This window comes from Gilliamella sp. B3783 (genome assembly GCF_026536125.1).
Taxonomy (GTDB): domain Bacteria; phylum Pseudomonadota; class Gammaproteobacteria; order Enterobacterales; family Orbaceae; genus Gilliamella.
The window spans coordinates 115,344-173,014 of the sequence record NZ_JAFNOU010000004.1 but is presented as its reverse complement, the minus strand read 5'-3'; the positions used below and the strand labels follow the sequence as shown (position 1 = coordinate 173,014).

Genomic DNA, 57,671 nt, shown 5'->3' with positions numbered 1-57,671 from the left:
AAAGTCCACAGCAAGACCATCTTCATCACGAATCGTTTTAACTTTCGCATATTTAATCGCAGACAGTGAGTCAGCAGCAACAGATAGACCTGCAATACCACATGCCATAGTACGAATAATATCACGATCGTGTAATGCCATTAATGATGCTTCATAGCTATATTTGTCGTGCATATAGTGAATAGCATTTAATGCAGTTACATATTGTTTTGCTAACCAATCCATAAAGTGGTCTAAACGAGCAAAAACTTTATCGAAATCAAGATATTCGTCAGTAATTGGCGCTTCTTTTGGACCTACTTGCATTTTAAGTTTCTCATCCACACCACCATTGATTGCGTATAGAAGAGTTTTAGCAAGGTTTGCACGTGCACCAAAGAACTGCATTTGTTTACCAACGATCATTGGGCTTACACAACATGCGATAGCATAGTCATCGTTGTTAAAGTCAGGGCGCATTAAGTCATCATTTTCATATTGTAATGATGAAGTATCAATAGATACTTTTGATGCAAACTCTTTAAATCCACTTGGTAATTGTTCAGACCAAAGAATTGTCATGTTTGGTTCTGGTGATGGGCCCATAGTGTAAAGTGTATTTAAGAAACGGAACGAAGTTTTAGTCACTAAAGTACGACCATCTACACCCATACCAGCGATAGATTCAGTTGCCCAAATTGGATCACCAGAGAATAACTCATCATATTCAGGCGTACGTAAGAATCGAACCATACGTAATTTCATAACGAAATGGTCAACAATTTCTTGCGCGTCTTTTTCAGTGATTAAACCGGCTTCAAGGTCACGTTGGAAATAGATATCAAAGAATGTAGAAGTACGACCAAGAGACATCGCCGCACCATTTTGTGATTTAACCGCTGCTAAATAACCAAAGTAAGTCCATTGTACCGCTTCTTGAGCTGTTTTAGCTGGCCCAGAAATATCGTAACCATATTTAGCGGCCATTTCTTTAATTTGACCAAGTGCACGATGTTGCTCTGCAATTTCTTCACGACGTTGCATAGTCATTGCTAAGTCAACACCATTTTCAAAATCAGCTTGTAATGAGTTAAACTGTGCAAATTTGTCTTGCATTAAGTAGTCAATACCGTAAAGTGCAACACGACGGTAATCCCCAATGATACGACCACGACCATAAGCATCTGGAAGACCAGTGATAACACCTGATTTACGACAACGTAAGATATCTGGAGTATAAATATCAAAAACACCTTGGTTATGAGTTTTACGATATTCAGTAAAGATTTTTTTGACTAAAGGATCAAGTGTACGGTTATAAGCCTTACATGAATTCTCGATCATTTTAATCCCACCAAATGGGATAATTGCACGTTTTAATGGTTTTTCAGTTTGTAAACCAACAATCTTTTCTAAATCTTTTTCAATATAACCTGCGTCATGAGCAGTAATTGTCGAAATAACACTTGTATCAAAATCCACAGGGGCATGGGTAGCATTTTCAATTTTAATGCCTTCCATTACTTTATCCCATAACTTAGTTGTCGCATCTGTTGCGCCAGCTAAGAAAGACTCATCACCCTCATATGGCGTGTAGTTCTTTTGGATAAAATCGCGGACATTAACATTATTTTGCCAATCACCATCTTTAAATCCTTTCCAAGCGACTGCTTGTACTTCGTTTAAATTACTCATAGTTTTTCACCTCAGGTTTACAAAAATAGTTATTTACCGCTCATATAAATGAGGGTAAATATTTTAAAATCAATGTGGCTTACGTAAATATAAAGCCCAATAAGGTAGCGCAACAGCTAATCCACCTAAAATATTCCCGATTGTTACCGGGATTAAATTATTTATAATAAAATGCTCAACGGTTAATTCTTTAAATGCATCTGCCGACAATCCAACAGCAGACCAAAATTCCGGTGAAGCAAAATTTTTAATTACAATTCCCATAGGAATCATAAACATATTTGCAATACTATGTTCAAATCCACTTGCCACAAACATAGCAACAGGTAATACCATAACTAACATCTTGTCGAGTAAACTGCGACCAGCATAACTCATCCAAGCAGCCAAACATACCATTAAATTAGCCAGTAAACCTAAAAATACTGCTTCAATAAAAGTATGGTGCAATTTATGATCTGCGGTTTGTAAAACGTTTAAACCCCACAAGCCATTAGCTACCATATATTGACCTGAAAGCCAAATAACTGCTACAAACAGTATAGCACCAATAAAGTTACCAATATAGACAAAAATCCAATTGCGTAGCATTTTTAGCCAACTCACTTTATGAGTCATTTTAGGTAAAATAGTTAATACTGTTGAAGTAAAAAGATCTGCACCGCAGCAAACAACTAACATTAATCCTAATGAAAAGCAGATACCACCGACTAATTTTGCTAAACCAAAAGCAACGCTAGCGGTTCCAGTTGTCACAGTGATATAAAATACAAATGCAATAGAAATAAAAACACCTGCAATAATGGCAGAAAGAAGCGTGCTACAAGGGTGTTTATTTACTTTGTAATTGCCGATGTCTTCAGCGATTTGGGTCATTTGCGCGGGGGAAAACGAATCCACGAGTTTATCTGTACTCAAACTAACATCCTCAAAAAAACTAGGGTTTTATGAGAGCCATAGTATACTCAAAATTTGAAGCAGATCACGTTTTTTTTATTAAAAAATTTTATAACAAAAAATCATTATTTGTTAAAGAAATTACTTTTACTATAAAAAATTCATCTAAGGTTATCCAAAAAAATTTAAAATATCTAATTAATTAAATTCATTTTTTTAGCATCAATATAAATATTTTTATAAGATAAACTGTTATAATACCGTTTAAAATTTTTAAAATAATCGATAGATTCACGTCCAAACTATCTTTACAAATTTGTTGTGATTGTTTGAAATATATCGTTTTCGCTTCATTACTAATTCTGCAAATGAAGCGTTTTCACTCTACTAGTCGTTTATTTATTATCTAAAATTCGACTCACTTTTATTAAGTAATTTCGGGATTCTTGAGAAACGTGCGAAGTCACTAATTTTCGATAAACTTGCTGTGGAGTCATAGAATTAATAATGTTAATGGCTTCGTTACGGTCATTAGAAAACGTACGCAATACACTTCCTGCTCCACCATTATAAGAAGTAATCATGGCATATCTTAAAGAAATTGGGTTATTAATGCCTGCTAAATATTTAGTCTTTAATAAAGATAGATAGGCTGTGCCCATATCAACATTATTACGAGGATCGAGCAAAAACTTACGGCTCGGTTCGCCTGACTTACCTTTTAATTTAAAAATGTCACGACCTGCTGTATGTTGCTGAACTTGCATAAGACCTAATGCGTCGGTTCGACTTACTGCGTACGGGTTAAATGCCGATTCAACTTCCATAATCGCTAAAATTAATCGTTCATCAATAAAATAACGATTCGAAGCCTCAGTTACAAGTGGTAAGAACTTTTTAGCACGTTGATTAATGTGGTTAGGCACAAGTTTGATTTCAACATAAGTAATTAAATGAGAACCAGATTTACGCTGTTTTAAATTATTCGCTAACACATAATCAGCAAAACTATTAGCTCGTGCACTCCAACGAATGGGCTGGCGTTCTTGGTCAAGAACTTGGTTATATAAAAAAGGTTCTTTTGATAAATCCTGGCTAATTTTATCTTTACGTATAATATCAACAGGTTCAGGCATTAATAGTGTTGAAACGATAGCTTCTTTCAAATTGTCGAGAGGAGAACTGGATAACGTCTCAATGGTAATGACACCAGAAACAAAATTAATATGCACTCGAGTTTGTAAATTATCCTCGTATTGCACATAATCTTTAGGGCCTGCTATAAGCACCTCTTTAGGCCCCCATATTTGTTCAATATTATTTGCATATTGACCAATTAAAATATTAAAAGCATTGGTATCTTTTACATAATAATCTTCGTCAATTTTATTGGAATTTTTACTAGGACAACCACTTAAAAGGCTCACTGTCACAAATAATGAAATAATTTTTATTTTGTTTTTCATTTGAGTTCTCAGTTTTTAGGTTTGTATCCGTCAATGACAATATCTTCACCTTCAAATAAAAATTTTACCATCTCACTTTCGATTTTTTTACGGTGTTCAGGATTCATCATATTATATTTGTTTTCATTAATTAACATAGTCTGTTTTTTTAGCCATTCTTGCCAAGCACTTTTAGAGATTTCATTATAAATTCGTTTACCTAGTTCACCTGGATACAGTTGAAAGTCTAAACCTTCTGCGTCTTTTTTTAAATAATGACAATAAATAACACGGCTCATCTTAGTTCCTATTGAGAGACAATTATCATTTGGCTAACGATTATACCCGAAAATGGTACGATAAAAACAATAAAATTGTTGCCTTAATCAATTTCGTTTACATGGTTTAAAAAATGAATTTTAATTCAAATATAATGAATAATTATTTACTTTACTAAACATTTAAATCACATAAAATAGATGTAACAATTTGGATATAAATATAAGGATAAAATGATGAACACCAAAATCACTCGAGAATTATTTGATAAAGTTATTTTACCTGTTTATGCACCAGCTCAATTTATTCCGGTTAAAGGTCAAGGCAGTCGTGTTTGGGATCAAAATGGTGAAGATTACATTGATTTTGCTGGTGGCATAGCTGTTAATGCCCTTGGTCATTGCCATCCAAGATTAATTAAAGCATTACAAGAACAAAGCGAGAAATTATGGCATGTTAGTAATGTTTTTACTAATGAACCGGCCTTGACTCTTGCGCAAAAACTAATTGATAACACGTTTGCAGATCGTGTGTTTTTTGCTAATTCAGGGGCTGAAGCCAATGAAGCAGCATTTAAACTTGCACGATACTATGCCACTGAAAAATATAGCCCTTATAAAACAAAAATCATCGCATTTTATCAATCTTTTCATGGTCGTACTTTTTTTACTGTATCTGTTGGTGGGCAAGCGAAATATTCCGACGGTTTTGGGCCAAAACCGGCCGATATTGTTCATGTTCCTTTTAACAATCTAGATGCAGTAAAAGCAATAATTGATGACCATACTTGTGCAGTAGTATTAGAACCGGTACAAGGCGAAGGTGGATTAACTTCCGCAACACCAGAATTTTTGCAAGGTGTGCGTGAGCTTTGTGACCAATATAACGCACTGTTAATTTTTGACGAAGTACAATGCGGCATGGGACGTACGGGTAGCTTATTTACCTATCAACAATATGGAATAACACCGGATATATTGACTTCGGCTAAAGCATTAGGTGGTGGATTCCCTATTAGCGCAATGCTGACCACTAATGAAATTGCCTCGGTAATGCACCCTGGAGTGCATGGTACTACCTATGGTGGTAATCCTTTAGCTTGCGCGGTAGGTTGTGAGGCTTTTGATATTATTAACTCGCCAGAAGTGCTAGAAGGCGTTCAACAGCGAAGAGCAATATTTATTGAAAAACTAGAAGAGATTAATGATCAATTTAAAGTGTTTCGAGAATATCGCGGCAAAGGTTTATTATTAGGCGCCGAACTTCAACCGCAATTTCATGATAAAGCAAGAGAGTTTCTTAATGTTGCAACAGAATTTAACGTTATGATTTTAAATGCGGGCACCAATGTACTAAGATTTACACCTTCACTAATCATCTCTGAAAATGAAATACAAGAAGGCATGATGCGCTTTGCTAAAGCCGTCGAAAAGGTTGTCAACGCTTAAGTTTTTCTATACAGTAACGGCATTTTAATCAATTAGGTGCCGTTAATGCACTTAAAGGATACTTTGTTATGACCGATATTCGCCCTTTAAATTACGCAAAAACACACTTTATTTTAAGTGCGCCAGATATATCACACCTACCAAGTGATAGTGGCGTTGAAGTTGCTTTTGCCGGTAGATCTAACGCAGGTAAATCCAGTGCGCTCAACACGCTAACTAATCAAAAAACGTTAGCCAGAACCAGTAAAACACCAGGCAGAACCCAATTAATTAATCTTTTTGAAGTAGAAGAAAATTGTCGTTTGGTCGATTTACCAGGCTATGGTTATGCACAAGTGCCTGAAGCAATAAAACGAAAATGGCAAAAATCACTGGGTGAATATCTACAAAAACGAGAAAGCCTAAAAGGGTTAGTCATACTGATGGATATCAGACATCCACTCAAAGATCTCGATCAACAGATGATTGATTGGGCTGTATCGGTTGAAATTCCGGTGATGTTATTGCTAACTAAAGCCGATAAGCTTGCGTCTGGCGCGTTAAAAAAACAAGTCAATATGGTTAAAGAGGCAATCCTACCTTTTCAAGGTGATATTACTGTTGCGCCTTTTTCATCACCTAAACGAATTGGATTAGATGCATTAAAGCAAAAACTAGATCAATGGTTTAATCAACAGTAAGGAAACCATTTGATGAGTCAATTAGATTTTTCATTTCAATCATTATCACCGGAATTGATCATCGATAGTTTGGCAACTATTGGTATTGAGGTTGACTCAGGCTTAACAGCACTCAATAGTTACGAAAATCGCGTCTACCAATTTATGGATGAACAACGTGCTCGCTATGTAGTAAAGTTTTATCGACCCAATCGTTGGAATCGGCAGCAGATCCTTGAAGAGCATGAATTTACTAAGCAACTAGTTGACGCAGAAATTCCAGCTATTGCACCATTAACACTCAATGGCTGTACGTTACATGAAAATCAGAACTATTTGTTTGCTGTTTTTCCTAGCGTGGGTGGTCGGCAATATGAACTGGATAATATTAACCAAATGGAATCGGTTGCCACCTTACTTGCACGGATTCATCAAATTGGCGCAAAACAACGGTTTTTACATCGTCCAACTATCGGATTAGACGAGTATTTATATCACCCGAAAGAAATCCTATTATCAAGTAATTTAGTCCCCAATAAAGTACGATTAGAACTTAATGAAACGTTGTCTACATTAACCCAAACCATCGAACAGCATTGGCATAACGATTGGCAACCTATTCGTATTCACGCCGATTGTCATCCTGGTAATATTTTATGGCGTGATAATGCTATGTTTGTTGATTTTGATGATGCGCGAAACGGACCAGCAATTCAAGATATGTGGATGCTACTTTATGGAACCACGCAAGAACAACGGCTACAATTAGATACCTTAGTTGAAATCTATCAAGAATTTTATAATTTCGACACTGCACAGCTTAAATTAATCGAGCAATTAAGAGCAATGCGTATGGTGCATCATCTAGCTTGGATTATAATGCGATGGCAAGATCCCGCTTTTCCACCCGCGTTTACATGGATAACAGATGAGGATTTTTGGCATCAACAATTAGCAACATTTAGACAGCAAATTACTGCTATCCAATCACCCGCAATTCAATTGCTATCGGTTAGATAAATAAATTAGGTAAATAAAATAGACAAACTAAAATTAAAAAACAGCTAGTGTAACTGTAATGTTAAAGTCCTAACTTCTCTAATAACACCTCTAAACTAGGCTGAAGTTGAACTAATTGTTCTTTTTTGGGTTTGGAAAGTTGTTTAATACGATACTCAAGCCTTAAAGCTGTTGATCTATCACCTACACAAACTTGATACACAATGGCAAGATCTTGATGACCTTTTAAATGCTTTGCGCCCTTACCGCTTTGGTGTTGATGTAAACGTCGGCTCGTATCGGTTGTGATACCGGTGTACAATGATTGTTTAGCGGTTCTAATAATATATAAAAACCACATAACTGATTTACTATTCATAGTTCTCTCAACGTGATAAATTCATTTATCTTTTATAGTTTATCATTATTAATTCATTATATGCATGTGCCTATTTGCGTGAATTTTGTTAGAATAGTCACTTAGGTAAGATTACTACTTCTTTTACTTTATTTAACTTACTGTTCTAGATAGTCCCCATGTTATATATTTTGAGGCGTTAAAATTTGAATAACTTTGCAAAAATTATTGAAGTTGAACGTGGCGATATGAAATTCGCTTATGTTGATAATGATGAAATTAATTATTTAGACCTTTTTGACCAATTTCTGGCAGAAGAAGGGCATCGCGAACTCCTCGACCCCAGTGATAAACTAGAGCGATATACTTATTTGATCAATCACAATCAAAGCAAATTTATCTTTAAAATTGATGGTGGGATCGAACATCGTTTAGAGCGTAAGCTTATTGCCAAAATTACGGGAGATTTTTATTTCAACCTTATTCGAAAGTTGGCAAAAATATCATTAGATAAATGTGATATTGCTTATGAGCTTTATTTGGTTGCTTTTGACAAAAAAACACAGCGCCATTATATGATTTTCAATTTTATTGAAGGCCGCTCATTAAAATGGGAAGAAATGGAGCAGTATGGCGATCAAATAAAAGACTGTATTGAAAAATTACACAGTTATAATTTAGTCTCTAATGACGTACATGGTGGAAATTTTATTTTAACACCTGACGGCAAAATTAAAGCGATTGATTTAACTAATTCTGGTTTTATTTGGTTAACAAAAGCAAACGATGCTATTGAATTAAAAGAACGCTTCAATATCAAAATCAAAGTCCCTGTTTTAGCAATGGCAATTAAAAAATTTACCCATGGCTTTAAAAAATTATCACGAAAAATACGTGGTAAAAAAGATTAAATTAACCAGATGAGAGAAGGTCAAACTTCTCTCTTAATTTAGTAATACATACTGTTGCCTTTGAAGACTTAATTAGTAAAAATTAGCCCTCCATCTAGTTTATAGATTATCATTTTATTCGTTTTTCAAACCATAGAAACACTAGCAAATCTATGTATAACCAGCTAGAATTAATCAGTTAATTCTAATAAGGGTGTGGTATGAAAAAGTTAATTGGTATTGTGACAATATTTACGATGCTAACAGGGTGTATATCTCAAAAGATGATGTCAATTTATCAAACGCAAGGTGTAGAAATCGGTCAAAATTCATCTGGTGTTGATATAGTGAATAAATATACTACCTCACGCCCTATTACTGCCCTTCACTCCTCTTTAGCACTGTGTATAGCTCAAGAACTTGATAATAGCCCTGTGGTATTAACCAGTGATAACTATTTTGGTTCACGTTGGTGGTCATACTATAACATGCCAGTTCAACAACAGGCCGTCACAGTCAGTGGTGGTGATACAATTAAATTAGTTGAAGGAAATAGTGTTGTCGCTAACGCAGTTACAGACTACGAATATTATATTAAGTATTTTGTTAGTTATACCCTGACAACAACGCGCAATCAAAATGATATCCGTTATCTGTTTAGTAATATTAAACAAGCCCAGCAATTTACTGGTTCAGTGGCCAATGACGGTTTTGAAAACGTAAAAACACTTGAAAGCGCGCATCCAAACTTAGTTATTGATGCATTAAACAAAGAAGTTGATAAAATTCAAGCTTGCTTACTGCGATAATACAAAATTAAGCAATATTCTTAATCTTGTAAGATGTGTTTTAAAGATTATACCTTTCAACATATTTTGTAACAAAAATAACTAGTCATTATTCGATATTGACTAGTTTTATTCAAGTAAACATTGACTTACTATTTTTTAAAACGTCCAATCTTCTATTTTAACTAATGAGATCTTAATCTATTTCAAAAAATTTAACCAAATCAGGATATAACATATCATTATTAATGATATAGCTACCATGATCATGGTTTGTCATAATTTTCAATTGCGAGTTAGGTATATTGTCAGCAACTTCAACAAACATTGCAGGATTATAAATATCATTTTCTGCACCAATAATTAAAGTTGGGATCGTAATTTTCGTTAACGAACTTACTTCGATATTAGGTTGTTCAAGCATCATTTTAAATAATGGATCGTTTGTTTGTTCATAGTGCTGTAGTACGTATTGATAGCTTTGTTGCGTAAAATCAGATGGTTTTAAATTCACCCCCAATAATGCCATTTTTTTAATCATTTCTTTACCGCGTAAAGCTAACAATAATGCAATAATGGCGCCATCACTAAAACCTATAATATTAACGGATTTAAGATGTAATTTGTTAATTAACGCCTCAATATCATCAGCCATAACGTTATAATCATAAACATCAGTCTTATCACTGCGTCCATGATTACGACTATCCACTGCATAAATAGTATAATGTGATGTTAATTTGGCAATGAGAGGCAAAAAAACCCGATGATCTCCCCCATTACCATGCAATAGAATCAAGGGCTCACCTGTACCCGTTTTTAGATAGTAAAGGTCTACTCCGTTAACACATAGCATAATTCACCTTAGTTACAGTTGCTTAAATTAGAATCAGTATAACGTTGATTTTATACTTCTCCCATCTGAAGCTAAAGAATTTTCATAAACCCATTATCACCAAACATCAATAAATATTAATTGTTAATAGACTAAAATTTCGCTATATTTAAAATTGCATAACGAATATAATTTCAAATTAATTGGTTATTAATTAACACATTATATGTCTATTAGGATGAACGATGGAAATTTATAAAAAGTTTTTACTACTAGTTGGATTGTTTTTATCACAATGCTTAATTTTTACTTGTGAAGCTAAACAAGTGACTGATCAACTTAACCGCACTGTTCAAATCCCTGATAAAGTGGAAAGAGTAGTCGTTTTGCAACATCAAACATTAAATCTAATTGTACAACTAAACCGTCAACAAACCCTTGTGGGTGTTTTGTCTTCTTGGCAAAAATTATTAGGAAAAGACTTTGTCAGATTTGCTCCAACTTTGTCTAACCTACCGACACCGGGCGATCTAACTTCGGTTAATATCGAAAGTTTACTTGCTCTCAAACCACAAGTTGTCTTTGTCACAAACTACATGCCCAAAGCAGTTATCGATCAAATTGAAAAACTCAACATTCCAGTTATTGCTATCTCGTTACGCAAAGATATAACATCACAGGCAGATAAAATAAATCCCATTATGGTTGATGAAGAGACAACTTACAATGAAGGATTAAAACAAGCGATACGCCTAATTGGTGACGTGCTTGATGCTAACAATGAAGCCGAGGACTTAATCAACTATTCTTTTGAGCATCGAAAAATTGTCACAGATCGATTACAACGTATAACACCTGAAAAACGCATACGCGTTTATATGGCTAACCCAGATCTCACCACCTATGGTTCGGGCAAATATACTGGATTAATGATGGAACATGCAGGTGCCATTAATGTTGCTGCAGCAACGATTCAAGGCTTTAAACAAGTTTCGATAGAAAATGTCATACAATGGAATCCACAAGTAATCTTTGTGCAAGATCGATATCCACAAGTCGTTCAAACAATTTTATCCGATGATTTATGGAAAAATATTGATGCCGTTAAACAAAATAAAGTCTATTTAATGCCCGAATACGCGAAAGCATGGGGATATCCTATGCCTGAAGCTTTAGCCATCGGTGAGCTTTGGATGGCAAAAAAACTTTACCCAGATTTGTTTAAAGATATCGATATGCAAAAACAAGCCAATGATTATTACTGGCGATTTTATCGCGTCAACTATCAAGGGGAATAGCAATATAATATGATCGGCTTTTCCTATCGCCATTTACATGTTGGCCTGATTATATTAACCATAATATTAATAGTTGTTTCATTAATTATTGGACACTATTCAATATCTGTTAGCCAAGTTATCCATGTATTGCTTTCATTGCCAACATCACAAATAGATCAAACAATGGTGGTTGATAATCAAGTCATTTGGCAAGTAAGATTGCCACGAATTTTATTAGCTTTTCTTGCCGGTGCAGGATTAGCAATTTGCGGCGCCGTATTACAAGGGTTATTTTATAACCCGCTTGTTGATCCTCATGTCATTGGCGTAACATCAGGCGCGGCTTTTGGTGGGACTTTAGCCATTTTGTTAAATTTTTCAACCTTTGGACTGATGGTTTCAGCTTTTTCATTTGGGCTATTAATACTAGTTTTAATCTTATTATTAACTCACGTTATTAAACAAAACAATGTGCTAGTTCTAGTATTAGTTGGATTAATATTAAGTGGTTTTTTTAACGCACTGGTGAGTTTAATACAATACTTGGCCGATAGTGAAGAAACACTCCCCAATATTGTATTTTGGTTATTAGGTAGTTTTGCCACCGCTAATTGGGATAAATTAATGACATTAGCCATTCCAATTGTTATTGCTAGCTATTTATTAATCCGGCTAAGTTGGCGAATAAATATTTTATCATTAGGGGATAGTGAAGCTAAAAATTTAGGTATATCAATTCTTTTTTCTCGATGGTTAATTTTAATTTTGTGTACCTTAATTATTTCTATGCAAGTGGCAGTAAGTGGTTGTATTGGCTGGGTAGGATTAATCATTCCTCATGCCGCGCGATTATTGGTCGGTAGTAATCATCAACGACTACTGCCGATAACATTCTGGTTAGGTGGTGCTTTTATGATTATTGTTGATGATATTGCACGAACCCTCAGCACGGCTGAAATACCACTCGGTATTATTACAGCGCTGGTTGGTGCGCCTTGTTTTGTTTTGTTATTACGACATCAAATTTTACAGAAATCCTAAAATGACATCAGCGATTATAACAACACATAACTTAATTTGTGGTTATCAACAGAGTAAACCCTTAACTACTGCGATAAATATTACAATTCATACCAATGATATTATCGCTATTCTTGGCGTGAATGGCCGAGGAAAAAGTACTTTGCTTAATACGTTAATGGGAACGCTTAAGCCTTTAAGTGGCACTATTAACAATCCTCATTGTTGCAGCTTTGTCCCACAAAATTTTATGCCTAATATAGATTATAAAGTATGGGAAATTGTGGTAATGGGAAGTGCTAAAAAATGGGGATTATTTGGAAAACCCGATCGACACCTTTTACAGTTAGTTGAAGATAAGTTAGCCCAATTTGGATTAGCACATTATAGTCATCACCTATTTTCACAGCTTTCTGGCGGTCAAAAACAGTTAGTGCTTATTGCCCGTGCATTAATGAGTGAATCGAAAATTTTATTACTCGATGAGCCAACAAGTGCATTAGATTTACATAATCAACATAAAGTGTTAAATATTCTGTCCTCATTAGTACAGAAACAAAATTTAACTATTGTGTTTACAACGCATGATCCAGCTCATGCAATGAGTTTAGCTAACAAAGTATTATTACTTGATGAAACAGGTTACCAATATGGTCTTACCCAAACGTTGTTAACCGAGACACAATTAACCCAGTTATATAACATCACAATGAAAAAAATAGTTTTTTCTGACTGCCAAACCATCATTCCCCTTTACACAATGGGTAATCATTATGACAACACTTAATATTTATGCAGCGGGAAGTTTACGTATTGCATTTCCTGCATTAGCCGAACTATTCAAACAAAGCTTTTCAACCGAAATTCATATAAAATTTGGACCGGCTGGATTACTATGTGAAAAACTATTGCAGAAAACGCCTGACGATAATATTCATTTATTTGCATCGGCTAACACGTTGCATCCTAAAACACTCATAGATCACGGAAAGGCTATATCTGATTATGTTTTTGCCCATAATCGCTTATGTGTCACCGTCAGAAATGAATCAAAATGGACATCAAGCGATATCATCAAATTATTATTACATCCTGAAACACGTATTGGGATGTCTACTCCGCAAAAAGATCCTTCTGGGGATTATACTTATCAGCTATTTGATAACATAGGTGCCAGTTATGCGGGTATGGGTGAGCAATTAAAACACCGCGCCAAACAATTAGTCGGGGGAGCACTAGAGAGCAATATCCCTAAAGCGATGCATCCGGCTGAATATTTTTTATTAAACAATACCGTTGACGCCTATATCGGTTATGCTAATTATGCACAAACAATTTTACAAAATCCGAAATTAGCTATGATTAATTTGCCTGACAAGTTTAATCCTGCTATAGATTACAGTATTGCCTTACTTAAACCAGCTCATAAAATGGCGAAGTTATTTATTGGTTTTTTACTTAGTGAAAACGGTCAAAACTGCTTGATGGCTAACGGCTTTGGTAAAATAACGAACATAAAAACAAATTAACTACTTACATTAATTACAAAACGAGTTAGATAAGTTTCATATTCTTCTGATTTCGAACTGTATAACTATACTACTGTTATTTAGAGAAATAATAAAATGACAGAAAGGAGAGATACAGTTATGGGCATGATGCAGAAAATACAAGAAAATAAAATTTATATTGGTTCGTTACCCTTACCAATTTTTATTGTGTGCTCAATTATTGTTATCATTGCAGCCCAGTTGAACATGTTACCTAAAACATTAATTGGTGGTTTTGCGGTGATTTTACCCCTTGGATGGTGTTTAGGCACTATTGGGCAAAATATTCCCTTTTTTAAAAAATTTGGTGCACCAGCTATACTTTCCTTAATTGTGCCTTCAATCCTTGTATATTATGGCGTTTTTGATGAAAACACATTAGCCGCCACAAAAATGTTAATGAAGGATTCTAATTTCCTGCTGTTTTATATTGCGAGTTTAGTTTGTGGTAGTATTCTTGGTATGCATCGAGTCATTTTAATTCAAGGTTTTATTCGTATGATGATTCCTATGCTGCTTGGCATGTGCATCGCAGCTGTTGTTGGCGTTGCAGTTGCTGTCGCTTTTGGTGATACATGGGAACATGCATTTTTCTACACAGTATCCCCAGTGATGGCAGGCGGAATCGGTGAAGGTGTGTTACAGCTATCTAATGCTTATAGTAATATCCTTAATCAAAATTATGATTCCTTTGTGAGTGCATTAATCCCAGCAACCGTTGTAGGTAACTTTTTTGCTATTACTTTCACCGCTATTATGAGTCGAATCGGTGAGTTAAAACCACAGTTAAGTGGTCATGGTCAGTTAGTCAAAATTGAATTTGATGGACTTGCCGACGCATTAAAAGAAGATAAAACACCATTAGATGCTAGAGCCATGAGCGGTGCGATAATGATTTTAGCTACCTTATTTATTTTCGGTATGATTTTAGAAAAGATAACTCACTTCCCTGGACCAGTTTTAATGATCATTGCTACTGCAATAGTGAAATACTTCCGTTTGCTACCTGAAAGTGTAGAACGGGGTAGCCAGCAATGGTATAAGTTTATTTCTGGCAATTTTACCTTCCCATTAATGGCAGGATTAGGGTTGTTGTATATTGATTTAGGTAGTGTAGTCAATGTATTAACCGTGCCTTATTTTATAACCATCATTTCGGTTGTATTAACTGTTTCGATGACCGGTTTTGTATGTAGTTTTTTCCTAAAAATGTACCCTGTTGAAGCCTCGATTATTTCATCTTGTCAAAGTGGTATGGGGGGAACAGGCGATGTTGCGATACTTTCAACCGCTAATCGAATGAATCTAATGCCTTTTGCGCAAGTCGCAACGCGTTTAGGAGGCGCATTAATGGTGATATGCACAACAGCACTATTAAGATATTTACATATGTAGTCGCAAAAAAGATGAGTTAAAATAATTAATAATTATCATGTTACATGATTAGGTTAACAGTTTAGATATCCAATTATCTAACCTCTTATAAAAAATTGATTGAGTATAATTAAAAAGGAATAATTATGACAACAGTGCAAGAAAAAGCCTTAGCTATCAGTAAACAAATGCATGGCAAATTTGAAATAAATGCTAAAGTCCCGGTTAACTCTATGTCGGATTTGAGTGTGGCTTATACCCCTGGAGTTGCTGCAGTGTGTACTGAAATTGCTAAAAATCCTGAATCAGTTTATGAGTATACCAGCAAACGCAATCTGGTTGCGGTTATAACTGATGGTTCAGCGGTATTAGGGCTAGGAAATATAGGGCCTGAAGCAGCAATACCCGTCATGGAAGGCAAAGCGATATTATTCAAAAAATTTGCTAATGTTGATGCCATTCCATTATCACTCAATACGCAAGATCCTGATGAGTTAGTTAAGCATATTGCAGCATTAGCCCCATCTTTTGGCGGAATTAATCTTGAAGATATTAGCGCGCCAAGATGTTTTGAGATTGAGAAAAGATTGCAAGAAATATTAGATATCCCTGTTTTCCATGATGATCAACACGGCACAGCTATTGTTGTTTTAGCCGCGTTATATAATGCTTTAAAAGTGGCGGGTAAAACAATTGAATCGGCCAAAGTTGTTATTAACGGCGGTGGAGCTGCTGGTTTAGCTATTGCCGATATGCTTTTAGCGGCAGGTGTTACCGATCTAAAAATCGTCGATAAAATTGGCATTTTATCTGAAGATGATCAAAGCCTACCACCTCATCATTTAGCGATAGCCAAAAGAACAAATAAATCAAAACAAAAAGGTACACTTGAAGATGCAGTAAAAAATGCCGATGTTTTTATTGGCGTATCTGCACCTGGGGTTTTAAAAGCCGATTGGGTCAAAACCATGGCAGAAAAATCAATTATTTTTGCAATGGCAAATCCGACACCCGAAATTTTTCCTGATGAAGCAAAAGCCGCTGGCGCTTACATTGTCGGAACAGGGCGCAGTGATTATCCAAATCAAATTAATAATGTACTGGCTTTTCCAGGCATCTTTAGAGGTGCACTTGACGCGAGAGCCAAAAATATTACATTAGCCATGCAGTTAGCGGCAGCTAAAGGTTTAGCCAACATTATTACACCCGATAAATTATCTGTAGAGTGTATATTACCCAATGCTTTTGAACCTAATGTCGCCAAAGTCGTGGCCGAAAGTGTGAAAAATGCGGCTAAAAGTGAATAAGTAATAGAGGATCAATAACTAAACTTAACAATCAAAACCTACTATCAAAATAATTGGGTAGTAGGTTTTTACCATTAATAAGTTAATATAATCAGTCTATTAATGATTTAGCATGAATGATGAATATGAAGTATCTTTTTAATCGATTAACACTAAAAATTAAATTAATTAGCTTAATTTGTTTGGTATTTATACTATCGGTTATTGCCCAAAATATTTATATTGTACATGTTGTTAATGACGAATATTTAATGCATTCACGTCAAGGGGTTGAAAATATTGCTAATATCATCTCAACATCCGATGACATCATCCATAAAATGCAAACCCCAACACCAGAACATTTAGCCTCCATTCAAACTATTGCTGAACAAGCACGGATAATGACTCAAGTCGATTTTGTGGTTATTTTTAATATGCAAAGCATACGCCTTTCCCATCCAGATAAAAACAAAATTGGGCAACTTATTGTTGGCGGCGATGAGCAACCGGCATTAAAAGGCGAATCCTATTCATCCATTGCTAAAGGAACCCTAGGCGATTCAGTGCGTGCTTTTAGACCTATTTTCAATCAATTACACCAGCAAATTGGGGGGGTTCTAGTTGGACAAACGCTAAAAAAAATTAATCATTCAGCAGCCAAAACCAGTCAACCTATTTGGTTATCATTAGTCGCATCATTAATCATCGCCATTATCTTAGCGTCTTTACTTTCCCGAAACATAAAAAAAATATTATATGGACTCGAACCATTAGAGATGGCTCACTTATTTGAAGAACGAAATGCAATTATACGAACAGTTAAAGAAGGTATTGTGGTTGTTAATCGTGAAGGGCTGATAACCCAAATCAACGACGAAGCGAGAAGAATATTACGTTTACCAGATAGCAAAGATAATATTATCGGCTATCCAATTGCAAAGATTATTCCCAATACTCGATTGTGTGATGTCATGATGACAGGTATTCCTGAATATGATTGTGAACAAAACATCAATGGCGTTGTTATTTTAACTAACCGAACACCATTATTTGTAAAAGAATCACTTGTTGGCGCGATTGCCTCATTTAGGGATATGACAGAAGTACGACAATTAGCCGAAAACCTAACGGGGGTGAATCGTTATGCTGATGCATTACGTTCACAATCTCATGAATTTAATAATAAATTACATGTTATCTATGGGTTAGCCTTTAATGATAATAAACAAGAGTTAATCGATTATCTTGAAGAGATAATAGGTAACAAACAAGCCGAATCTAAGTTAATTAGTCAAACAATAAAAGATCCTATTATTGCGGGATTTTTAAATAGCAAATTTAGTCGAGCTCGTGAGCTCGGTATATCATTATCTTTAAATGTTAAAGGTGAATTAAAACTCATCCCGAATATCTCTGTGACCCACAGTTTAATTACCATTCTTGGCAATCTCATCGATAATGGATTAGATGCTATTCAATTTTTAGATGATAAACAGATCATTATTAATTTAGTGATAAGTCATGAAATTTTTGAAATTGAAGTCATTGATAATGGTGAAGGTATTGCACAAGAAGATATACAATATATCTTTAACAAAGGCTATTCAACCAAAGGAGATAACCGAGGTATAGGACTTTATTTAGTATTAGCTAGTCTTGATGAACTTGGTGGGCATATTCAATTGTGTGATCCAATTAATAAAAAAGGGGCTTGTTTTAAAGTATCATTACCACTTTGTGAACTTTATAGAGAGAAAGAGTAATGGTTGATGTATTGATTGTTGAAGACGATCCAATGGTGGCGGAGTTAAATAAAAAATACCTACAAAGGATGACAGGATTTCATTTAATTGCCAATGTGAGTAATGGCGAACAAGCACTCCATTTTATTCATGACAATCATATAGATCTTATTTTACTCGATGTCTTTATGCCTAAACTTAATGGGCTTGAGTTGTTACAACATATTCGTATCAGTTATCCACAAATTGATATTATTATGGTGACAGCAGCATGTAATACCAGTGATATCCAAACAGCATTACGTTTGGGCGTAATTGATTATATTGTCAAACCATTTACCTTTGAACGTTTAAGAACTGCACTTATTTCATATCAAGAACGAGTACGTTTATTATCGTCATCAAAAATACTTAATCAACATCAATTAGACGATCGTATTTTTGCCAAACCATCGATAAACCATAAAGAGTTACCCAAAGGAATTGATAGCCAAACATTAAAAAAAGTCCGTGAAACTATTATTCACTATAATCATGAATTTTCGATGAGCGATATTGTCGAGTTAATACCATTATCGCGCATATCATTAAAAAAATATCTTGATTACTTAGAAGAACGTGAAGAGCTTGAAAGTCATTTGACCTACTTATCCATTGGTAGACCAGTAAAACGTTATACTTATCAGAATTAATTTGTGATTATTTTTAATTAACATATTGATTATAAAATAATAACAGTCAAGAAATAAAAATTATTGATTATTATTATTGATGGTTTATTATCCTCATTTTTAAAAGGATTTTTGAATAAACCATGAAACTCAAATCAATTTCTTTATTAATCATCACAGTATTTAGTGCCAATCAAGCACAAGCTTATAACTATGTCGCTTCTTCTGATGTCATTTTACCTTTTAACCAGATTAATGAACGTTATTTCATAACTAACAGTACTACTAATGCGGTTAATATTAACGTTTCTGACGGTTTGACTGTTAATAGTGATGGTTCATTTCACTTAGGTTTTAGTGGTAAAACCGATAGTGAAACAGCTTCACTTGCCGCAGGTGATATCAATATGAATATCAATGGTAACTTTCAAATTCATAATGATACATGGATTGGTAAATTTGATACAAAATTCTTTACTCAATATTTAGGGTTGCATAAAGATTATCCATATAACCCTATCAATCAAGACATTAACGTTCATGTAACAGGCGATATTAATGTTGAATTAGGTGCAGATAAAGAAAGAGGCGGACTCATGATTTTGGCTGGTAATGTCATGGGAACAGGCGTAAATACGACAGGTAAAACCACCGTAAAAGTAGATGGCGATACCAATATTCGAAGTGGCGATAATCATTTAGCCGGTACCGCTCTAGCACCAGCTAAGTTAATCACTCGTAGCTTTAATTTAACTGGTGGTGATATTGAAATCATCGGAGCAAAAACAGTACTAGAAACGACCAATAACGATATCAATAAGTCTTCTGTGACCATAGGTAAGACCGGTAAAATGATCATTATGCGAGGAGGGACTGTTGATGCCAGCCTTGGTGGTAATTTCAACGTGATTGATCAAGGTATTTTAAGTGCTAGCCGAGGTAATGGTTTTGTCAAACTAGCATCAAATGGACAAGTATATATCGGTAAAAATGCGACAATCGAATCCTCTAAAGGCTCTCTTTTCATTAGTGATCAAACTAACCGAACATCACAATTAAATATTGATGGCATTATCAGTTTTGGGATTTCTGATACCAAACAGATTAATGAAATTAATGGTGATAATGTTAATGTTAATACAACAGCAAAATTTTCTGCAACAGATGACTTTTTAAAGAACGCATTTAAATATACCTCTTCTGAAGCTAATGCCACCGTATTATCAGCAAATAATTCTTTGAAAATTGCTAATATTCAAAATAATGAAACAAAAGCACTTATTCAAAACATTTATGGCGATCTGAACTTTAAATTAACAGGCAATGAGTTAAAATTTGTTAACGCGACTAATGTCACTGACTTTAGTAATGCCGCTCAAACAAAAGCTGCTGCTGATCGTCAAATTTCCCGTTATTATCAACAAGTCGGTACTAATTCAAAAAATGTAGCAAAACGATTTGCACAAAATGTAGCTAAAGTTTCGTATGAATCATTCTATAATCCGACTAAGAAAGGCAGTGTTATTTCTGATAAATCGTTAGCTGGCGATTTAAACTGGGCAATATTAAGCGCAATAGGACGAGGTAATTTAGCTATTGAAAATCGTGGCACGAGTTTACAATTTAATCGCACCTTAGCTGGATTATATAATAATAATCAGGGTTTACACTTGTCTGAAATTGCACTTAACAACTTCAATTACACGAAATCAATCTTAGACAAACAAGTTGGACAATATTTTCAAAATAAAAAATTAGTCAATAATGATGATAATTTATGGATAAACCTTACCCATCATGATGAAAATACCGATAACCATGATGGTATTTCTGGTTATAAATACTCTTCTAACGGATTTATGATGGGATACGACAACGAGTTGCTAGATAACCTACTAGTAGGCTCAGCAATCGGTTATTCGTCAGGTGATTATAAAAATAAAGCAGCTTCATCCAATGATTCAGATATCAATAATTATCAAATTCAGCTTTATTCTACTTATAAATCACCAACAAATATCATTGCATCAACTTACGCCGGCTACTCTTATGGAAAAAACCGATTAAAAGCAGACGACAATCACAATACTATCAAAGAAAAATTCCATAGTAATACGTGGAATATTGGTAGTTCGATTGGTTATGACTGGCAAAGTACTGATCAACTAACATTAACACCTGCGATTGGTTTAACTTATGTGCATACTGAAAATAGCGCACATGATGTCAGTTATAACAGTATTGATTTAGTTAAATATGCTAAATCATCTAACTCATCATTATTGATTCCTGTCGATTTAACAGCGAATTATTTAGTTTGGCAAAATCAGGATAGTCAATTATTGTTAACCGCAAAAACAGGTTATGCATTTAATTTGAGTAATGATGAATTTGATAGTGATATCACTATTAATGGCATTGATAATTTATCTAAAATGCGTGCCTACTCATCCAACCGTAGCAAAAATCAATATAACTTTGCTAGCGGCATCACCTATAAATATAATTTAGTTGATGTAAATATTAATTATCAATACTTTGGTGAGAGTAAAAGAAATTCAAATTATATTACGGCTCTTACAAAAATTAGTTTTTAATCACTGAAACTAACCAGACAAAGATGATGCTCTACTGTTTTTTCAAAAAAGAGCATCATCAAATCGACATAGCAATAATTCTCTATGCAGTGATCTCATCTAAAGAAAGATTAAAACTCGGTACAAAAACATCTAAAAAGTAATCCATTTCAGGGCTGCTTCGCTCAGATAAAGTTTTTTTAAGGCGCTGTTTTGCCAGTTTAAACTCGTTATTACCCGCACTTAACTCTTCAATTGTTTTAAGATATGCACATAAAGCATCAGCTTGTTTCACAATGCTTTTTTCTTCTTCAGTATAAAAATCATCATCAATTAGGCATCTAAAATCGTCTTGTAACTCTTTGGGTAACATATTAATGAGTTTATTTTGTGCTATTTTTTCAATTTTTTTATATTCAACCGTTATTTGTGGATTGTAATATTTGGTTGGTGTGGGTAAATCGCCCGTGATAACCTCTGATGCATCATGATACATAGCTAATAATGCAATTCGTTCCGGATTAACATTACCATTAAATCGTTTATTTTTAATAATAGCTAAAGCATGCGCAACAAAAGCCACTTGCAAACTGTGTTCAGATACATTTTCAGTTCTCACATTACGCATTAAAGGCCAGCGATTAATCAATTTTAATCGTGACAAATAAGCAAAAAAATGACTAGTATTCATAGGGAAAACTCTTTCTGATTTAAAAATAAAAAACGCTTCCATTACTGTATGGAAGCGCTTATTAGATAAATAAATGTATTTAAATTTTTAAGCTAAAACAAGTTGCTGCGTACCTAAAGCAAGTGGAACAGTTTGCTCTTCGGTAAAAGTGACATATTCCCACGCATCTTGTTTTGCTAATAAAGCTTGTAATAATTGATTATTTAAAGCATGACCAGATTTATAACAAACGACTTCGCCAATCATATTATGGCCACACATATATAAATCACCGATAGTATCGAGCATTTTATGACGAACAAATTCATCTTCAAAACGCAAGCCATCTTCGTTAAGGACTTTATAGTCATCAACCACAATTGCACAATCTAAACTACCACCTAAACACAAACCTTTTGATTGTAATGCTTCAATATCACGCATAAAACCAAATGTTCTTGCTCGGCTAATTTGACGAATAAATGATTCAGACGAAAAATCCAACTGATAACGTTGTGAACTACTATCAATTGCCGGATGATGAAAATCGATAGTAAAATCTAATCTAAACCCATTATATGGTCTAACTTCAGCCCATTTGTCACCATTTTCAACGCGAACAGTTTCTTTAACGCGTAAAAATCGTTTAAGTGCATTTTGCTCGGTAATACCTGCATCAAGCAGTAAATAAACAAACGGACTTGCACTACCATCCATAATTGGGATTTCAGGCGCATCAACTTCGATAATAATGTTATCGATGCCAAGACCTGCTAGCGCTGAGTTAATATGCTCAACAGTTGAGATACGAACGTTATCTTCATTCACTAAGCATGTACAAAGCATAGTATCACGCACTGATTTTGCATCCACCGGAAAATCAACATATGGATTCAAATCAGTACGACGATAAATAACACCTGTATTTTCAGGCGCAGGGCGTAACGTCAAAGTAACTTTTTTGCCGGTATGCAAACCAACACCTGTTGCTTGTATTGTCCTTTTTAATGTTCTTTGTTTCACTTTACACCTACTATTCTATTTGTTTCTATTGACATTAGACAATAAAAAACCAAATAAGTTCAACACTAATTCGCTTGCTTACGGATAAAAGCAGGAATATCTAAAATTTTATTTTCTTCAAGAGGAGAAATGCTTTGCTCATTAACCACTTTAGCTAATTTCTCTTCTTGATGTCCTAAATTACTGCTTTGACCAAATAGCGAGTTTTGTGAAATTGGTTTAGCAATTTTAACTTCTGGACGCTTATCCATACCAATGCCTGTTGCAACAACAGTAACTCGAATTTCATCTGACATATCAGGATCAAAAGTTGTCCCGACAACAACAGTGGCATTATCAGAAGCAAATGCTCTGACTGTACTACCCACTGTTTCGAATTCTTCTAAGCCAAGATCTAAACCGGCGGTAACATTAACTAAGACGCCGCGCGCACCAGATAAATCAATATCTTCTAATAATGGGCTAGAAATGGCCATTTCAGCAGCTTCTTCAGCTCGATTATCACCACTTGCACGACCTGATCCCATCATGGCATATCCCATTTCTGACATCACTGTTCTAACGTCGGCAAAGTCCACGTTGATATGACCAGGTTTAGTAATTAACTCTGCAATACCTTGTACCGCACCTTTTAATACACCATTTGCTGCCGCAAAAGCATCTAATAACTTAACGCCTCTACCCAATACTTTTAGTAATTTATCATTTGGTATAGTAATAAGTGAATCAACATGCTTAGCTAATTCAGCAATACCTTGCTCAGCAAAAGCCATACGCTTTTTACCTTCAAAACCAAATGGTTTTGTCACTACAGCAACGGTCAAAATACCTAACTCTTTAGCGATTTCAGCAACGACTGGGGCAGCACCTGTTCCTGTTCCACCACCCATTCCCGCTGCGATAAATACCATATCAGCGCCTTCAATAGCACTACGAATGACCTCACGATCTTCCTCGGCAGAATTTCTACCCACTTCAGGATTAGCACCAGCACCAAGTCCTTTGGTTACATTGGTACCGATTTGGATAGTTTGACCTACCTTAATTCTTTTTAATGCTTGTGCATCTGTATTTGCCGCAAAAAATTCTACACCTTCAATATGTTCAGCAATCATGTGTTCAACGGCGTTACCACCGCCACCACCAACACCAATAACTTTAATGACTGCTGCTGGTTCATCATCTGCAACCATAGGCTCAAACATAACTTATCTCCAATTATACGATCTTAGAACATTGTACAGATAACCGTCTACAATGTCCACGAAGTTCTTGAAATATATTAGCTAAAATTCTTTTTTAAACCAACCGGTCAAACGTTTAGCTATCCCTTTTAATGATGATTTGTCACTATCTTTGCCATCATCATTTAATAAACTCTGTTTCCCATAGTGTAATAACCCAACTGTCGTTGAACAATAAGGTTTTTGTACATAATCAGTTAGGCCCGAAATATTTAAAGGCTGACCTATACGCACTTGATTTTGAAAAACTTTTTCCGCACACTCAACCATACCTTTAATTTGAGCTGCACCACCAGTTAATACAATACCGGCTGCGAGTTGATATTTGACATTTTGTTTTTTTAGTTCGTCTTGTAGCGAAAGTAATTCTTTTTGAACTAAGGAAAGAAGTTCAGAATAACGAGGTTCTATGACATCAGCAAGTGTCTGTCTTTGTAAAGAACGAGATGGTCTACCGCCGACACTCGGTACATCGATGACTTCATCTTTACCAATTAATGAACCGACAGCACAACCATAGCGAATTTTAATATTTTCAGCATCCATTGGTGGGGCACCAAAGGCATAAGCGATATCGCTAGTAACAACATTTCCCGCATAAGGAATGACAACAGAATGACGTAAAGCACCACCTGTATACACCGTCACATCCATTGTACCGCCGCCCATATCAATAACACAGACGCCTAATTCCTTTTCATCATCAGTCAATACTGCATAACTCGATGCTAAGCCAGAAAAAATAAGCTGATCAACTTTTAAACCACAACGTTCAACAGCTTTTACAATGTTTCTAGCCATATCATTATGGCAAGTGACTAAATGCACTTTAGCTTTCATACGTACGCCAGACAAACCAATCGGATTTTTTATTCCTTCTTGTAAATCAATGGAATATTCTTGGGCAATAACATGTAAGATTCGATGTTCATCTAAAATTCTGACTGATTTTGCTGTATGCACCACATTTTCAACATCTTCGGCGGTCACTTCCTCATCGGCAATTGGCACCATACCAATTTCATTTTGACAACGAATATGTTTGCCAGAAAGACTTAAATAAACCGAAGATATTTGGCAATCTGCCATTAGCTCAGCTTGATCAACAGCACGTTGGATTGATTTCACCACAGATTCTAGATCGTTAACACCACCTTTATCAACGCCTTTTGATGGGCAGTGCCCTACACCAATGATATTAATAATACCATCGGGAAGAACCTCACCAACAAGAGCAAGTACTTTTGATGTACCAACTTCTAGTCCTACAACCAATTTTTTTTCTGTTGCTTTCATACTTCAGCCTTTATTTATTCCTTACTGCGCTATTTTTTCTCTTTGTACTGAAATACCATTTTCATAACGTAAATCAGCGACCGTTATTCTTTCATTTGTTGGTATTCTTGATTGTATTTCAGGAAATAATTTCATAAATAGTTGATAACGCTCTTCGATGTTTTCACTTCCTAACACCAATTTTATTTCCTGATCTTCAACACATATACCAGCAATACATTGTTTTACCATCAGTTGCCAAGCATTTCGCTCATCGGATATTGCCGCGTCAATCTTTAATGCCAACTGATTATTAGCCAGTTTTTTAGATAAATTATCTAATTTATAATATGTTTCGAGTACTGATTTTGCTTTACCTTCAGGTCCATATAGCCTTGGTAATTTTAAATCGTTAATACGATCCAAAGGTACACTAAATACAACGCCATTTTCATCAAGTAAAAATAAATCATTCCAATAAAATGCCGGTTTATACTCTTCGACATGAACAATCAATCGATCCGGCCACTGTTTTCGTACACTGGCATGCTTAACCCATGGAAAGCGCATGACTTCTTGCTGAATATCATCAACATCTTGTCCAATATAAGTATTTGGTAAACCTAAACCTAAAATCGCTTCCCGAAGGTCATTTTCCGTTGTATAAGTATGTTCTCCGCTCAATGTTAACTGAGACAATACCATTTGTTCTGGATCATCCATCCACTCTTTAATACTTTGCACAATCCAAGTGCTAATTAAAATAATCATAATAAAGAACAAAAATCCCATGAATTGTTCTGTATTACGAAAAATAAGCAGGCGCCTTTTTTTTCTTTCTTCTCGTCGATGTGCTGCTTGCCTAACTTGTTTCATAAAAATAGGGCCATTATATAGTTGCCAGTTTTAAAATTCGTGTAACTAGTTCACTAAATGACCAACCGTATTGCTTGGCTGCCATTGGCACTAAACTATGATCTGTCATACCTGGAGCGGTATTGACTTCAAGTAAATAAGGATTTTGATTATCGTCAAACATAATATCTACCCTTCCCCACCCTCGACATCCTACTGCTTTATAAGCATCAAGGGCCAATTTACGAATTTCCTGTTCTTTATTTTCGGGTAAACCGCTTGGGCAAAAGTATTGTGTTGAGTCAGATAGATACTTTGCATCATAATCATAAAATTTGGTAGCGGGTTTAATGTAAATTGCGGGTAAAACTTCTTCACCAACTATTGCTACTGTAAATTCCGGTCCAGATAAAAACGACTCAACCATCACCGCATCATCATATTGAAAAGCAACATCTATAGCATCTTTCAATTCAGAGATTTCATTAACTCTTGCCATCCCAACGCTTGATCCTTCATGAATTGGCTTTACAAATAGCGGTAAACCAAGTTGTTTAACAATAGACTCAACATCAACAGGTTGGGTTTTATTAACCATAACATAATTGGCAACCGGCAAATCCATTGCTTTCCAAATTAATTTGGTTTTTAATTTATCCATTGTCAGTGCAGATGACAACACATCACTGCCTGTATAAGGAATATTTTGATAAGTTAAAATGGCCTGAACAATACCATCTTCACCTCCACGTCCATGCAGTATGATGAAAGCTTTATTAAAACCTTGTTGCTTTAGATCCGTAATAGCATGGTCTTTAGTATCAATAAGATGGGCATCAATCCCACTGGCCAATAATCCGGCTAGCACTGCACGACCAGATTTAATCGACACTTCACGTTCCGCAGAGGTACCACCATATAATACAGCTACTTTATCGTTCATGATTATTATACCTCTTTTGAATATAATTGAGCACTGGCTAATTGTCGAGCAATACGACCTACACTACCAGCACCTTGTGTTAATAATAAATCCCCACCTTGCAATAATTCCTGCATAATCTCAGGTAGAAGATCTAAATCGGAAACATAAATTGGATCAACTTTACCGCGATTACGAATCGAACGACATAAAGATCGACTATCCGCTCCCGCAATGGGTTGCTCACCGGCGGAATAAACATCCAACATAACCAGCGCATCGACTTGAGAAAGAACTTGCGCAAAATCATCAAATAAATCCCGAGTTCGAGTATATCGATGGGGTTGAAACAACATGACTAATCGACGATCGGGCCAACCATTTCTTGCTGCCTGTATTGTTGCATTAACTTCACTTGGATGATGACCATAATCATCCACCATCATAATATCGCTGCCATTGACATGCGGGAAGACCCCCAATAAATCAAACCGTCTACTGGTGCCCGCAAATTTAGCTAAGGCATGAATAATTGACTCATCGTCAATACCATCTTCAGTGGCAGCAATAATTGCAGCAGCTGAATTTAACGCATTGTGTTTTCCTGGTGCATTTAATTCTATCTGTAAATCTTCATGATTTGGTCGGCACACCGTGTAATAGCTGATACCTTGTTCCTGACGATAATTTTTAATGACCACATCCGCTTCTTCACTAAATCCATAAGTGATAATTTTACGCCCGACAATAGGTAATAAATCACGATTAAATGGATCGTCATAACACATTATTGCTAAACCATAAAAAGGAAGATTACGTAAAAACGAGATAAATGTCTGTTTAAGATTTTCGACATTACCTTGATAAGTATCCATGTGATCAGGTTCAATATTGGTGACAATCGATACCATTGGTTGCAAATGAAGAAATGAAGCATCACTTTCATCTGCTTCGGCAATAAAATAACGGCTGCTACCTAATTGCGCATGTGTGCCAGCTGCTTTAACCAATCCCCCATTAACAAAAGTCGGGTCAAGTTTTGCTTCAGCATAGATAGCTGTAACCATGGCTGTTGTTGTGGTTTTACCGTGTGTACCGGCAATGGCAATACCATAGCGAAAACGCATTAGTTCGGCTAACATTTCTGCCCGTTGAATAACTGGAATACGCGCTTCACGTGCCGCAACAACTTCTATGTTATCTTGCGAAATAGCTGAAGATATCACAACAACACTTGAACCGAGTATATTTTCGGCCGCATGCCCAATAACAATTTTTGCACCTAATGTCTCTAAATGTTGTGTTACCGCGTTTTCAGCAATGTCCGAGCCACTAATTTGATAACCTTCATTAGCCAAAACTTCGGCAATTCCTCCCATGCCAGCGCCACCTATCCCAACAAAATGGATATGTTTGACACGTTTCATTTCGGGAATAATTGCTCTTAATTCAGCTAATTCCTTCGTATTCACAATCGAACTCCTAATTATACTGTTTTTATTTACGTGTTATGCCTTAACTTTATTGAGTATTCTATTATGCTTATTATTAATGAACTCAATAATTGATATGTCATAACGATATTATTAATCTTAAACATCTCAAGTAAGATGATTACATCACATTATATAAAAAATTAATCATTTTACTACTGAACACAAGGTTTGAGCCACTCTTTCTGTCGAATTCACAATGGCTAAACTTTTAGCCTTAACGGCCATATCTATTAACTCCGATCGATTTAAATTTTCAAGTAAATGAGAAAGCGATGCAACATTAAAATCGGGTTGCTCAATAATAGTTGCAGCACCAATATCGGCTAAAGATTTTGCATTCCAATATTGCTGGCGATCTTTATGCATAAATGGCACGAAAATCGCCCCTATACCGACCACTTCAATTTCACTTACTGTTAGTGCTCCACTTCGGCAAATGACAATATCTGCCCAATTATAAGCCTCGGCAACATCAGAAATAAATTCAGTAATTTTATTGTTTGTCATATCACAATCTTGATAAGACTGAGAAACTGATTCTAGCATTCCTTTTCCTGTTTGATGCCAAACTACATATTTATCGGACAATTTGGTTATCACTTTAGGCACAATATCATTAATCACTTTAGCACCTTGACTACCGCCCATTATTAATACTCGAATTGGACCTTGTCTATCTTTCAATCTTTCACTAGGATCAGCTAGTTGCAATAAATCATTGCGAACCGGATTACCCACTACCTCAGCATGGGGGAAAGCAGTAGGAAAAGCTTGAAGCACTTTAGTTGCAATTTTCGCTAACCATTTGTTAGTTAAACCAGCAATACCATTTTGTTCATGTAATACAATAGGTATACCTAAAGTTTTAGCTGCAATTCCACCTGGACCTGATACATATCCCCCCATACCAAGCACTACATCAGGACGATAAGCTTTCAAAATTTTTCTTGCTTGCAAAACCGCTTTAACAATTTTATAAGGTGCTTTTAATAAAGCGCTTATTCCTTTTCCGCGTAAACCTGATATTTGGATAAAATCAATATCAATTCCATTTTCAGGAACTAAATGCGCTTCCATTCTATCTGCTGTACCAAGCCACCTAACTTGCCACCCTTGTTTCATCAAATAATGCGCAACGGCAATACCTGGAAATACATGACCGCCTGTGCCACCAGCCATCACTAATAATTTTTTCATTATTTTATTGACCTTATTCTTGCTTGTGCTTGTTTTTGTCTAAACTCATAGTCTATTCGCAGTAATATAGCAACAGCAATGCTCATTACAATAAGACTTGAACCACCGTAGCTAATAAATGGTAATGTTAACCCTTTAGTTGGTAACATGCCTGATGTTACGCCTATGTTAACGAAAGTTTGAAAACCAAACCAAATACCAATTTCACAAGCTAAATAACCTGAAAACTGCGAACCATCATTAAGTGCTCTATATCCAATAGCTAATGCTTTAAATGTTAGAAAAAATAACAACATCAATAAAGCAACAACCCCAAGATAACCATACTCCTCAGAAATAATAGAAAAAATAAAATCTGTATGACATTCGGGTAAATAGCCCAATTTAAGAATTGAATTGCCCATTCCTTGACCAGTAATACCACCACTACCAATGGCCATCAATGAAGCAACTAACTGATAGCCCGATCCTGTTGCGTCTTGCCAAGGATCGAGAAAGGTTAATAAACGGGTTAAACGATAAGCTTCATATAAAATCAAACATATCACAGCACCAACACCCGTCAACAAAATAGCAATAAATTGCCACAACTGAGCACCGGCAATAAATAAAATACCAATGGTTACCATAAACAGCACAATAACGGTACCTAAATCGGGTTGTTTTAAGAGTAGAATTGATAAAACAGCCATCACCACCATAGGTTTAAAAAATCCCCAAAAACGATTTTGCACTTCATCCGATTTGCGTGATAGATAGGCTGCTAGAAAAATAAATAAAGATAATTTGGCTAACTCAGCCGGTTGGAAGTTAAAAACACCTAATGGGATCCAACGTGATGCACCATTGATTGAAGAGCCTATGCCTAATACAATCACTAACATAATAATGGCAACAATTAAAAGAGCGGTACTAAATTGTTGCCAGCGCTGCATAGGAATATACAATGTTACAAACATTAAAAACAGGGACATAGCCAACTGAATTAATTCGCGCTGGGTATAGAAAAAAGGATTAGTTTCACTAAATGACATCGATGCCGATGTCACCATAATCAAACCAAAAATCATTAAACCAAACACTGTCCAGAGTAATGAATTATCAAACGGTATATTTGGATTTACCTGTTTTTTTATCCAAAAAAACGTCATTTTTCACTCCTTTGAGCATATTGCTTTGCCAGTTGAGCAAATTGATTACCTCGCTCAATATAATTTTTAAATTGATCTAAACTGGCGCACGCAGGGGAAAGCAATACCACATCATCCACCTTAACTTTATTCGCGATCAGTTGCATTGCATCTGCCATGGTTTCAGTCACAGTAGTTTTACTCGGTGCTAATTTTGCAAGTAATTGACGGTCTCGCCCAAAACAAAAAACCTCAATCTGGTTATTTTGTAAGTAAGGAATCAGAGGGGTAAAATCGGCAGATTTTCCATCACCACCTAATAGTAAATATAACTTACCTTGGCACACTACACTATTTAACGCTGCCTCGGTGCTTCCAACATTGGTCGCTTTTGAATCATTAATCCATTTCACACCATTTTGTTGATATACCAATTCAAATCGGTGAGCTAAACCTTGAAAGGTAGCTATGGTTGCTAAACTTGACGTTCTGGAAATACCTAATCGATCACTAATAGCAAGCGCAGCCAACGCATTTAAATAATTATGACGCCCAATTAGTTTCATCTCTTTAGTCGATAAAACCACTTCATTTTGTGCAATTAAATGTTCACACTTATTATCTAAATGGTAATCGCCTTTATTTACCCCAAATGAGACACAATTTTGCTCATTAGACGCAGGTATTGTTAATTTATCATCTTGATTAAATACGCAATACTTTGCATTATGATAGATGCGTTGTTTAGCTTGAGCATATTGCATTAAACCTAGCGGATAGCGATCCATGTGATCTTCGGATATATTTAAAATCGTCGCTACAGTTGCTTGTAAACTAAAAGTTGTTTCTAATTGGAAGCTTGAAAGTTCAAGCACATACACATCAACATTTTGTTTTAAAAGTGATAATGCCGGCTCACCGATATTACCACCAACACCAACCTTAATACCTGATGATTTAACAATATCACCAACCAATGTTGTGACGGTTGTTTTACCATTGGCGCCGGTAATGGCAACTACTTGCTTATTGGCTTGCTTGTTAACCTCGCGGCAAAAAAGTTCTATATCGCCTATAATTTCAATACCTTGGTTTGCCGCTTGTTGTAATTGTGGCGTAGATAAAGCTATACCTGGACTTGCGATAATTAAATCAGCATCTAACAACCAATCAAGCTTTAGATCACCTAAATGGTATTCAATACGGCTGTCTAATAGTTCTAATCCTTGTGGCTTTAAACGTGTATCAATCACTTTTGGAATCACATTTTGAGCAAGAAAATAGTCCACACAAGAAAGCCCTGTGATGCCTAAGCCAATAATAACAACGTTTTTGCCCTGATAGCTAATCATGATTTAATCCTGATCTTATTAATTAACGTAATTTCAACGTTAATAACCCAATTAATACTAACATTAATGAAATAATCCAAAAACGAACAATCACCCGAGGTTCCGGCCAACCTTTAAGTTCATAATGATGATGTATTGGCGCCATTCTGAAAATTCTTTTACCTCGTAATTTATAAGAACCAACCTGTAAAATTACCGATAACGTTTCAATAACAAATATACCGCCCATTATCAGTAATAAAAATTCTTGGCGTAATAATACTGAAATGATGCCAAACACACCACCTAACGCTAAAGACCCTACATCGCCCATAAATACCATAGCCGGATACGTGTTGAACCATAAAAAGCCAAGTCCAGCACCGACGATTGCAGTGCAAACAATCATGAGTTCTCCACTGAATTTAATATAGGGAATATGTAAATAAGCAGCAAAATTAACATTACCGGTAGCCCAAGATACTAAAGCAAAACCTGCTGCAACAAATACTGTTGGCATGATGGCAAGTCCATCAAGTCCATCCGTCAAATTAACCGCATTACCGGCACCAACGATGACCACATAGGTTAGCAAAATAAAGAATAATCCTAATTGTGGCATCACATCTTTGAAAAAAGGAACAACTAATACGGTTACCGCCGTATCTTTACCATAAGCATAAAGGCCGAACGCAACAATTAAGGCAATAACTGATTGCCAAAAGTATTTCCATCTAGCAATAAGGCCCGCTGTATTTTTACGAATAACTTTTAAATAATCGTCTGCAAAACCAACAATACCGTAACCAATTAAAACAAATAAGGTTACCCAGACATAAGGATTACGCAGATCTGCCCATAAAAAAACTGAAATCGAGATTGATGCCAAAATGAGGGTTCCTCCCATTGTTGGCGTCCCTTTTTTGCTTAAATGCGATTCGGGCCCATCATTACGAATGACTTGACCAATCTGCAATTTTTGAAGCCAATCAATGACCTTTTGCCCCATAATTAATGAAATAGCTAATGAAGTTAACAGCGCTAAGATGGCCCTGACCGTTAAATAAGAGATAACATTAAAAAAAGTAAAATATTTAACTAAATGTTCTGATATTAAAAACAACATAATTTTAATCCTGAATCAACATTGTTCGATTTGAATTTTTTCGATGAGCTCTTCCATTTTAGCGCTACGTGATCCTTTAACTAGTATGGTTAAAATTGGATGCTGCCGTAGTAACATTAACAGATAATTCACTGCATCTTGTTTATGATTAAAATGGTGGCCGACACCACTATACTGGCTAATAAATTGACTTAAATTACCGACACTAATGACACAATCAAGTTTTTCGTGATGAGCAAGTTCACCAATTTGTTGATGATATTTTTCGGCATCTTCGCCTAATTCAGCCATATCACCAACAACTAAAATTCGATAACCAGGTTGCTTTGCTAAAACCTTAATAGCTGCCGACATTGAACCAACATTAGCATTATAAGCATCATCCAAAATTAACTGGGTTTGATTTAATTGTATTGGAAACAATCGACCTTTTACCGGTTTTAAGGTAGCTAAACCTTGCTTTATTTGATTAAACGTTGCGCCTACAGAAATCGCTAAAGCTGACGCCGCAACCGCATTAGAAACATTATGTTCACCAATCAAGGGAAGTTCTAGTGCACATTGACCATTAGGTGTATGTAAGATAAATGAAGTGGTCTGAGCGATTTGAATATTACTGGCATAAAAATTAGCCGATGGATTAGATAATGAAAAAGTCCATACCGTTTTATTACCTAATGAATTAAACCACTTATCACTACAGCTATCTAAATTGATGATAGCAATACCATTATTCGCTAATCCTGCAAAAATTTCACCTTTGGCGGTTGCCACTCCATCAAGCGAACCAAAGCCTTCAAGGTGCGCCTGCGCAATATTATTAATTAGAGCACTTTGGGGTTTAACAATATTAGTTGTATACGCAATTTCACCAATGTGATTCGCGCCTAATTCTATTACTGCATATTGATCTTGCTCAGTTAGACGGAATAACGTTAATGGTACACCAATATCATTATTAAAATTGCCCTGAGTATAAAGTGTCTGACCACAATGTTGTAAAATTGCGGCAGTCATTTCTTTAACCGAGGTTTTACCCGAAGAACCTGTGAGCGCAACAATTTTAGCATGACTTAACTGACGAACCGCCGCCGCAATAAGCCCAAGTGCAATTTTTGTATCCTTAACGACAATTTGAGCAATAGCATTATTGTCAATTTTATGATCAACAATAACCACACTAGCGCCTTGTTCTATTGCTTGTTCAACAAAAACATGCCCATCAAAATGATCACCCACTAAGGCAATAAATACTGCATTTTTGATAATGTTTCTGGAGTCTGTACAAATAGCATCAATCATCATATCTTCGTTTAAGATATGATAAGATTGACCATTTATGACTTTTTTGATTTGTTTAATTTGTAATGGAATCATGATTGATTCGCTACTCCTAAAAGCTGTTTCACTGTTTCTTGATCGGAATAGTGATATTTGGTTTTACCTACAATCTGGTAATCCTCGTGCCCTTTGCCTGCAATTAATATTACATCATTAGATTTAGCTTGTTTTAGTGTATAAGTAATCGCTTGTTTTCTATCAGGGATGACTTTTACATGGGTACCATCATGTAACCCTTGTTGAATATCATGAATAATGTTCATTTCATCTTCAGTGCGTGGATTATCATTAGTTAGTACAATTTGATCAGCAAATTGTTCAGCCACTTCAGCCATTAATGGGCGCTTTCCACTATCTCTATCACCACCACAACCAAAAATCACCCATAACGTTCCTTTGCAGTGAATTCGGCTAGCTTGTAACGCTTTTTGTAATGCATCTGGCGTATGCGCATAATCGACAATAACTGTAGGACTATTTTTTTCGTGTAGAACTTCCATTCGTCCACAAATTGGTTTAAGAAAAGAGGCCATATTCACAACAGCAAAAAATGGGTAATCTAGTGTTAATAAAGTTGCAATAGACAAAAGTAGGTTAGAAACATTGAATTCACCTAATAAACGGCTATTGATAATGGCATTTCCCCAACTTGACTCCATATGAATTTTGGCGCCTTTATCGTGGTATTCAATCATCGATACGCCAACATAAGGTATATTTAATGCTTTTAAACGACGTAACGATTTAGGCTGGCAAGATACCGCTGTCACCTGTGTCAGTTTTTCAATCCATCGCTTGCCATATTTATCATCATAATTAACAATTGACTTGCCCGAATTTAGTACTTGCTTTTGCTTTTCTTCTGGAGTGAATAATGACCATTTTGCTTTCGCGTATTTACTCATAGTTTTATGATAATCAAGATGATCTCTACTGAGATTGGTAAATACGGTTGCGGCACAATTTAAACTTTTAACGCGGTCCATGGCTAAACCATGTGAAGAAATTTCCATTGCTACAACTTTGACATGCTTTTTCACAAAATCGGCTAATAAAGTTTGTACATCGATAGCTGATGCAGTGGTATTGGTTGATGGCTCGAGCTGATGATTATAAATGCCATTACCAATAGTACCTAAAATAGCGGTTTTTTCATTTAATAACGTAGTACATTGAGCAATAAGTTGTGTCACTGTGGTTTTACCATTAGTGCCTGTTACTCCAATCACTGACAATTTTTTGGAAGGTGAATGATAAAAATCATTAGCAATCATCGACAAACGATGTGACAATTGAAAAATACTGATTTGTGGTATTACAGACTTATCATCTTGCTTAAGATAATTAATTTTTAAATTATTCGATTTTCGATTAGTTTCAATAAGTATCGCAACGGCACCTGCCAAAATGGCTTGTTCAATAAAATTACGACCATCTACGGCATGCCCTTTGATCGCAACAAACACATCGTTTTTTTCCACTTGACGACTATCGATACGTAAATGATTAAGCGGAAAATCGGCTAATTCTAATTTGCCAGTTCCACCTAATAATTCAAATAATGTTTTAAATGTGCTTGTAGACATCATTTACCACCTGTTAATAAATAATCATTTGCCCATCAACTTGACGATCTGGCTTCACATTCATTGTTCGAAGAACCCCCCCCATAATACGGCTAAAAACAGGTGCGGATACTGAACCACCATAATATTGACCGGCTTTCGGGTTATCAATAACGACAACTAATGAATATTTAGGACCGGTTGCCGGTGCAATTCCTGCGGTATAAGCTAAATATTGATTGACATAGCGTCCACCCGATAATTTTTTTGCAGTACCCGTTTTAACGCCAACACTATAACCAGGTACCGAAGCTTTAGTTCCCCCACCTGTCACAGCCACAGCTTCCATCAATTGCACGACTGTTTTAGCTATTTTTTCTTGTACTACGCGTTCACCTTTAACCGGTTCTGTAATTTTTAAGATAGAAACAGGACGATATATACCGTAACTACCAATAGTTGCATAAGCTCTTGCTAATTGTAACGGTGTGACACTTAAACCATACCCAAATGCAAAGGTGGCGCGCTCAATATCTGCCCATTTTCTGGTACGATCAGCAGCAATAGATCCACTCACTTCACCACCTAATCCTAATCCCGTTGGCTGACCTAAACCAAAACGACTATAAAATTCAACTAACTCGCCTGGCTGCATTTGTAATGCTAATTTACTGACCCCAACATTACTTGATTTTTCTAAAATGCCCGCTAGATTTAATGATTTTTGATACGACACGTCTTTAATTTCATACCGATTCACAAAAAATGGTCGGGTATCAATGATAGTATTTACATCTGCAATTTTTTTCTCTAAAGCTGCCATAACAACTAATGGTTTAACTGTTGAACCAGGTTCAAACGCATCAGTGACAGCTCTATTACGTAATAAATTATAATCAATAGAGGAACGATTATTAGGATTATAAGACGGGCTCGTTGCCATCGCTAAAATTTCACCTGTATGCACATCAATTAAAACAGCTGTTCCACTATCGGCTTTATTAAATTCAACCGCTTGACTTAATTCGCTGTACACTAAAGATTGCAAGCGTTCATCAATACTTAACGTTAAATCGGATGCGGCTTCACTATCAGTTCGTTCTAACTCTTCAATAACCCGACCAACTCGGTCACGTCTTACGACTCGTTGTCCTGATTCACCAATTAACCATTTATTGAAGCTTTTTTCTATCCCTTCAGAACCCCGTTCGGTGCCGTTATCGTCGATATCGGTTAAACCAATTAACTGCGCAATATTTTCAGCAGCTGGATAATAACGTTTGGATGTTTTAGCAAACGAAATACCCGGTAGTTTTAACTGTTTTAAATAATCCGCTATTGTTGGTGTAATTTGCTTAGTTAAATACACAAAACGCATAGATGGATTACTCAATTTTTGCTGTAAGGTTGACATTGATATATTGAGTGTTTTGGCTAAACCTTGCCACCTAATATCATCAGCCTTGACACCACCTTTTTGTACAACAATTTTAGGATCCGCCCACACATCAAACATTGGCACACTCACGGCAAGCGCTCGACCATTACGATCAGTAATCATGGCACGCGGTGCATCCATTTCTTGATGGCGAATGGATCGTTTATTACCTTCAGCAATAAGCTTATCTGGTTCTATTATCTGCAATATTGCCATTCGAATAATTAAACACACAATAGCAAATATAATAAAGCCATAGACGATATAAAAACGGTTAGGTGTAAAAAACTGTTTTTTGTTCGGTTTATTTGCTTTGTTTGTTTTTACAACCTTTTTAGTTTTATCTTTATTATTTTTCACTACAGGTTTCATTATTTACTCTTTATCACAATAACGGTTTCATTTTGAGGCGTCACATATGACATACCCAATTGATTTTTAGCTTTATCTTCAACACGTTTCGGATCGGCAAGTACATTTTCTTCAATAACTAAATTACGCCATTCGCTCTCTAAAACATCTTGTTCTAGTAAAAGTTGCTCACGTTCAAATAGTTGCTTACGAACTTGTTGCGTTGTGATTAATACGGCTCCAGCTGTAATAATGATAAGTATAAGTAATAATAATGAAATTTTTTGATGACCGAGCAAATCACCAACAATTAAGCCAAATAAACTTTTACTTGGTCGCTTTTGATTGTCGATTTCAGCATAAAAATTTTCGCTATCATTTGCTTGATTACTGTTCATTTTTCCTTTCAGCTACCCTTAATATTGCGCTTCTTGAACGCGGGTTGTGATTAATCTCATCCATACTTGGTTTTACCTTGCCAAGTGATTTTAACTCGGCACCACCATATTGTTTAATTTGTTGTTCAGTAAGTGGTAATCCTGCTGGCAACTCAGGTCCTTTACTCTGTTTGCTAATAAATTGCTTAACTATTCGATCTTCTAAAGAATGAAAACTAATTACGGCAAGCCGTCCTTGGTTGGCAAGTATCGACAAACTGGCGTTCAATGCTTGTTCAACTTCTTCAAGTTCGCTATTAATATATATACGAATTGCTTGAAAACTCCGTGTTGCTGGATGTTTATGTTTATCTTTTTTAGGTGTTGCTTGTTCAATTAAATTGGCTAACTCTAATGTGCGAGTAATCGGCATAATTTTGTTTTTTTCGACAATAGCTCGCGCAATACGTTTAGCAAATTTTTCTTCACCAAATGTTTTTAATACCCATGCTATATCGGCTTCATCACTATGTAATAGCCACTCACTTGCTGTCATGCCCTGATGATTATTCATCCGCATATCGAGCGGACCATCACGCATAAACGAAAATCCTCTTTGCGGATCATCAAGTTGCGGAGAAGAAACCCCAAGGTCCAATAAAAAACCATCAACTTTACCAAGTAAGCCTAAATTATCAATATATTGATATACATTAGAAAACTCACCACGAATAAAGGTAAATCGCGGATCAATTATTTCACTCGCTGCCTGTTGAGCTTTGGCATCGCGATCAATGGCAATTAATCTTCCTTCATTACCTAGATGATTTAAAATTAAACGAGAATGACCGCCTCGACCAAAAGTTCCATCAACATAAATACCGTTTTTTTTTATATTTAATGCTGCAATAGCTTCATTTAGTAAAACAGTTGTATGTAGATAGCTCATTAGTCTTGTACTCTATTATTTAGTTAAATCGTTAAATTTTTTAAATTATCGGATAAGTTTGTAATATCAGCCGACAGCTCAGCAATATCTTCACTAATTTGTTGATACCAGATGACTTCATCCCAAATTTCAAATTTATTAGATTGACCTACAAACATGACATGTTTTTCTAATTTTGCGTATGTGCGTAATGTAGGCGGTAATAGGATCCGACCTGAATTATCCATAGGGCACTCAATTGCATAGCCTAGTAATAATCGTTTTATTCGACGCTCTGACTCAACAATAGTAGAAAGTGTTGATAGTTGCTTTTCAATACTTTTCCATTCAGAAATTGAGTAAAGTGACAAGCAAGAATGATATAAACCAATTGTGCAAACCATGCCTTCAGACAAAGCATCACGATAGCGAGTAGGAATAGCCATCCGCCCTTTACTATCTAAATTGACTGAAGTTGCACCACTGAACATGAAAGCACCGTTTTCTTTAAATTTTTATTATTTTTTTATTGATTAAAATCAGATGGTTAAATAATTCTTACTTTTTTACCACTTAAACCCACTTTTTACCACAAAAGTTACAAAAATAATAGGTATTTAATCAATTAATTTCGCGAATATTCATAAAAATAAGTGCACGCTATTTTTACTAAAAATAACTTCAGCTTTGAATATTTAAAATATTCATTTAAATCAATTGGTTAAATGATTTATTTTTTAAACGTTCATACTAACAATAGAAAAAATATGATTAAGAGATGATGTGAATAAAGTAATGAAGTTAAATATTACTCATAATGGATGAGTAATGATTGAGGCTTTAAAGAAAGATTGTGGCCGACATAAGTCGGCACAATCAATAGGCTTACGCAGCAGTCCAAAATATGGTCACATTAACTTTATCTTGCTGTAAAATTGCTCTAACTGGCATTTGGTTAATATCTTTACCTTGTTCGGCTTGTTCTAATACTGACATTTTACTATCACCCACTAAATGTAGATAGATATTGTGACTATTTAAAATAGTAGGTAGCGTTAAAGTAATTCGATCTAAAGGCGCTGTTAATGGTGTCATACCGATAACTTTACGGCCTGATTTCATATCTAAACCGGCAGCTAAATTCGCAGCGCCAGGGAATAATGACGCAGTATGACCATCTTCCCCCATACCTAGAATTAATACATCAAATGGCATTGGTACTTTGTCTAACTGTTTTTCAGTAATTGACGCGCCATCAAATGGATTATTACAGCTATTTTTTAAACCGATAAAATTAGCCAACTTTGCTTTATTTTGTAATAAGTAAGTCATGACCAATTTTTCATTACTGGCATCATCAGTATCATCAACCCATCTATCATCAACCAGAGTAATAAATACACGGCTCCAATCTAAATTTTGCTCACTAAGAGCAATAAATAAAGGAATAGGCGTTTTACCCCCCGATACAGCTATCGAAGCTTGTCCTCTAATTTGAATCGCTTTGGTAAGTTCATTCACGATGTGTGAAGTCAGGTCTTCAACTAATAACTCACTTGTTGCATATTTATTTAGTGTAACCATATTGGATATTCCTTTTATTCAAATTCATGCCATGAATAGCCATCTTTAGTAATTAAAGCGACTGATGCAACCGGTCCCCAAGTACCAGCTTGATAAGTTTTTGGTGTGTCATTATCAGCATCCCATGCATTGATAATAGAATCAACCCATTTCCAAGCAGCTTCAACTTCGTCACGATGAACAAATAGTGCTTGTCGTCCTCGCATCACTTCAAGTAGCAAGCGTTCATAAGCATCAGCACGATGTTGATGGAAAGTTTCACTAAAACTTAAATCAAGCTTAGTTGTTTGTAAAGTATGGGTACTATCTAACCCTGGCACTTTATTAAGAATTTCAATATCCATACCTTCATCAGGCTGTAATCGAATGGTTAACTTATTTTGTGGCAGCTCAGGATAAGATTCACTAAACAAATTCAGTGGTAATGGTTTAAAATAAACAACCACTTCTGAGCATTTGCTTGGTAAACGTTTACCAGTACGCAAATAAAAAGGGACTCCCGCCCACTGCCAATTATCAATATCGACACGAATAGCCACAAAGGTTTCAGTATGGCTGTCCGGGGTTGCACCATCTTCTTCTAAATATCCCGGTACATTAATACCGTTAACAAATCCTGAGGTATATTGACCTCTAACAACTTTATCACGAATATTGGTTTTATTAATTGGTCTAAGTGCATTAAGTACAGCGATTTTTTCATTACGCAAGCTATCATCACCAAGATTAGATGGTGGAGACATTGCAATCATAGTTAAAATCTGTAATAAATGGTTTTGTACCATATCACGCATTTGACCAGCTTTATCAAAATATCCCCAACGCCCTTCAATACCGACTTGCTCAGCAACAGTAATTTCAACATGATCGATTGAATTTCGGTCCCAAAATGAGGCAAATACAGGATTTGCAAAACGTAATGCTAATAAATTTAAAACGGATTCTTTACCTAAATAATGGTCAATACGATAGACTTGTGACTCATTAAAATATTTCGCAACAGAATCGTTAATTTCACGCGATGATTGTAAATCGGTACCGAGTGGTTTTTCCATAACAATTCGGTTTTGGATTTGATTTAATCCCGCTTCAGCTAAACCTTGGCAGATAGTACCAAACGCACCAGGATGCATGGCAAAATAAAAAATAGTTGGTCTGGTTTGGTCAAGTTCATCCTTTAATGCGCTAAAACCAGCAAGATTATTGACATCTAATTTATGAAAATTAAGTCGTTGACTAAATCGTTGCCAAATCGCGTCGTCGATAGGTTCTGGCATAAAAGTAGCCAATGCTTCTTTGGCTACTTCGCAATAAGCAGCATGATCCCAATCAGCACGACCTACGCCTAAAATTTTAGTCTGTTTTGGCAACTTACCATATTTTTCCAATTGATATAAAGACGGTAATAATTTACGTCTCGTTAAATCCCCTTTAGCACCAAAAATAACTAAATCGCAAACTGGGATATCAGACATAATTTTCTCCTAAAAAAAGCATATTATCTATTTTATTACGTTGTCCTACCTATGTACACTCAGTTAATGGAGCTAATCATAATAATAGGTATTTGCCTTATTTGATACGAAAACAAAAGGTCACCATGAAGGCGACCTTTTGCGTGGATTAGTAATTGGGTGTTACCCAATTGATGGATAATTTATACGCGCACAAAATCCATATGCACTAATTTTGGTTTGAATGGATGACGTTGTACTGCTTGTACTTTTGCTTTAACAGCTTTACCGTCAACTTCAATAGTTAATACTTCAGAATAAAATTCTGGTTTTTCTTGCATATTAAAAATGTGGTTGTGATCAAGCACAACAGAAACTGCTGCTTCACTTCCACCATAGATAATAGCTGGGAATTGACCAGCGTGACGCAGGCGGCGGCTCGCACCCTTACCATGCTCTTTTCTAACTTCTGCTTTTAATGTAAACATTTTAATTTCTCTTAGTAATTTCAAATAAAAACCAATTACAGGCGACCCAGTAATTGGCTATCAAATAGTTGCTTAAAAAGCGTTAGCGATTATAAAGCGTTCTGCAATTTAACGCAATCAAATAATCATACTACTATTAATCAAAACCAAGTATCGATTAAGTTTGTAATACGAATTTACCGTTTACTTTATTAATTCTATCTTAAAACCATAAGACACTTTTTCTGTTGGCGAAAGTTTTAAAGGTTGAGTAATACACGCAGTTTCGACACAAACCATAGATTGATATTCATCATCAGCAAAATCAGCCATTGCTTTTGCTTTATCTACCCATGGATTCCATGTTACAACATCGGTCGAATGATTATTAGTTAACTCAATAGTACGTTGCCCATCTTTAATGATTAACTTATTATCGGCATGGGTGTAAATACGATCGACTTCTTGATTGAAAGTCAGCTGACCTACAGTAGTGGGTTTATTTTCATTTGCTAAACGTTCTTGATAGCTGTCTCCTAAACCTTTAACAAGCACATTGTTAATATTATCTACACCAAAATAGGTATGTAATGCACTTGTTGCTTCAAAATCGCCTTGGCAAGTTAACGTGACTTGGCAAGTATTACCAATATGAATCTGTAACCAAACGTGAAAAGGTTTTGAAAAAAACGGCTCAGTTTGTTGATTATTGGTTAACGATAAAACAAGATCAACGCCATCATTATCTTCGTTGCATGAATCTAGAGTCCACTGCACTATACGGGCAAAACCATGCATAGGATCACCTAATTTACCAAACCAAGGCCAACAAATAGGTACGCCACCACGAATAGCGGTACCTTTTTTAAATACGGCGTTGTTACTTAACCAAACGACTGGTGCAGTTTCAGTTGTCGGTTGCCAAAATAATAGATGCGCACCTTGTAGTGAAACCGCGGCTGTACAAGTTTGGTGATTAATGACTAAAATAGGTAATTCACCATAGGTGGTTTGTTTAACAGATGGGCTTAAAGACTGAGATTGTTTAGCACTATCCAATAGTTGTTTTAAAATACTCATAATTACTCCTATAATGTTTAATCTGATCGACAATCAATGTCATAAACTAAATCTAAAATTGTTTCTATTTTACGCTTTTTCACCACATTCTAGAAATAGAATAAAGGTAAAAAAGCTTTTTTTAATAAATACGAGTAATATAGCCAGCTCATTTAAACTTATTCTGCGTATTTGACAAAAATTTATGGAAAAGCATATGTTTGATTATAAAATTCCGCTTAGCTTATATATTCATATGCCTTGGTGTGTTCAAAAATGTCCTTACTGTGATTTTAATTCACATACGGTGAAAAAAACACCTGATTATCAAGCTTATATTCAACATCTTATTGAAGATTTACGGCAAGATGTCAAACTGTGTCCTGATCGCTCAATTCACTCTATTTTTATCGGTGGAGGCACGCCAAGTCTATTTTCAGACGAATTGATTAATCAGTTATTAATCGACGTTAATAAAATTATTCCAATAGACAGCGAGGCAGAAATAACAATTGAAGCAAACCCAAATTCTGTTGATGTAGAAAGGTTTAAGGGTTATCAGCAAGCAGGAATTAATCGTATTTCAATTGGCGTGCAAAGCTTTCAATCGGCTAAACTAGTAAATTTAGGACGCATACATAACCCTGAAGAAGCCATAAATGCAGGTACTCTTGCTCATAACCTAAATTTACATAGTTTTAATTTAGACTTAATGCATGGCTTACCGAATCAATCCATTGATGATGCATTGTATGATTTAAAGCAAGCCATTAAGCTAGCCCCCCCGCATTTGTCTTGGTATCAACTAACTATTGAACCCAATACATTATTTGGTTCCAAACCACCAATCTTACCTGATGACGATAACCTATGGGAAATTTATCAACAAGGGCATCAACTTTTAACTCAACAAGGCTATCAACAATATGAAACCTCAGCATATGCCAAACCCGGCTATCAATGCGAACATAATTTAAATTATTGGCGTTTTGGTGATTATTTAGGGATTGGCTGCGGAGCGCATGGTAAAATTACCCAATCGAATGGCAAAATTACCCGGACAGTAAAAACACGTCACCCTAAAGGGTATTTAGAAGGTCGATATTTAGAACACGCTTATCAAGTAGCGTCGCAAGATCTACCCTTTGAATATTTTATGAATCGTTTCCGATTATTTGAAGCAACGCCCAAGCACGAATTTGAACAACGTACTTTTTTACCCTTGCAATCGGTAAGTAAGCAGATTGACCTTGCCATAGAGCAAAATTATTTGATTGAACATAAACATAATTGGCAAATAACCGAGCGCGGTAAGCTGTTTTTAAACTCATTATTGGAGATCTTCTTATAGATAACACAATAAAAAATAATGAATTAGTGACGAGAATAAAGCGATTTACACTTACTTAACAAGATAGATACAATCTATTTAAGCAATCATTTAGTTATCTTTACATACATTTTTTAAAAAAAGGCGCATACTAACACTCGACAATGCATTTATTTCATTGTTTTCCTATTCCTTATGTTTTCCCAATAACCATGTTATTGGGATTTTTTTTGCAAATTTGTTCAACTGATTTTATTTATATTTAGAAATAAATTGTTTTAATTCATCTAATGTCGATGTCCCTTCCATTGGACCTTTTTTAGATACAGCTAGAGCACCGCTCGCATTCGCATAGCGCAAAGCCTGTTTGACAGAATATCCGGCTAACATCAAACTCACAAAGGTTGCACCAAAACAGTCACCCGCTCCAGTTGGATCAATGACGTTTGTGGCAAAACCGTCGACATGAAGTGTGTATAATTTATTTTTTTCATCGTGACCATAGTAGTCTGCACCATTACTACCTTTTTTCACCACAATATGTTTAATTCCTTTTTCGAGTAATGAAAACATGGTTTGTTGTTCACTCTCATCATGGCTATGGGCAAAATAACTAACCTCGCTTTCGCTTGGTAAAAATATGTCGGTATATTCCATGATATAATCAAACGATTGCTCCATTTCCTGAATATTAAACATCTCCTTACGCAAATTAGGATCAAACGAAATTGTGCCGCCATTTGTTTTAATAATATCAAGTGCTTTACGCATAGCATCAATGGCGCGAAAAGAATAAAGTGAAGAGCCCATAACGTGTAAATGGGTACAATCTTTTAGTAAACTTTCATTTATATGATTGAACGAAAGTAGACCACAGGCACTATTTGGGATATTAAAGATAAAATCGCGTTCATTTAAGTCTTTATAGGTTACAAATGCACTACCTGTATTAGCTTTATAATGCGAGGTAATCCCCTCAATAATCACACCATCTTGTTTTAATCGCTTAGTGCACATGTGACCAAAAGCATCTTTGCCAACACAACCAAAAAAAATAACTGGAAAACCTAATTTTGCAACTTGATCAGCAAATATTGCTGGTGCGCCACTGACAAAAGGTCCGACAAACTCACCCGGTTCGTCAAAACGTTGGTTTTTCTGTTTAGCTAAAAACTCAACTAGCAATTCTCCTATAGTACAAATCTTAAATTGCATATTACATCCCCTTTGCATTACGATAGATCACGCAAAATTTGTTAACCACATCTTGTTTAAAATTAGAATCTAATAATTGTTGATGATATTCGGTGACAACTGGTCTTGATAATATAACCGTATCTAAATGCTTTAGTTTTCCGATACTGTGTTCATCATTCATTACCAAGCGTTGAGGTAAAAGGCCAATAGTATGGTCAGCATTTTTAAATATTTGTTGATATGTTTTTTGTTGATCAATATTAGCAATAATTAAATGATTATTAGCATTGATAGCTGCCAATTCGACAATAAAATGGGTAATAGAAAATTGGTTAACAACCTCAGTTAGGGCATTATTATTTTGCAAAATATTACCCTCTAAAAGCACCCCCCCCACTAATATGACTTCGGCATCTGAAAACTCCTTAACCAATTGAGCATTTTGAATATCATTCATAATTAATTTTAAGGATTTTTTATTATGCAAAAAAGGAATGAGTTTTCGAATTAAAGTGCCATGACCTAAAAAAAGTGTATCGCCATCATTTATATAATCTAAACAATTTTTAACGATATCGATTTCACTGATATTTAAATTGATATTACTATAATTTACAGAGTCGAAAGAAGTTTGGTTAGCCAAACTTTCAGGTGGAATATAAATTGCTCCACCAAAGGATCGTTTTAAATAACCTTGTTGTTCTAAATATGTTAAATCTTGCCGAATGGTAACATTAGATACTTGAAGCTTGTCAGATAAGTCATCTACTTTTACTTCACCTTGTTTACGTACGATTTCGGCAATATCTAACCTACGTTTTAGTAGGGCTGAAGACGCTCTAGCCAAATTTTATTTCCTATATAACTGATAAATATCTAAAGATGATAATAAAATTTATCATACAAGTGGTCAACATCAATTAATGTGAAGAAATTTATCCTAAACATGAATCAATGTTAATTATCGCGATTTAGTAGTCTTAAATCAGCCTTGACCAGTTAAACGTTAAAATGCAACTTTAGCAACAAGTTTATCTTGTTCGACATATTAAAATCTATTTTTGTGATCCACCTCACGCTATTAACACTAGTATAACTTTCGTTTTGCAATCATAATTTAAAAAAATAACTTTCAATTCGAAAGTTAAAAAATTAAGTAGTTAATAAAAATTTTAGGAGAAGTTATATGTCAATTATTTCTAGCCACAATATGTTAAAAAAAGCGCAAAAAGAGCAATATGCCGTACCCGCCTTTAACATTCATAATTTAGAAACAATGCAAGTCATTGTAGAAACAGTTGCTCAATTACAGTCCCCTGTGATTTTAGCAGGAACCCCAGGAACCTATAGTTATGCAGGAACAGAAAATATTGTCGCTATTGCTTATGAGTTGTCGAAAAAACATAATGTTCCTTTAGCGCTTCATTTAGATCACCATGAAGACTATGATGATATAACAGCCAAAATCAATGCAGGTATTCGCTCTGTGATGATTGATGGTTCTCATTTTCCATTCGCTGAAAATGTTGCCATTGTTAAACGTGTCGTTGAATATGCTCACCGTTACGATGTCAGTGTAGAAGCAGAATTAGGACGACTAGGTGGCGTTGAAGATGACTTAGTTGTTGATGCTAAAGATGCTTTATACACTAATGCTAAACAAGCAGTTGAATTTATAGAAAAGACAGGTATTGACTCACTGGCAATTGCAATTGGCACTGCGCACGGTCTTTATAAATCAGAACCCAAACTAGACTTTGATCGTTTATCGGAAATACGTTCAATGGTCGATATTCCACTAGTATTACATGGCGCATCGGGCGTGCCAGATAAAGATGTACGTGAATGCATTAAACGCGGTATTTGTAAAGTCAATGTAGCGACAGAATTAAAAATCGCGTTTTCTGATGCCCTCAAACAATATTTTATTGAACATCCTGATGCAAATGACCCTCGTCACTATATGAAACCAGCAAAAGCAGCAATGAAAGAGATCGTCAAAAAAATCATCACAACATGCGGATGCGCAGGAAAATTATAGAGGCTAAGCATGATGATCTATACCTTAACACTCAATACCGCCATTGATATGAATATTCGTTGCCAAGGGCTTTATCCCAATTGTGTCAATCGTACTTCGCATACGGAATATAGCCCAAATGGTAAAGCTATCAATGTATCGATTGTATTACATAAATTCAATAAACCAACCTGTGCTTTAGGTTTCTTTGGTGGTTTTTCGGGTAAGTACATTGTTGATGAATTAACTAAATTGCAACTTGAAACCAAACCTTGCTTTATTGATGATATCACGCGTATCAATGTTTTTGTCAACGATGGGCATAATGAATATAAACTGGTGGGGAAAGGACCGTTTGTTCCTGATAACAAAAAAAGTGAAATGCTAGCGATTATTAGTTCGTTAGCCAATGACAGTTATTTAGTGATCAGCGGAAGTCTGCCAAATAATATTGAACCAGATTATTATCAGTCTATCTTAGATTTATGTCTGTCCAAAAATATCCAAGTCATTCTTGATATTAGTCATCCCAAATTAAGTGAATTACTAAAGTATAAGCCATTATTAATTAAACCTAATGACGATGAACTAAAAGAAATTTTTGGACTTGAAACCAATACCCAACAGCAAATCATAACCGCACTTGAGGCTGTTCATTTAAAAGGCGCACAAAACATTTTATTAACAATGGGTGACAAAGGCATGTACTTTTCAGACGGCACGCATATTTGGTTTTGTAATGCGGTGAAAATAAATCTAGTTAGTTCGGCTTGTGCTGGTGACGCATCGCTTGCTGCATTTATTAGTGAGTGGCTTTTTGAACAACAAAATATTGAAAAAGCCATGAAAAAGGCCTCAGCAACAGGCGCTAATGTTGCCGAGTCAGATGGATTAGGTCAATTAGACAAAATTGACATTTATATGGGTCAAGTTGTCGTTACCCAAATCAAGTAAATAGGAGAGCATTATGAGAAAAATATTAGCTGTCACAGGATGTCCAACTGGTATTGCACATACATATATGGCGGAAGAAGCCTTAAAAAGCGCTGCCGAAAAAGCTGGCTTTGAAATAAAAGTAGAAACCAATGGCGCAGGCGGTGTTGATAACGCTATTACAGACGCAGATATTAGCGAGGCAATTGGGGTAATTATTGCTGCTGATAAAGATGTCAACCCTGACCGCTTTAATGGTTTACCTGTTATTGAAGTACCTGTTAAAGATGGTATTCATAAAGCTAAAGTACTTATTGAACAAATCACATCAGGCGCTGTTCCCATCCGTAAAGGCAAAAATAACAATTCAGACAAATCCAATTCATCATCTAACCAGATAGAAGTTAAAGAATCCATTGGTCGTCAAATTTATAAACACTTAATGAGCGGCGTTTCGAACATGTTACCTTTTGTGGTAGCTGGCGGAGTTTTAATTGCGTTATCGTTTTTATGGGGGATATATTCAGCTAACCCTGATAATGCTCAATATAATGAATTTGCCGCGTTATTAATGAAAATTGGTGGGCAAGCGTTTGGCATTATGGTTCCTATCTTTACCGGTTTCTTAGCGTACTCTATAGCTGGCCGACCAGGAATGGTTGCCGGATTTGTCGGTGGACTGATTGCTAATATCACCGGAGCTGGGTTCCTTGGTGGGATTATTGCTGGTTTTGCTGCCGGTTATTTAATGCTGTTTGTCAAAAAATTGTTAGATGGACTTCCACGTTCATTTGAAGGGCTTAAATCCATTTTCATTATGCCACTCATTGGCGTATTTGTGATTGGTGCAGGTATGTTTTTACTCGGTGGTCCGATTGCGACAGTAAATAATGCCATGAAGTCATTCCTTGAATCACTGCAATCTGCTAATCCTGTTTTATTAGGTATTGTTATTGGTGCGATGTGTTCATTCGACTTTGGTGGTCCAGTAAATAAAGCCGCTTACGTAACAGGTACCATGTTGTTAGGTGAAGGCAATTTCTATTTTATGGCTGGTGTCTCTGCAGCTTGTATTGCCCCCCCGTTTGTTATTGCTTTTTCAACAACAATCTTCCGCGATAAAGCCTTTACTGAAGAAGAGCGTGCAGCTGGTCTGGTCAATTATATTTTGGGTTCAACACACATTACAGAAGGAGCAATACCTTTTGCAGCAAAAGATCCATTGCGCGTGATTCCAATTATGATGTTATCGTCTGCTATTGCAGCTGTTTTAACCTTTTTATGCCAAATTCAAGTCCCTGCACCTCACGGTGGTTTTTTAGTACTGCCACTGGTCAATAAACCATTTTTATGGGTAGGTTGCATTTTCGCGGGCGCAATAGTTGGCGCTATTTTATTAGGTTTAGTTCGTATTGCACAAAACAAAAAATTAGCCAATAAAGCAACAGTATAATCAACAAATTAGTCTACCGCTCATCAGCGGTAGACTAACAAAATAAGGATAACAAATGAGCGATTTAAAACTTAATGTCAATGATATTTCAATCATAGATGGCTCTTTTTCTAAACAAGAGGCGATAAGAGCGGTATCTGAAAAGATGATTAACGCAGGATTAGTCAAAAATGATTATACTCAAGCAATGTTCGATCGTGATGCTCAAATTTCGACTTTTTTGGGTAATGGTATAGCAATTCCACATGGCACAACCGAAAAACGTGATAGTGTTATCGAAACAGGACTTAAAGTGATTTATTATCCACAAGGTATCAAGTGGGATGAAGATAATAATATTGCTTATGTTGTCGTTGGCATTGCAGCTAAATCAAATGAGCACTTAGATATCTTACGTAAATTAACACGTGCCGTAATTGCAGACGATACACTTGAGCGCATCTTAGCCGTAAAAACACCAGAACAACTATTAGCCATTCTTCAAGGTAATTCATGATAATCACCGAATCAAGTATTCGCATTTAACTCATAGAGGTATCGGCATCTTATTAACAATAGATGCCGTTACTCAACTGAGCACAGTTCGTTTTTGCAATAGAAAATACAGTTCATTTATGAATAAAAATTTTTCAGGCGATTATGGATAATTGTCTTATCTTTTACCATTTCGAATGAAACTAAAAATCCCTGCCAATTAATACCTAAAACAATTAACATCTCGTCAAAGTCATAGTAATAACGCACCTGATCGTCATCAATAGAGTCTTTGAACTTAAAATTATGATTAAACTCATCTGTTAACTCAAACGGATGCCCCATTTTAAAATCAAAGCCTAGATAAGTTAAAATTTGATTAGCTTTATCACGTAAAAACGTGTTCTCCACCACATCTTCCAGTGATAATACTTCAACATGCCCCAAAATATAAAAAAACAGAATTTGATAACCACATACTTTTGCTATTCCAGATATATCCGCATAAATAAAATCATCGATAATTTGATACTCATCTAACGTAAAAAAATAATCGATATCCAGCTTGTTAAAGCTGTTTTTTTTATACAAAGAACGCCGTTCACTATTCAAATTAACGTTTTCCTTTTTTCAAAATAGGGAATTGAATTGTCATCAAATTGCAGATGATTTTCTTTTTAGAATAACTCGCATATCCTCACCAACTGCTGCAACTGAATCAAATTGAAATTGAGGAGCTAGGGATAATTTTTGCAAATTGGGTAAAATACACATATCGTTAGCATTATGGCCTAGCAATTTTGGCGCATAATAAATAATCAGTTCATCAACTAAATTTTGTTCAATTAACGCACCAGCAAGGTGTGCACCTGCTTCAACCCAAACACTATTTATCTGCTTTTGCGCTAAGTTTTCGAGTAAAACGTTTAAATCAATATACTGATTAGCTGAAGGCTCTACAATCAACGATGTATTAGGCATTGCAATCGATAAATTTTGCTTTCGTACAACCCAAGTTTCACCGGGTTGTTGGAAAATATTTTCATCGCCGGTTAGTTGATGTTGACCATCAATAATTACTCTAATGGGTTGTCTAATCTTGTCTACAGGGTAGATTTTCTGTATGTCATCGGGTAATTGGTGATATCTAACGGTTAAACTTGCATTATCGGTCTGTACTGTTTTACGGGTACTTAATATACAACTGGCTTGAGCACGAAACTGTTGTACGTCTTCTCTGGCTTTGTTTGAGGTTATCCACTTACTTTCGCCTGATGCCATGGCGATTTTTCCGTCTAACGAAGCAGCCAGTTTAAGTTGGACAAAAGGTAAGCCTGTGCGCATACGTTTTAAAAAACCTTGATTAATCGCTTCCGCTTGGTCAGCTAAAACACCAACAGTTACCGCTATACCAGCATCTTGTAAACGTTTAATACCATTACCGGCCACGTTAGGATTAGGATCTTGCATAGCAATCACAACACGCTTTATCCCTGATTTGATTAAGGCATTGGCACAAGGGGGAGTGCGTCCAAAATGACTACAAGGCTCTAATGTTACATATGCAGTTGCACCTACGGCATTAGCACCCGCCATTTGCAAAGCATAAACTTCCGCATGGGGTTGCCCCGCTTTTTGATGGTACCCCTTACCAATAATCTGATTATCTTTAACGATAATACAACCGACATTGGGATTAGGTGTTGTAGTAAAGCGACCAAGTTTAGCAAGCTCAATGGCTTGATTCATATAAAGTTGATCGGTATCGTAAGGCGCTGTCATAAGGGTCATTATTTTTGTTGTAATTTAGCAATTTCATTACTAAATTGTTCTATATCATCAAAACTAAAATAAACTGATGCAAAACGTATATAAGCGACTTTATCGAGGTTTTTTAACTCTTCAATAACGTAACTACCAATTAATTTTGCTGGCACTTCACGTTCACCGGTAGCTCTGATTTTTGATTTTATGCGCGTAATTGCATCTTCGATCGCATCAAAGCTAACTGGGCGTTTTTCTAGCGCTCGTTTTATTCCATTACGCAACTTATCTTCATTAAATGGTTCTCGAACTTTATTGCTTTTAATCACATTAGGCATAATTAATTCAGCCACTTCAAATGTGGTAAAACGCTCATTGCACTCAACACATTGACGACGACGACGGACTTGATAACCTTCACCAACAAGACGCGAATCAATCACCTTTGTATCATCTGCATTACAAAACGGACAGTACATAACAATATCCTTATAATGGCCTAATTGATATTACAATAGCTGAAAATAGTGATTTAAACAAGATATGTCTAAACAGCAAAATAAATACTATTGAATTGGTGTTTACTAAAATAATGTATATGTGATTGAATGTAAAAATCGTGAGGATAAATTTAATAGCAAAATAAATAACTGAAATTAGCTAAACCATATTTGATGATAAAGAATAATCCGCCACCGATTGGCAGCGGAACTAATTTTACCAAGATAAATTAATTAAAAAATCACGTAATTTGGCGAAATCATTTGGCATATGATGCGAAAGTAGTGTCATATCTGCACGTTCAGCTAATGCTTTAGGCAGTGGAATTGATTTACCAAGAATATCTTCAACCACCTCTTTAAATTTTGCTGGATGAGCCGTACCTAAAAACAATCCATATTCACCTGCTTGCAGCTGATCACGTAATGCCCGATAAGCAATCGCGCCATGAGGCTCAGATAAATAACCTTTTTTATCTAATTCTCTTACCGTTTGTGAAGCGACTTCATCAGACACCGCCGCATGCCCGAGTGATTTTAACACCCAGCCTTCGCGACGATAAATCTCTTCAATACGAGGCCAGTTATTCGGTTGACTCACATCCATAGCATTAGAAAGCGTAGCAACTGTTGCATGAGGCTCCCACTTTCCAGTTTCTAAATAGCGTGGCACCGTGTCGTTTGCATTCGTTGCAGCAATAAAACGTTTAATTGGTAACCCCATTGTTTTAGCCAATAAACCGGCTGTTAAATCACCAAAGTTACCACTAGGCACTGAAATCACTAATTGTTGACGTTGCGCTGGTGTCAGTTGAGCATAAGCTTCAAAATAGTAACAAATTTGTGCCAGTAAACGACTGATGTTAATCGAATTTGCAGAATTTAATCCAATTAGCGCTTTTAACTCTTCATCATCAAATGCTTTTTTAACTAAGGCTTGGCACGCATCAAAGTCACTTTTAATAGCGATAGTATGAATATTATCGCCCAAGGTGCAAAATAGCTTTTCTTGCAATGGACTAATTTTTCCTTCGGGATATAAAATGACAACACGAATATTAGGTAAATGATAAAAAGCATGCGCCACTGCGGCACCTGTATCACCCGAAGTTGCTGTTAATATCGTAATTTGTTTATCCGCAGCCACTTGCACTAACGCTTGTGCCATAAAACGTCCACCAAAATCTTTAAACGCAAGTGTTGGACCATGATATAACTCTAATGAACCAATATCTGCTTCAACCGATTTGACTGGCGCTGGAAATTGAAAAGCATTATTAACTAATCGATACATATCATCCTGACTAATTTCATCGCCAATAAACGCCGATAAAATTTTGGCGCTACGAGTTATAAAATCCAGTTTTAATAATGCTTCAATTTCATTTTCAGAAAATTTTGGTAATTCTTGCGGGAAAAATAGACCTTGCCCTCTTCCTAATCCTTGTTGCACAGCTTGGGAAAAGCTAACTTGCTGCGAATGATCTTTCAAATTGTACAATTTCATAATATGTTCCAGTTATATTTATGCTGTAATAATTTATTCGTTTTATTATCTATCAACCAAAAAAATAATTTTTTCAATTACGCTTTTTATAGGATTTTAAATAACTCTTGCACCTTGTGTATCTATTTTACAGATATGGGTAAAACCTTCATCATTTTGTAAATAATCACTTTTGAGTAATGCTTCAATTTGCTGAGCAATTTCAAGCTTATCAGCAATGACAAACATTGTTGGACCCGAACCCGAAATACCCGATGCTAACGCACCCAGCTGTTTAACACGTTTTTGCGTCTGATCAAAGTTAGGTAGTAACTGTTTACGATAAGGTTCAGCAATATTATCAACCAACATTGCCGCTGCTAATTTTGGTTGCTGAGTATAACAAGCATGCAAAAATCCACCTACATAGCGACCATGCGCAACACAGTCAGCTTTTTGATACTGAGCAGGTAAAATCGCACGCGCTTCAGCTGTCGACACTTTAATCCCCGGGTAAGCCATTACCCAGTACCAATCGTTAAAGTGCGGAATCGACTCACTGATTGTCCCGATTTCATCAATAATAAGTTGTAAACCACCTAAATAACAAGGCGCTACATTATCATAATGTACACTACCTGAAATTCGACCTTCAAGTTCACCCATCATTGACAACATTTGAAACTCGTTAAACGGTTTATCAAAAAATTCATTTAAAGCAACAAAAGCGCCAACGACAGAACAAGCACTAGAACCTAAACCAGAACCAATTGGCATATTCTTTTCAAGGGTCATATGCACGGGTAACGTTTTACCCATAGCTTGGCAAAATCGTTGCCAACATTGATAAACGATATTGTATTTTGGATCGCGCGGTAATTTTTTTACAAATTGCCCTTTACTGGTAAGAGTAAATTCTTCAGCGGGCGCAACAGTAATACAATCACCTAGCATCGCCCCACTAATGGGGTGAATTGCCGCACCTAAAATATCAAAACCTACACTAATATTTGCCATTGATGCTGGTGCATAAACCGTTAAAGATTGCTGTTTCATTTAGCCTCCAATCTTGCCTGATGTCGTACGTAAAATATCAGCAAAGACACCGGCTGCAGTTACATCATTGCCTGCACCATAACCCCGTAATACCAGTGGAATAGGTTGATAATAACGGGTATAAAATGCCAATGCATTCTCGCCATTTTTCACTTTGTAAAGTGGATCATCACTATCAACAGCTTCGATTTTAACGCTACATTGATTATTTTCGATACTACCAACATAACGTAATACTTTACCTTGTTTTGCTGCTTGCTCGGCTTTTAATTTAAACTCAGCATCAAGTTGCGGTAATTTAGCCATAAATTCATCCACATTACCTTGTGCATATTGTTCTGGTAAAACGGATTCAACATTAATTTGATCAAGCTCAAGCTGCAAACCCGCTTCTCTGGCTAGAATCAATAATTTTCTTGCCACATCGGTACCTGATAAATCATCACGAGGATCGGGTTCAGTAAAACCTTTTTCTTTAGCAAGTTTTGTTGCTTCAGATAGTGACATACCCTCATCAAGCTTACCAAAAATAAAGGATAATGAACCAGACAATATACCTGAAAATCTAATTAGCTCATCACCGGCATTAAGTAGATTTTGTAAATTTTCAATAACAGGGAGTCCTGCCCCAACATTGGTATCATATTGGAATTTACGTTTACTTTTAGCGGCTTCTTGACGTAAACGTAAATAGTAAGCCATTGAACTGGTATTAGCCTTTTTATTTGGCGTAACAACATGGAATCCATTAGCCAAAAAGTCAGCATATTTATCAGAAACTTCACTGCTTGATGTACAATCAACTAAAATTGGATTGAGTAATCGGTTATTCTTAGCAAATTCAATTATGC

At 35.7% G+C, this 57,671-nt stretch carries 54 protein-coding genes (2 of these 54 cut by a window edge); 19 read left to right on the top strand and 35 right to left on the bottom strand.

The annotated features are described in order from the left end of the window. The 4 genes from pflB to J3U59_RS05535 form a co-directional block, all read right to left on the bottom strand. Positions 1-1,674 carry the 5' portion of a formate C-acetyltransferase gene (gene pflB / locus J3U59_RS05550; RefSeq protein ID WP_267333526.1) on the bottom strand. It extends 609 nt beyond the left edge of the window, so 1,674 of the gene's 2,283 nt are visible here — the first part of the coding sequence; the start codon lies at positions 1,672-1,674; its stop codon lies beyond the left edge, outside the window. Between the two features lie 69 nt (positions 1,675-1,743). After that, on the bottom strand, positions 1,744-2,592 hold the full coding sequence (gene focA, locus J3U59_RS05545) for a formate transporter FocA (protein WP_267333527.1): 849 nt from the start codon (positions 2,590-2,592) through the stop codon (positions 1,744-1,746). 374 nt (positions 2,593-2,966) lie between these two features. After that, positions 2,967-4,037: a membrane-bound lytic murein transglycosylase MltC gene (mltC, locus tag J3U59_RS05540; protein WP_267333528.1), complete on the bottom strand. Its 1,071-nt coding sequence runs from the start codon at positions 4,035-4,037 to the stop codon at positions 2,967-2,969. 8 nt (positions 4,038-4,045) lie between these two features. Then, positions 4,046-4,315 carry an oxidative damage protection protein gene (locus J3U59_RS05535; RefSeq protein WP_267333529.1) on the bottom strand — a complete coding sequence of 90 codons (270 nt, stop codon included), beginning with the start codon at positions 4,313-4,315 and terminating at the stop codon, positions 4,046-4,048. A gap of 213 nt (positions 4,316-4,528) precedes the next feature. Between J3U59_RS05535 and argD the strand changes: the two genes are divergently transcribed. The 3 genes from argD to J3U59_RS05520 all read left to right on the top strand — a co-directional run bounded on the left by argD (position 4,529) and on the right by J3U59_RS05520 (position 7,422). After that, entirely contained in the window at positions 4,529-5,743 is a 1,215-nt protein-coding gene (gene argD / locus J3U59_RS05530; RefSeq protein WP_323849493.1) for a bifunctional acetylornithine/succinyldiaminopimelate transaminase, read from the top strand. A gap of 68 nt (positions 5,744-5,811) precedes the next feature. Then, positions 5,812-6,423 carry a ribosome biogenesis GTP-binding protein YihA/YsxC gene (yihA, locus tag J3U59_RS05525; protein ID WP_065798425.1) on the top strand — a complete coding sequence of 204 codons (612 nt, stop codon included), beginning with the start codon at positions 5,812-5,814 and terminating at the stop codon, positions 6,421-6,423. 12 nt (positions 6,424-6,435) lie between these two features. Then, positions 6,436-7,422, top strand: coding sequence for a serine/threonine protein kinase (locus tag J3U59_RS05520; RefSeq protein ID WP_267333530.1), 987 nt, complete (start codon positions 6,436-6,438; stop codon positions 7,420-7,422). A gap of 61 nt (positions 7,423-7,483) precedes the next feature. Here the strand turns inward: J3U59_RS05520 and J3U59_RS05515 are convergent, their stop codons facing one another. Further along, the gene (locus J3U59_RS05515; RefSeq protein WP_065633856.1) at positions 7,484-7,780 is read right to left on the bottom strand and encodes a GIY-YIG nuclease family protein; all 297 of its coding nucleotides are present in this window, start codon (positions 7,778-7,780) and stop codon (positions 7,484-7,486) included. A gap of 185 nt (positions 7,781-7,965) precedes the next feature. Between J3U59_RS05515 and J3U59_RS05510 the strand changes: the two genes are divergently transcribed. Next, on the top strand, positions 7,966-8,670 hold the full coding sequence (locus J3U59_RS05510) for a lipopolysaccharide core heptose(II) kinase RfaY (protein WP_065633857.1): 705 nt from the start codon (positions 7,966-7,968) through the stop codon (positions 8,668-8,670). A 200-nt stretch (positions 8,671-8,870) separates the two neighbouring features. Beyond that, entirely contained in the window at positions 8,871-9,458 is a 588-nt protein-coding gene (locus J3U59_RS05505; RefSeq protein WP_267333531.1) for a hypothetical protein, read from the top strand. A gap of 175 nt (positions 9,459-9,633) precedes the next feature. Here the strand turns inward: J3U59_RS05505 and J3U59_RS05500 are convergent, their stop codons facing one another. Beyond that, entirely contained in the window at positions 9,634-10,293 is a 660-nt protein-coding gene (locus J3U59_RS05500) for an alpha/beta fold hydrolase (RefSeq protein ID WP_267333532.1), read from the bottom strand. 224 nt (positions 10,294-10,517) lie between these two features. On the opposite strand from J3U59_RS05500, the gene J3U59_RS05495 reads away from it, so the two are divergent. The 9 genes from J3U59_RS05495 (at position 10,518) to J3U59_RS05455 (ending at position 21,795) form a co-directional block, all read left to right on the top strand. Next, entirely contained in the window at positions 10,518-11,570 is a 1,053-nt protein-coding gene (locus tag J3U59_RS05495; protein WP_323849494.1) for an ABC transporter substrate-binding protein, read from the top strand. Positions 11,571-11,579: 9 nt separating this feature from the next. Continuing rightward, positions 11,580-12,593 carry a FecCD family ABC transporter permease gene (locus tag J3U59_RS05490; RefSeq protein WP_267333533.1) on the top strand — a complete coding sequence of 338 codons (1,014 nt, stop codon included), beginning with the start codon at positions 11,580-11,582 and terminating at the stop codon, positions 12,591-12,593. 1 nt (position 12,594) lies between these two features. Continuing rightward, the gene (locus J3U59_RS05485; protein ID WP_267333534.1) at positions 12,595-13,359 is read left to right on the top strand and encodes an ABC transporter ATP-binding protein; all 765 of its coding nucleotides are present in this window, start codon (positions 12,595-12,597) and stop codon (positions 13,357-13,359) included. Continuing rightward, a complete protein-coding gene (locus J3U59_RS05480) occupies positions 13,346-14,101 on the top strand; it encodes a substrate-binding domain-containing protein (RefSeq protein ID WP_267333535.1) in 756 nt (251 codons plus the stop codon). Before J3U59_RS05485 ends, J3U59_RS05480 begins: the two co-directional genes overlap by 14 nt. A 96-nt stretch (positions 14,102-14,197) precedes the next feature. Further along, the gene (locus tag J3U59_RS05475; protein ID WP_267333536.1) at positions 14,198-15,517 is read left to right on the top strand and encodes a 2-hydroxycarboxylate transporter family protein; all 1,320 of its coding nucleotides are present in this window, start codon (positions 14,198-14,200) and stop codon (positions 15,515-15,517) included. A gap of 125 nt (positions 15,518-15,642) precedes the next feature. Further along, positions 15,643-16,803, top strand: a complete 1,161-nt coding sequence (locus J3U59_RS05470) for an NAD(P)-dependent malic enzyme (RefSeq protein ID WP_267333537.1) — start codon at positions 15,643-15,645, stop codon at positions 16,801-16,803. A gap of 125 nt (positions 16,804-16,928) precedes the next feature. Next, complete coding sequence (gene dcuS, locus J3U59_RS05465) at positions 16,929-18,548, top strand: DcuS/MalK family sensor histidine kinase (RefSeq protein WP_267333538.1); 1,620 nt, start codon at positions 16,929-16,931, stop codon at positions 18,546-18,548. Further along, positions 18,548-19,219: a response regulator gene (locus J3U59_RS05460; protein WP_267333539.1), complete on the top strand. Its 672-nt coding sequence runs from the start codon at positions 18,548-18,550 to the stop codon at positions 19,217-19,219. Before dcuS ends, J3U59_RS05460 begins: the two co-directional genes overlap by 1 nt. A gap of 122 nt (positions 19,220-19,341) precedes the next feature. Beyond that, positions 19,342-21,795 carry an autotransporter outer membrane beta-barrel domain-containing protein gene (locus J3U59_RS05455; RefSeq protein WP_267333540.1) on the top strand — a complete coding sequence of 818 codons (2,454 nt, stop codon included), beginning with the start codon at positions 19,342-19,344 and terminating at the stop codon, positions 21,793-21,795. 82 nt (positions 21,796-21,877) lie between these two features. Here the strand turns inward: J3U59_RS05455 and yfbR are convergent, their stop codons facing one another. The 21 genes from yfbR to J3U59_RS05350 all read right to left on the bottom strand — a co-directional run bounded on the left by yfbR (position 21,878) and on the right by J3U59_RS05350 (position 44,628). After that, positions 21,878-22,465, bottom strand: coding sequence for a 5'-deoxynucleotidase (gene yfbR / locus J3U59_RS05450; RefSeq protein WP_267333541.1), 588 nt, complete (start codon positions 22,463-22,465; stop codon positions 21,878-21,880). Positions 22,466-22,552: 87 nt separating this feature from the next. Next, positions 22,553-23,467: a UDP-3-O-acyl-N-acetylglucosamine deacetylase gene (lpxC, locus tag J3U59_RS05445; RefSeq protein WP_065633869.1), complete on the bottom strand. Its 915-nt coding sequence runs from the start codon at positions 23,465-23,467 to the stop codon at positions 22,553-22,555. 65 nt (positions 23,468-23,532) lie between these two features. Next, complete coding sequence (ftsZ, locus tag J3U59_RS05440) at positions 23,533-24,660, bottom strand: cell division protein FtsZ (RefSeq protein ID WP_416379582.1); 1,128 nt, start codon at positions 24,658-24,660, stop codon at positions 23,533-23,535. 93 nt (positions 24,661-24,753) lie between these two features. After that, complete coding sequence (gene ftsA, locus J3U59_RS05435) at positions 24,754-26,007, bottom strand: cell division protein FtsA (RefSeq protein WP_267333542.1); 1,254 nt, start codon at positions 26,005-26,007, stop codon at positions 24,754-24,756. A 21-nt stretch (positions 26,008-26,028) separates the two neighbouring features. Further along, positions 26,029-26,862 (bottom strand): FtsQ-type POTRA domain-containing protein, encoded by an 834-nt coding sequence (locus J3U59_RS05430; RefSeq protein WP_267333543.1) that lies wholly within the window; start codon positions 26,860-26,862, stop codon positions 26,029-26,031. 13 nt (positions 26,863-26,875) lie between these two features. After that, a complete protein-coding gene (locus J3U59_RS05425) occupies positions 26,876-27,784 on the bottom strand; it encodes a D-alanine--D-alanine ligase (protein ID WP_065633873.1) in 909 nt (302 codons plus the stop codon). Positions 27,785-27,789: 5 nt separating this feature from the next. After that, entirely contained in the window at positions 27,790-29,235 is a 1,446-nt protein-coding gene (gene murC, locus J3U59_RS05420) for a UDP-N-acetylmuramate--L-alanine ligase (protein WP_065798417.1), read from the bottom strand. Positions 29,236-29,403: 168 nt separating this feature from the next. Then, positions 29,404-30,456, bottom strand: a complete 1,053-nt coding sequence (gene murG, locus J3U59_RS05415; RefSeq protein WP_267333544.1) for an undecaprenyldiphospho-muramoylpentapeptide beta-N-acetylglucosaminyltransferase — start codon at positions 30,454-30,456, stop codon at positions 29,404-29,406. Continuing rightward, positions 30,456-31,607, bottom strand: coding sequence for a cell division protein FtsW (gene ftsW, locus J3U59_RS05410; RefSeq protein ID WP_267333545.1), 1,152 nt, complete (start codon positions 31,605-31,607; stop codon positions 30,456-30,458). Before ftsW ends, murG begins: the two co-directional genes overlap by 1 nt. Then, on the bottom strand, positions 31,604-32,938 hold the full coding sequence (gene murD, locus J3U59_RS05405) for a UDP-N-acetylmuramoyl-L-alanine--D-glutamate ligase (RefSeq protein WP_267333546.1): 1,335 nt from the start codon (positions 32,936-32,938) through the stop codon (positions 31,604-31,606). Before murD ends, ftsW begins: the two co-directional genes overlap by 4 nt. Before the next feature lie 22 nt (positions 32,939-32,960). Next, positions 32,961-34,043 carry a phospho-N-acetylmuramoyl-pentapeptide-transferase gene (mraY, locus tag J3U59_RS05400; protein ID WP_267333547.1) on the bottom strand — a complete coding sequence of 361 codons (1,083 nt, stop codon included), beginning with the start codon at positions 34,041-34,043 and terminating at the stop codon, positions 32,961-32,963. 15 nt (positions 34,044-34,058) lie between these two features. Then, entirely contained in the window at positions 34,059-35,420 is a 1,362-nt protein-coding gene (gene murF, locus J3U59_RS05395) for a UDP-N-acetylmuramoyl-tripeptide--D-alanyl-D-alanine ligase (protein ID WP_267333548.1), read from the bottom strand. Beyond that, entirely contained in the window at positions 35,417-36,970 is a 1,554-nt protein-coding gene (murE, locus tag J3U59_RS05390) for a UDP-N-acetylmuramoyl-L-alanyl-D-glutamate--2,6-diaminopimelate ligase (protein WP_267333549.1), read from the bottom strand. Before murE ends, murF begins: the two co-directional genes overlap by 4 nt. A 13-nt stretch (positions 36,971-36,983) precedes the next feature. Beyond that, on the bottom strand, positions 36,984-38,759 hold the full coding sequence (gene ftsI, locus J3U59_RS05385; protein ID WP_267333550.1) for a peptidoglycan glycosyltransferase FtsI: 1,776 nt from the start codon (positions 38,757-38,759) through the stop codon (positions 36,984-36,986). Further along, on the bottom strand, positions 38,759-39,136 hold the full coding sequence (gene ftsL / locus J3U59_RS05380; RefSeq protein WP_065633882.1) for a cell division protein FtsL: 378 nt from the start codon (positions 39,134-39,136) through the stop codon (positions 38,759-38,761). The genes ftsI and ftsL overlap by 1 nt, the downstream gene beginning before the upstream one ends. Beyond that, a complete protein-coding gene (gene rsmH / locus J3U59_RS05375; protein ID WP_267333551.1) occupies positions 39,126-40,064 on the bottom strand; it encodes a 16S rRNA (cytosine(1402)-N(4))-methyltransferase RsmH in 939 nt (312 codons plus the stop codon). Before rsmH ends, ftsL begins: the two co-directional genes overlap by 11 nt. A gap of 23 nt (positions 40,065-40,087) precedes the next feature. Further along, positions 40,088-40,534 (bottom strand): division/cell wall cluster transcriptional repressor MraZ, encoded by a 447-nt coding sequence (gene mraZ / locus J3U59_RS05370; RefSeq protein ID WP_267333552.1) that lies wholly within the window; start codon positions 40,532-40,534, stop codon positions 40,088-40,090. Between the two features lie 394 nt (positions 40,535-40,928). Continuing rightward, positions 40,929-41,627, bottom strand: coding sequence for a 6-phosphogluconolactonase (gene pgl / locus J3U59_RS05365; protein ID WP_267333553.1), 699 nt, complete (start codon positions 41,625-41,627; stop codon positions 40,929-40,931). 14 nt (positions 41,628-41,641) lie between these two features. After that, the gene (gene zwf / locus J3U59_RS05360) at positions 41,642-43,102 is read right to left on the bottom strand and encodes a glucose-6-phosphate dehydrogenase (RefSeq protein ID WP_267333554.1); all 1,461 of its coding nucleotides are present in this window, start codon (positions 43,100-43,102) and stop codon (positions 41,642-41,644) included. A gap of 182 nt (positions 43,103-43,284) precedes the next feature. After that, entirely contained in the window at positions 43,285-43,569 is a 285-nt protein-coding gene (rplY, locus tag J3U59_RS05355; RefSeq protein WP_267333555.1) for a 50S ribosomal protein L25, read from the bottom strand. 183 nt (positions 43,570-43,752) lie between these two features. Then, positions 43,753-44,628, bottom strand: coding sequence for a D-hexose-6-phosphate mutarotase (locus J3U59_RS05350; RefSeq protein ID WP_267333556.1), 876 nt, complete (start codon positions 44,626-44,628; stop codon positions 43,753-43,755). Positions 44,629-44,824: 196 nt separating this feature from the next. Between J3U59_RS05350 and hemW the strand changes: the two genes are divergently transcribed. Next, positions 44,825-45,958 (top strand): radical SAM family heme chaperone HemW, encoded by a 1,134-nt coding sequence (gene hemW, locus J3U59_RS05345; protein ID WP_267333557.1) that lies wholly within the window; start codon positions 44,825-44,827, stop codon positions 45,956-45,958. Positions 45,959-46,189: 231 nt separating this feature from the next. Here hemW and J3U59_RS05340 read toward each other — a convergent pair whose 3' ends face one another. Further along, the gene (locus J3U59_RS05340; RefSeq protein WP_267333558.1) at positions 46,190-47,152 is read right to left on the bottom strand and encodes a sugar kinase; all 963 of its coding nucleotides are present in this window, start codon (positions 47,150-47,152) and stop codon (positions 46,190-46,192) included. Position 47,153: 1 nt separating this feature from the next. Continuing rightward, positions 47,154-47,981, bottom strand: coding sequence for a DeoR/GlpR family DNA-binding transcription regulator (locus J3U59_RS05335; RefSeq protein ID WP_267333559.1), 828 nt, complete (start codon positions 47,979-47,981; stop codon positions 47,154-47,156). Positions 47,982-48,320: 339 nt separating this feature from the next. On the opposite strand from J3U59_RS05335, the gene J3U59_RS05330 reads away from it, so the two are divergent. The 4 genes from J3U59_RS05330 to J3U59_RS05315 are packed head-to-tail and all read left to right on the top strand — an operon-like array spanning position 48,321 to position 52,036. Next, positions 48,321-49,175: a tagatose bisphosphate family class II aldolase gene (locus J3U59_RS05330; RefSeq protein WP_267333560.1), complete on the top strand. Its 855-nt coding sequence runs from the start codon at positions 48,321-48,323 to the stop codon at positions 49,173-49,175. 12 nt (positions 49,176-49,187) lie between these two features. After that, positions 49,188-50,108: a 1-phosphofructokinase gene (gene pfkB / locus J3U59_RS05325; RefSeq protein WP_416379583.1), complete on the top strand. Its 921-nt coding sequence runs from the start codon at positions 49,188-49,190 to the stop codon at positions 50,106-50,108. A 13-nt stretch (positions 50,109-50,121) separates the two neighbouring features. After that, positions 50,122-51,540: a PTS fructose transporter subunit IIC gene (locus tag J3U59_RS05320; protein ID WP_267333562.1), complete on the top strand. Its 1,419-nt coding sequence runs from the start codon at positions 50,122-50,124 to the stop codon at positions 51,538-51,540. A 55-nt stretch (positions 51,541-51,595) separates the two neighbouring features. Then, complete coding sequence (locus J3U59_RS05315) at positions 51,596-52,036, top strand: PTS sugar transporter subunit IIA (protein ID WP_267333563.1); 441 nt, start codon at positions 51,596-51,598, stop codon at positions 52,034-52,036. Between the two features lie 116 nt (positions 52,037-52,152). Here the strand turns inward: J3U59_RS05315 and J3U59_RS05310 are convergent, their stop codons facing one another. The 6 genes from J3U59_RS05310 to thrA all read right to left on the bottom strand — a co-directional run. Continuing rightward, a complete protein-coding gene (locus J3U59_RS05310; protein WP_267333564.1) occupies positions 52,153-52,626 on the bottom strand; it encodes a hypothetical protein in 474 nt (157 codons plus the stop codon). A gap of 42 nt (positions 52,627-52,668) precedes the next feature. Then, complete coding sequence (gene ribD / locus J3U59_RS05305) at positions 52,669-53,796, bottom strand: bifunctional diaminohydroxyphosphoribosylaminopyrimidine deaminase/5-amino-6-(5-phosphoribosylamino)uracil reductase RibD (RefSeq protein WP_267333565.1); 1,128 nt, start codon at positions 53,794-53,796, stop codon at positions 52,669-52,671. A gap of 8 nt (positions 53,797-53,804) precedes the next feature. After that, complete coding sequence (nrdR, locus tag J3U59_RS05300; protein ID WP_065633897.1) at positions 53,805-54,257, bottom strand: transcriptional regulator NrdR; 453 nt, start codon at positions 54,255-54,257, stop codon at positions 53,805-53,807. 238 nt (positions 54,258-54,495) lie between these two features. Continuing rightward, the gene (gene thrC, locus J3U59_RS05295) at positions 54,496-55,785 is read right to left on the bottom strand and encodes a threonine synthase (protein WP_267333566.1); all 1,290 of its coding nucleotides are present in this window, start codon (positions 55,783-55,785) and stop codon (positions 54,496-54,498) included. Between the two features lie 96 nt (positions 55,786-55,881). Then, positions 55,882-56,820, bottom strand: coding sequence for a homoserine kinase (thrB, locus tag J3U59_RS05290; protein ID WP_065633899.1), 939 nt, complete (start codon positions 56,818-56,820; stop codon positions 55,882-55,884). Continuing rightward, on the bottom strand, positions 56,821-57,671 hold the 3' end of the coding sequence (gene thrA, locus J3U59_RS05285; protein WP_267333567.1) for a bifunctional aspartate kinase/homoserine dehydrogenase I. 1,606 nt of this gene lie beyond the right edge of the window; the window shows 851 of its 2,457 coding nt (coding positions 1,607-2,457); the start codon falls outside the window, past its right edge; the stop codon is at positions 56,821-56,823.

Bases quoted from the DNA above. Each gene is read 5' to 3' on its own strand.
- mltC (WP_267333528.1), bottom strand. From the start codon at position 4,037: ATGAAAAACAAAATAAAAATTATTTCATTATTTGTGACAGTGAGCCTT.
- J3U59_RS05535 (WP_267333529.1), bottom strand. From the start codon at position 4,315: ATGAGCCGTGTTATTTATTGTCATTATTTAAAAAAAGACGCAGAAGGT.
- argD (WP_323849493.1), top strand. From the start codon at position 4,529: ATGATGAACACCAAAATCACTCGAGAATTATTTGATAAAGTTATTTTA.
- yihA (WP_065798425.1), top strand. From the start codon at position 5,812: ATGACCGATATTCGCCCTTTAAATTACGCAAAAACACACTTTATTTTA.
- J3U59_RS05520 (WP_267333530.1), top strand. From the start codon at position 6,436: ATGAGTCAATTAGATTTTTCATTTCAATCATTATCACCGGAATTGATC.
- J3U59_RS05515 (WP_065633856.1), bottom strand. From the start codon at position 7,780: ATGAATAGTAAATCAGTTATGTGGTTTTTATATATTATTAGAACCGCT.
- J3U59_RS05505 (WP_267333531.1), top strand. From the start codon at position 8,871: ATGAAAAAGTTAATTGGTATTGTGACAATATTTACGATGCTAACAGGG.
- J3U59_RS05500 (WP_267333532.1), bottom strand. From the start codon at position 10,293: ATGCTATGTGTTAACGGAGTAGACCTTTACTATCTAAAAACGGGTACA.
- J3U59_RS05495 (WP_323849494.1), top strand. From the start codon at position 10,518: ATGGAAATTTATAAAAAGTTTTTACTACTAGTTGGATTGTTTTTATCA.
- J3U59_RS05490 (WP_267333533.1), top strand. From the start codon at position 11,580: ATGATCGGCTTTTCCTATCGCCATTTACATGTTGGCCTGATTATATTA.
- J3U59_RS05485 (WP_267333534.1), top strand. From the start codon at position 12,595: ATGACATCAGCGATTATAACAACACATAACTTAATTTGTGGTTATCAA.
- J3U59_RS05480 (WP_267333535.1), top strand. From the start codon at position 13,346: ATGACAACACTTAATATTTATGCAGCGGGAAGTTTACGTATTGCATTT.
- J3U59_RS05475 (WP_267333536.1), top strand. From the start codon at position 14,198: ATGACAGAAAGGAGAGATACAGTTATGGGCATGATGCAGAAAATACAA.
- J3U59_RS05470 (WP_267333537.1), top strand. From the start codon at position 15,643: ATGACAACAGTGCAAGAAAAAGCCTTAGCTATCAGTAAACAAATGCAT.
- dcuS (WP_267333538.1), top strand. From the start codon at position 16,929: ATGAAGTATCTTTTTAATCGATTAACACTAAAAATTAAATTAATTAGC.
- J3U59_RS05460 (WP_267333539.1), top strand. From the start codon at position 18,548: ATGGTTGATGTATTGATTGTTGAAGACGATCCAATGGTGGCGGAGTTA.
- J3U59_RS05455 (WP_267333540.1), top strand. From the start codon at position 19,342: ATGAAACTCAAATCAATTTCTTTATTAATCATCACAGTATTTAGTGCC.
- yfbR (WP_267333541.1), bottom strand. From the start codon at position 22,465: ATGAATACTAGTCATTTTTTTGCTTATTTGTCACGATTAAAATTGATT.
- ftsZ (WP_416379582.1), bottom strand. From the start codon at position 24,660: ATGGTTGCAGATGATGAACCAGCAGCAGTCATTAAAGTTATTGGTGTT.
- ftsA (WP_267333542.1), bottom strand. From the start codon at position 26,007: ATGAAAGCAACAGAAAAAAAATTGGTTGTAGGACTAGAAGTTGGTACA.
- J3U59_RS05430 (WP_267333543.1), bottom strand. From the start codon at position 26,862: ATGAAACAAGTTAGGCAAGCAGCACATCGACGAGAAGAAAGAAAAAAA.
- J3U59_RS05425 (WP_065633873.1), bottom strand. From the start codon at position 27,784: ATGAACGATAAAGTAGCTGTATTATATGGTGGTACCTCTGCGGAACGT.
- murG (WP_267333544.1), bottom strand. From the start codon at position 30,456: ATGAAAAAATTATTAGTGATGGCTGGTGGCACAGGCGGTCATGTATTT.
- ftsW (WP_267333545.1), bottom strand. From the start codon at position 31,607: ATGACGTTTTTTTGGATAAAAAAACAGGTAAATCCAAATATACCGTTT.
- murD (WP_267333546.1), bottom strand. From the start codon at position 32,938: ATGATTAGCTATCAGGGCAAAAACGTTGTTATTATTGGCTTAGGCATC.
- mraY (WP_267333547.1), bottom strand. From the start codon at position 34,043: ATGTTGTTTTTAATATCAGAACATTTAGTTAAATATTTTACTTTTTTT.
- murF (WP_267333548.1), bottom strand. From the start codon at position 35,420: ATGATTCCATTACAAATTAAACAAATCAAAAAAGTCATAAATGGTCAA.
- murE (WP_267333549.1), bottom strand. From the start codon at position 36,970: ATGTCTACAAGCACATTTAAAACATTATTTGAATTATTAGGTGGAACT.
- ftsI (WP_267333550.1), bottom strand. From the start codon at position 38,759: ATGAAACCTGTAGTGAAAAATAATAAAGATAAAACTAAAAAGGTTGTA.
- ftsL (WP_065633882.1), bottom strand. From the start codon at position 39,136: ATGAACAGTAATCAAGCAAATGATAGCGAAAATTTTTATGCTGAAATC.
- rsmH (WP_267333551.1), bottom strand. From the start codon at position 40,064: ATGAGCTATCTACATACAACTGTTTTACTAAATGAAGCTATTGCAGCA.
- mraZ (WP_267333552.1), bottom strand. From the start codon at position 40,534: ATGTTCAGTGGTGCAACTTCAGTCAATTTAGATAGTAAAGGGCGGATG.
- pgl (WP_267333553.1), bottom strand. From the start codon at position 41,627: ATGGTTACACTAAATAAATATGCAACAAGTGAGTTATTAGTTGAAGAC.
- zwf (WP_267333554.1), bottom strand. From the start codon at position 43,102: ATGTCTGATATCCCAGTTTGCGATTTAGTTATTTTTGGTGCTAAAGGG.
- rplY (WP_267333555.1), bottom strand. From the start codon at position 43,569: ATGTTTACATTAAAAGCAGAAGTTAGAAAAGAGCATGGTAAGGGTGCG.
- J3U59_RS05350 (WP_267333556.1), bottom strand. From the start codon at position 44,628: ATGAGTATTTTAAAACAACTATTGGATAGTGCTAAACAATCTCAGTCT.
- hemW (WP_267333557.1), top strand. From the start codon at position 44,825: ATGTTTGATTATAAAATTCCGCTTAGCTTATATATTCATATGCCTTGG.
- J3U59_RS05340 (WP_267333558.1), bottom strand. From the start codon at position 47,152: ATGCAATTTAAGATTTGTACTATAGGAGAATTGCTAGTTGAGTTTTTA.
- J3U59_RS05330 (WP_267333560.1), top strand. From the start codon at position 48,321: ATGTCAATTATTTCTAGCCACAATATGTTAAAAAAAGCGCAAAAAGAG.
- pfkB (WP_416379583.1), top strand. From the start codon at position 49,188: ATGATCTATACCTTAACACTCAATACCGCCATTGATATGAATATTCGT.
- J3U59_RS05320 (WP_267333562.1), top strand. From the start codon at position 50,122: ATGAGAAAAATATTAGCTGTCACAGGATGTCCAACTGGTATTGCACAT.
- J3U59_RS05315 (WP_267333563.1), top strand. From the start codon at position 51,596: ATGAGCGATTTAAAACTTAATGTCAATGATATTTCAATCATAGATGGC.
- ribD (WP_267333565.1), bottom strand. From the start codon at position 53,796: ATGACAGCGCCTTACGATACCGATCAACTTTATATGAATCAAGCCATT.
- nrdR (WP_065633897.1), bottom strand. From the start codon at position 54,257: ATGTACTGTCCGTTTTGTAATGCAGATGATACAAAGGTGATTGATTCG.
- thrC (WP_267333566.1), bottom strand. From the start codon at position 55,785: ATGAAATTGTACAATTTGAAAGATCATTCGCAGCAAGTTAGCTTTTCC.
- thrB (WP_065633899.1), bottom strand. From the start codon at position 56,820: ATGAAACAGCAATCTTTAACGGTTTATGCACCAGCATCAATGGCAAAT.